General features: G+C 65.0%; 49 protein-coding genes and 2 riboswitches (2 of these 51 running past the window's edge). Of the genes, 32 read left to right on the top strand and 17 right to left on the bottom strand.

Annotation, left to right across the window (positions count from 1 at the left end; translation table 11 throughout):
• Together C4K39_RS27860 and C4K39_RS27855 are read left to right on the top strand one after the other, a co-directional pair.
• Positions 1-285: the 3' end of an ABC transporter permease gene (locus C4K39_RS27860; protein WP_124347972.1), read on the top strand. Its footprint begins 738 nt before the window's first position; 285 of the gene's 1,023 nt are visible here — the last part of the coding sequence; the start codon falls outside the window, past its left edge; it ends in the stop codon at positions 283-285.
• Between the two features lie 17 nt (positions 286-302).
• Positions 303-1,901, top strand: coding sequence for an ABC transporter ATP-binding protein (locus C4K39_RS27855; protein WP_124347971.1), 1,599 nt, complete (start codon positions 303-305; stop codon positions 1,899-1,901).
• Between the two features lie 54 nt (positions 1,902-1,955).
• Here C4K39_RS27855 and C4K39_RS27850 read toward each other — a convergent pair whose 3' ends face one another.
• Both C4K39_RS27850 and C4K39_RS27845 read right to left on the bottom strand, forming a co-directional pair.
• Positions 1,956-2,270, bottom strand: coding sequence for an SCP2 sterol-binding domain-containing protein (locus C4K39_RS27850; RefSeq protein ID WP_068581441.1), 315 nt, complete (start codon positions 2,268-2,270; stop codon positions 1,956-1,958).
• A gap of 50 nt (positions 2,271-2,320) precedes the next feature.
• A complete protein-coding gene (locus tag C4K39_RS27845; RefSeq protein WP_068581439.1) occupies positions 2,321-3,031 on the bottom strand; it encodes a histidine phosphatase family protein in 711 nt (236 codons plus the stop codon).
• A gap of 202 nt (positions 3,032-3,233) precedes the next feature.
• Between C4K39_RS27845 and sohB the strand changes: the two genes are divergently transcribed.
• Positions 3,234-4,259 (top strand): protease SohB, encoded by a 1,026-nt coding sequence (sohB, locus tag C4K39_RS27840; protein WP_124347970.1) that lies wholly within the window; start codon positions 3,234-3,236, stop codon positions 4,257-4,259.
• 183 nt (positions 4,260-4,442) lie between these two features.
• Here the strand turns inward: sohB and C4K39_RS27835 are convergent, their stop codons facing one another.
• Together C4K39_RS27835 and C4K39_RS27830 are read right to left on the bottom strand one after the other, a co-directional pair.
• The gene (locus tag C4K39_RS27835; RefSeq protein WP_068581431.1) at positions 4,443-4,937 is read right to left on the bottom strand and encodes a DUF934 domain-containing protein; all 495 of its coding nucleotides are present in this window, start codon (positions 4,935-4,937) and stop codon (positions 4,443-4,445) included.
• The gene (locus tag C4K39_RS27830; protein ID WP_068581428.1) at positions 4,921-6,579 is read right to left on the bottom strand and encodes a nitrite/sulfite reductase; all 1,659 of its coding nucleotides are present in this window, start codon (positions 6,577-6,579) and stop codon (positions 4,921-4,923) included. Before C4K39_RS27830 ends, C4K39_RS27835 begins: the two co-directional genes overlap by 17 nt.
• A 596-nt stretch (positions 6,580-7,175) precedes the next feature.
• Here C4K39_RS27830 and C4K39_RS27825 point away from each other — a divergent pair.
• On the top strand, positions 7,176-8,261 hold the full coding sequence (locus C4K39_RS27825) for an ABC transporter substrate-binding protein (protein ID WP_124347969.1): 1,086 nt from the start codon (positions 7,176-7,178) through the stop codon (positions 8,259-8,261).
• A 4-nt stretch (positions 8,262-8,265) separates the two neighbouring features.
• Here the strand turns inward: C4K39_RS27825 and C4K39_RS27820 are convergent, their stop codons facing one another.
• Positions 8,266-8,484: a DUF2970 domain-containing protein gene (locus C4K39_RS27820; RefSeq protein WP_068581422.1), complete on the bottom strand. Its 219-nt coding sequence runs from the start codon at positions 8,482-8,484 to the stop codon at positions 8,266-8,268.
• A 68-nt stretch (positions 8,485-8,552) separates the two neighbouring features.
• Positions 8,553-12,263, bottom strand: a complete 3,711-nt coding sequence (metH, locus tag C4K39_RS27815; protein WP_124347968.1) for a methionine synthase — start codon at positions 12,261-12,263, stop codon at positions 8,553-8,555.
• Positions 12,264-12,416: 153 nt separating this feature from the next.
• Between metH and C4K39_RS27810 the strand changes: the two genes are divergently transcribed.
• Together C4K39_RS27810 and nfuA are read left to right on the top strand one after the other, a co-directional pair.
• The gene (locus C4K39_RS27810) at positions 12,417-14,708 is read left to right on the top strand and encodes a fatty acid cis/trans isomerase (protein WP_124347967.1); all 2,292 of its coding nucleotides are present in this window, start codon (positions 12,417-12,419) and stop codon (positions 14,706-14,708) included.
• A 140-nt stretch (positions 14,709-14,848) separates the two neighbouring features.
• A complete protein-coding gene (gene nfuA / locus C4K39_RS27805) occupies positions 14,849-15,433 on the top strand; it encodes a Fe-S biogenesis protein NfuA (RefSeq protein WP_047305029.1) in 585 nt (194 codons plus the stop codon).
• A 68-nt stretch (positions 15,434-15,501) separates the two neighbouring features.
• Here nfuA and cobM read toward each other — a convergent pair whose 3' ends face one another.
• From cobM to C4K39_RS27785, 4 genes are all read right to left on the bottom strand, one after another.
• On the bottom strand, positions 15,502-16,248 hold the full coding sequence (gene cobM, locus C4K39_RS27800; protein ID WP_124347966.1) for a precorrin-4 C(11)-methyltransferase: 747 nt from the start codon (positions 16,246-16,248) through the stop codon (positions 15,502-15,504).
• An 81-nt stretch (positions 16,249-16,329) separates the two neighbouring features.
• A complete protein-coding gene (locus C4K39_RS27795) occupies positions 16,330-16,743 on the bottom strand; it encodes a cobalamin biosynthesis protein (RefSeq protein WP_068581411.1) in 414 nt (137 codons plus the stop codon).
• The gene (locus tag C4K39_RS27790; RefSeq protein WP_068581408.1) at positions 16,740-17,444 is read right to left on the bottom strand and encodes a CbtA family protein; all 705 of its coding nucleotides are present in this window, start codon (positions 17,442-17,444) and stop codon (positions 16,740-16,742) included. The genes C4K39_RS27795 and C4K39_RS27790 overlap by 4 nt, the downstream gene beginning before the upstream one ends.
• A gap of 10 nt (positions 17,445-17,454) precedes the next feature.
• Positions 17,455-17,643, bottom strand: a complete 189-nt coding sequence (locus C4K39_RS27785) for a CbtB domain-containing protein (protein ID WP_068581406.1) — start codon at positions 17,641-17,643, stop codon at positions 17,455-17,457.
• Positions 17,644-17,739: 96 nt separating this feature from the next.
• A riboswitch (cobalamin riboswitch) is annotated at positions 17,740-17,963 on the bottom strand.
• A 90-nt stretch (positions 17,964-18,053) separates the two neighbouring features.
• A riboswitch (cobalamin riboswitch) is annotated at positions 18,054-18,263 on the top strand.
• 96 nt (positions 18,264-18,359) lie between these two features.
• On the opposite strand from C4K39_RS27785, the gene cobW reads away from it, so the two are divergent.
• The 12 genes from cobW to C4K39_RS27725 all read left to right on the top strand — a co-directional run bounded on the left by cobW (position 18,360) and on the right by C4K39_RS27725 (position 33,683).
• Positions 18,360-19,427, top strand: a complete 1,068-nt coding sequence (gene cobW / locus C4K39_RS27780; RefSeq protein ID WP_068581490.1) for a cobalamin biosynthesis protein CobW — start codon at positions 18,360-18,362, stop codon at positions 19,425-19,427.
• Between the two features lie 3 nt (positions 19,428-19,430).
• On the top strand, positions 19,431-23,201 hold the full coding sequence (cobN, locus tag C4K39_RS27775) for a cobaltochelatase subunit CobN (RefSeq protein WP_124347965.1): 3,771 nt from the start codon (positions 19,431-19,433) through the stop codon (positions 23,199-23,201).
• A 241-nt stretch (positions 23,202-23,442) separates the two neighbouring features.
• Positions 23,443-24,453: a magnesium chelatase ATPase subunit I gene (locus C4K39_RS27770; RefSeq protein WP_124347964.1), complete on the top strand. Its 1,011-nt coding sequence runs from the start codon at positions 23,443-23,445 to the stop codon at positions 24,451-24,453.
• A gap of 53 nt (positions 24,454-24,506) precedes the next feature.
• Positions 24,507-25,106, top strand: a complete 600-nt coding sequence (locus tag C4K39_RS27765) for a vWA domain-containing protein (protein WP_124347963.1) — start codon at positions 24,507-24,509, stop codon at positions 25,104-25,106.
• 167 nt (positions 25,107-25,273) lie between these two features.
• The gene (locus C4K39_RS27760) at positions 25,274-26,920 is read left to right on the top strand and encodes a phospholipase D-like domain-containing protein (RefSeq protein ID WP_124347962.1); all 1,647 of its coding nucleotides are present in this window, start codon (positions 25,274-25,276) and stop codon (positions 26,918-26,920) included.
• A 92-nt stretch (positions 26,921-27,012) separates the two neighbouring features.
• Positions 27,013-27,927, top strand: a complete 915-nt coding sequence (locus tag C4K39_RS27755; protein ID WP_124347961.1) for a LysR family transcriptional regulator — start codon at positions 27,013-27,015, stop codon at positions 27,925-27,927.
• Between the two features lie 148 nt (positions 27,928-28,075).
• Positions 28,076-29,182, top strand: coding sequence for a tartrate dehydrogenase (locus tag C4K39_RS27750; protein WP_124347960.1), 1,107 nt, complete (start codon positions 28,076-28,078; stop codon positions 29,180-29,182).
• A gap of 2 nt (positions 29,183-29,184) precedes the next feature.
• Positions 29,185-30,633, top strand: coding sequence for an aldehyde dehydrogenase family protein (locus C4K39_RS27745; RefSeq protein ID WP_068581387.1), 1,449 nt, complete (start codon positions 29,185-29,187; stop codon positions 30,631-30,633).
• Between the two features lie 45 nt (positions 30,634-30,678).
• A complete protein-coding gene (locus C4K39_RS27740; protein ID WP_068581384.1) occupies positions 30,679-31,437 on the top strand; it encodes an SDR family oxidoreductase in 759 nt (252 codons plus the stop codon).
• A 44-nt stretch (positions 31,438-31,481) separates the two neighbouring features.
• Entirely contained in the window at positions 31,482-32,453 is a 972-nt protein-coding gene (locus C4K39_RS27735; protein WP_068581382.1) for a cyclase family protein, read from the top strand.
• Between the two features lie 105 nt (positions 32,454-32,558).
• The gene (locus C4K39_RS27730; protein ID WP_225926513.1) at positions 32,559-33,086 is read left to right on the top strand and encodes a hypothetical protein; all 528 of its coding nucleotides are present in this window, start codon (positions 32,559-32,561) and stop codon (positions 33,084-33,086) included.
• Positions 33,087-33,164: 78 nt separating this feature from the next.
• Positions 33,165-33,683 (top strand): hypothetical protein, encoded by a 519-nt coding sequence (locus tag C4K39_RS27725; protein ID WP_124347959.1) that lies wholly within the window; start codon positions 33,165-33,167, stop codon positions 33,681-33,683.
• 4 nt (positions 33,684-33,687) lie between these two features.
• Here the strand turns inward: C4K39_RS27725 and C4K39_RS27720 are convergent, their stop codons facing one another.
• The gene (locus tag C4K39_RS27720; RefSeq protein ID WP_124347958.1) at positions 33,688-34,260 is read right to left on the bottom strand and encodes a LuxR C-terminal-related transcriptional regulator; all 573 of its coding nucleotides are present in this window, start codon (positions 34,258-34,260) and stop codon (positions 33,688-33,690) included.
• A 144-nt stretch (positions 34,261-34,404) separates the two neighbouring features.
• Here C4K39_RS27720 and C4K39_RS27715 point away from each other — a divergent pair, with 144 nt between their 5' ends.
• From C4K39_RS27715 to C4K39_RS27680, 8 genes are all read left to right on the top strand, one after another.
• The gene (locus tag C4K39_RS27715; protein WP_124348420.1) at positions 34,405-35,583 is read left to right on the top strand and encodes an acetyl-CoA acetyltransferase; all 1,179 of its coding nucleotides are present in this window, start codon (positions 34,405-34,407) and stop codon (positions 35,581-35,583) included.
• A gap of 2 nt (positions 35,584-35,585) precedes the next feature.
• Positions 35,586-37,124: a class I adenylate-forming enzyme family protein gene (locus tag C4K39_RS27710; RefSeq protein WP_068581367.1), complete on the top strand. Its 1,539-nt coding sequence runs from the start codon at positions 35,586-35,588 to the stop codon at positions 37,122-37,124.
• 40 nt (positions 37,125-37,164) lie between these two features.
• Entirely contained in the window at positions 37,165-38,499 is a 1,335-nt protein-coding gene (locus C4K39_RS27705; protein WP_068581364.1) for an MFS transporter, read from the top strand.
• Between the two features lie 307 nt (positions 38,500-38,806).
• Positions 38,807-39,865: a helix-turn-helix domain-containing protein gene (locus C4K39_RS27700; RefSeq protein ID WP_124347957.1), complete on the top strand. Its 1,059-nt coding sequence runs from the start codon at positions 38,807-38,809 to the stop codon at positions 39,863-39,865.
• A 164-nt stretch (positions 39,866-40,029) separates the two neighbouring features.
• Positions 40,030-40,518, top strand: coding sequence for a hypothetical protein (locus C4K39_RS27695; protein ID WP_124347956.1), 489 nt, complete (start codon positions 40,030-40,032; stop codon positions 40,516-40,518).
• Between the two features lie 74 nt (positions 40,519-40,592).
• Complete coding sequence (locus C4K39_RS27690) at positions 40,593-41,150, top strand: dihydrofolate reductase family protein (protein ID WP_068581358.1); 558 nt, start codon at positions 40,593-40,595, stop codon at positions 41,148-41,150.
• A complete protein-coding gene (locus C4K39_RS27685) occupies positions 41,143-41,688 on the top strand; it encodes a TetR/AcrR family transcriptional regulator (protein WP_124347955.1) in 546 nt (181 codons plus the stop codon). Before C4K39_RS27690 ends, C4K39_RS27685 begins: the two co-directional genes overlap by 8 nt.
• Before the next feature lie 176 nt (positions 41,689-41,864).
• Complete coding sequence (locus C4K39_RS27680) at positions 41,865-43,481, top strand: serine hydrolase domain-containing protein (RefSeq protein ID WP_124347954.1); 1,617 nt, start codon at positions 41,865-41,867, stop codon at positions 43,479-43,481.
• 28 nt (positions 43,482-43,509) lie between these two features.
• On the opposite strand, the gene C4K39_RS27675 is transcribed toward C4K39_RS27680, so the two are convergent.
• From C4K39_RS27675 to fepB, 3 genes are read right to left on the bottom strand one after another with little or no spacing between them, the layout of a single operon-like run.
• Positions 43,510-44,538 (bottom strand): FecCD family ABC transporter permease, encoded by a 1,029-nt coding sequence (locus C4K39_RS27675; RefSeq protein ID WP_437179342.1) that lies wholly within the window; start codon positions 44,536-44,538, stop codon positions 43,510-43,512.
• Entirely contained in the window at positions 44,538-45,587 is a 1,050-nt protein-coding gene (locus C4K39_RS27670) for a FecCD family ABC transporter permease (RefSeq protein WP_124347952.1), read from the bottom strand. The genes C4K39_RS27675 and C4K39_RS27670 overlap by 1 nt, the downstream gene beginning before the upstream one ends.
• Before the next feature lie 3 nt (positions 45,588-45,590).
• Positions 45,591-46,496, bottom strand: coding sequence for a Fe2+-enterobactin ABC transporter substrate-binding protein (fepB, locus tag C4K39_RS27665; protein WP_068581344.1), 906 nt, complete (start codon positions 46,494-46,496; stop codon positions 45,591-45,593).
• A gap of 169 nt (positions 46,497-46,665) precedes the next feature.
• Between fepB and C4K39_RS27660 the strand changes: the two genes are divergently transcribed.
• Positions 46,666-47,472, top strand: coding sequence for an ABC transporter ATP-binding protein (locus C4K39_RS27660; RefSeq protein WP_124347951.1), 807 nt, complete (start codon positions 46,666-46,668; stop codon positions 47,470-47,472).
• 7 nt (positions 47,473-47,479) lie between these two features.
• Here the strand turns inward: C4K39_RS27660 and C4K39_RS27655 are convergent, their stop codons facing one another.
• Positions 47,480-48,298: an IclR family transcriptional regulator gene (locus tag C4K39_RS27655; protein ID WP_031320051.1), complete on the bottom strand. Its 819-nt coding sequence runs from the start codon at positions 48,296-48,298 to the stop codon at positions 47,480-47,482.
• A 221-nt stretch (positions 48,299-48,519) separates the two neighbouring features.
• Here C4K39_RS27655 and C4K39_RS27650 point away from each other — a divergent pair, with 221 nt between their 5' ends.
• The 3 genes from C4K39_RS27650 to C4K39_RS27640 all read left to right on the top strand — a co-directional run bounded on the left by C4K39_RS27650 (position 48,520) and on the right by C4K39_RS27640 (position 52,544).
• On the top strand, positions 48,520-50,607 hold the full coding sequence (locus C4K39_RS27650; RefSeq protein WP_124347950.1) for a TonB-dependent receptor: 2,088 nt from the start codon (positions 48,520-48,522) through the stop codon (positions 50,605-50,607).
• 64 nt (positions 50,608-50,671) lie between these two features.
• The gene (locus tag C4K39_RS27645; RefSeq protein WP_124347949.1) at positions 50,672-51,982 is read left to right on the top strand and encodes an NtaA/DmoA family FMN-dependent monooxygenase; all 1,311 of its coding nucleotides are present in this window, start codon (positions 50,672-50,674) and stop codon (positions 51,980-51,982) included.
• Positions 51,983-52,115: 133 nt separating this feature from the next.
• Positions 52,116-52,544, top strand: a complete 429-nt coding sequence (locus C4K39_RS27640) for a TOBE domain-containing protein (RefSeq protein WP_124347948.1) — start codon at positions 52,116-52,118, stop codon at positions 52,542-52,544.
• A gap of 42 nt (positions 52,545-52,586) precedes the next feature.
• On the opposite strand, the gene C4K39_RS27635 is transcribed toward C4K39_RS27640, so the two are convergent.
• Both C4K39_RS27635 and poxB read right to left on the bottom strand, forming a co-directional pair.
• Positions 52,587-53,036 carry a PTS sugar transporter subunit IIA gene (locus C4K39_RS27635; RefSeq protein ID WP_022639380.1) on the bottom strand — a complete coding sequence of 150 codons (450 nt, stop codon included), beginning with the start codon at positions 53,034-53,036 and terminating at the stop codon, positions 52,587-52,589.
• Positions 53,037-53,149: 113 nt separating this feature from the next.
• A complete protein-coding gene (gene poxB, locus C4K39_RS27630) occupies positions 53,150-54,919 on the bottom strand; it encodes a ubiquinone-dependent pyruvate dehydrogenase (protein WP_124347947.1) in 1,770 nt (589 codons plus the stop codon).
• Positions 54,920-55,058: 139 nt separating this feature from the next.
• On the opposite strand from poxB, the gene C4K39_RS27625 reads away from it, so the two are divergent.
• Together C4K39_RS27625 and fauA are read left to right on the top strand one after the other, a co-directional pair.
• The gene (locus C4K39_RS27625) at positions 55,059-56,009 is read left to right on the top strand and encodes a helix-turn-helix transcriptional regulator (RefSeq protein WP_124347946.1); all 951 of its coding nucleotides are present in this window, start codon (positions 55,059-55,061) and stop codon (positions 56,007-56,009) included.
• A gap of 141 nt (positions 56,010-56,150) precedes the next feature.
• On the top strand, positions 56,151-56,806 hold the 5' portion of the coding sequence (gene fauA, locus C4K39_RS27620) for a TonB-dependent alcaligin siderophore receptor FauA (protein ID WP_068581319.1). Its footprint extends 1,552 nt past the window's final position; only the first 656 of its 2,208 coding nucleotides appear in the window; the start codon lies at positions 56,151-56,153; the stop codon falls past the right edge of the window.

The raw sequence follows: 56,806 nt of genomic DNA, 5'->3' as shown, positions 1-56,806 counted from the left end.
GTGCAGGTGATGGGCCGGCATATCCTGCCCAACGCCATGAACGCCACCCTGAGCTACCTGCCGTTCATTCTCACCGGGGCCATCGCCACCTTGTCGGCCCTGGATTTTCTCGGCTTCGGCATGCCCGCTGGCAGCGCGTCGCTGGGCGAGCTGGTGGCCCAGGGCAAGAGCAACCTGCAAGCGCCCTGGCTGGGGCTGACGGCGTTCTTCGTCCTGGCATTGATCCTGTCGTTGCTGGTGTTCATCGGCGAAGGCTGCCGCGATGCCTTCGATCCCAAGAGTTGAAACTGCGAGTGCCCAAGATGACCCAAGCCCTGATTGAACTACGTGGCCTGAAAGTGGCCTTCGGCGCCACCGAGGTGGTGCATGGCCTGGACCTTCAGATCCGCCCTGGTGAGTGCCTGGCGCTGGTGGGCGAGTCCGGCTCCGGCAAGTCGGTGACCGCCCACAGCATCCTGCAATTGCTCGACCCGCGTGCGGCGCGGATCGAGGGCAGCATCCGCTATCGCGGGGAGGAGTTGCTGGGGGTGGCGCCGGGGCGTTTGCGCCAACTGCGCGGCAACCGTATCGCGATGATCTTCCAGGAGCCCATGAGCTCGCTCAATCCGCTGCACAGCGTCGAGCGGCAGTTGGGCGAGACCCTGCGCCTGCACAAGGGGTTGGCGGGAGCCCAGGCCCGGGAGCGGATCCTCGAACTGCTGGAGCTGGTGGGGATCCAGCAACCCCGGGAGCGGCTCAAGGCCTACCCGCACCAGTTGTCCGGGGGCCAACGCCAACGGGTGATGATCGCCATGGCCCTGGCTTGCGAACCGGAGCTGCTGATCGCCGACGAGCCCACCACGGCCCTGGATGTGACCGTGCAGCGCAAGATCGTGCTGTTGCTCCAGGCGTTGCAACAGCGCCTGGGCATGGCGTTGCTGATCATCAGTCATGACCTGAACCTGGTACGCCACATTGCCCAGCGCGTGGCGGTAATGCGCGGCGGCTGCATTGTCGAGCAGGCTGATTGCCAGCAGTTGTTCCAGGCGCCTCGACATCCCTACAGCCTGGAGTTGCTCAATGCCGAGCCCGGTGGCCAGGCCCTGCCCAGGGGGAGCAGTGAAACCCTGCTGGCGGTGGAGCGACTCAAGGTCTGGTTCCGCCAGGGCGGCGGCTGGTGGCGGCCACGGCGCTACCTGAAGGCGGTGGATGGCATCGACCTGCAACTGCAACGGGGCAAGACCCTGGGCATCGTTGGTGAGTCCGGCTCGGGCAAGTCGACCCTGGGCCAGGCGATCCTGCGGTTGATCGCCAGCGAAGGGCACATCCGCTTCAATGGACAGGCCCTGGAGGGATTGGAGGGGGCGCAGCTGCGGCCGCTGCGCCGACAACTGCAGGTGGTGTTCCAGGACCCGTTCGGCAGCCTCAGTCCGCGCCTGAGCGTGCAGCAGATCATTGCCGAGGGCTTGCGGGTGCACACCGACCTGGACCCTGGGCAACAGGAGCGGGCGGTGATCGAGGTGCTGGAGCAGGTGGGCCTGGACCCGGCCGCGCGGCATCGTTATCCCCACGAGTTTTCCGGTGGTCAACGCCAACGCATCGCCATCGCCCGGGCCCTGGTGCTCAAGCCTGAACTGATCCTGCTGGACGAGCCCACCTCGGCCCTGGACCGCACAGTGCAGAAGCAGGTGGTGGCACTGCTGCGGCGCTTGCAGCAAGAGCATGGCCTGACCTACCTGTTCATCAGCCACGACCTGGCAGTGGTCCAGGCCCTGGCCCATGACTTGATCGTGATGAAGGACGGCCAGGTGGTGGAGCGTGGCCAGACGCAGCAGTTGTTCGCCGCGGCGCAACACCCCTATACCCGGGAGCTGCTGGCGGCATCCGCCGTGGCACCGATGAGGCAACTTGCCCAGGGCTGAAACGACGAATCCCGCCATGGGGCGGGATTCGTCAGGAGCTGGAAACTGTGCCGCTTAGGCTGGGAACAGTTCGCTCAGTTTCATGGCCAGCATCATGTCGCCTTCGGTGCGCAGCTTGCCGCCCATGAACGCCTGCATGCCGTCGGTTTCGCCGCTGACGATGCCGTCCAGGGTCTCGCCGTCCATCACCAGGGTGACCTGGGCGTCTGGGTTCTCGCCTTCCTTGAGTTCGCAGGTGCTGTCTTTCACTACCAGCGAGAAGTGCTTGGTGTCATCGATGCGGAAACCGAAAACCAGGTCCAGGCCGGCAGCGGCAGCTGGGTTGAACTTGGCTTGCATGGCTTTTACGGCGTCAGCTACGGAGGTCATGGTTCGATCCTTTTATGGGTGGTTACAGCAAGGTTCACAGTGAATCGGGCTCAACGGAAGGTGATGAGCTCCGGTGCCTTCAACAGTTGCAGATGCGTATGACCGTTGAAGGAAGCCAGGGACACCTCGCGTCCGCGAAACTTCAGCTGGTTGAGCGAGGTGTTGACGATTTGCCAATTGAGTTCGAAGGCCTGCTGGGCGGGCATCCGGGTGATCAGGTGGAGCAGGGCGGTGATGGTGCCGCCGGAGGTGAACACAGCGATCTTCTGCCGGTTGTCCGCGGCCTCCAGGATTCGTTGCAGGCCACCCTGGACCCGCTCGACGAAGCCCAGCCAGCTTTCCAGCCCGGGTGGGTCGTAGGTGCCGGCCAGCCAGCGCTGGATGATCAGGGCGAAGATGCGTTGGAATTCAGCACGATTTTGCGCGGCGTTGCGCAGGGTGTTCAGCGCCTCGGGTTCCTGGGACAACAGGTCGGGCAGCAATGCGCGGATGATGGCGTCGGCGTCGAACTCGTTGAATGCCGGGTCGATCTCCAGCGTCGGCCGGGCCAGGCCGGCAGCGCCGAGCTGCTCCAGGGTGGCCTGGGCGGTATGCTGTTGGCGTTGCAGGTCACCGGACAGGCAGCGATCGAAGTTCACTCCGAGGGCGGCCAGGTGGTCGCCCAGGACGCTGGCCTGGCGAACACCGATGGGCGACAGCACGTCATAGTCGTCTGCACCGAAGGAGGCCTGGCCATGTCGAATCAAGTAGATGCTGCCCACGTCCGCGTCATCCCGGCACGTTGAAAGTTTTGCGAGGTTATGAGGATGCCGGTGAGCTGTCAATGAAAAAACATACGCTTGTTTGAAATGATTGTTGGAGCGTGATTACACAAGGTTTCGCGACTGGTGGCCGACCGGTCGCGCCGGTATGCTTGGACCCATTGCGCCGCGGGTTGGCGGCGATCATGCGTAAGGAGTTTCCGTGGAGTTTTTTGTCGAGTACGCCAGTTTCCTGGCCAAGACCGTGACCCTGGTGGTCGCCATCCTGGTGGTGCTGATCACCGCCGCCGCCCTGCGCAGCAAGGGGCGGCGCAAGGGCGTCGGGCAGTTGCAGGTCAGCAAGCTGAACGATTTCTACAAGGAGCTGCGCGAGCGCCTGGAGCAGAGCCTGTTGGACAAGGATCAGCTCAAGGCCTTGCGCAAGGCCAAGGGCAAGGCCGAGAAGAAGCAGAAGAAGCAGCCCGCCGAGGATAAGCCGCGGGTGTTCGTGCTGGATTTCAACGGCGATATCAAGGCCTCGGCCACCGAGGGCCTGCGTCACGAGATCACTGCGTTGCTGAGCCTGGCCACGCCCAAGGATGAAGTGGTGCTGCGCCTGGAAAGCGGTGGCGGCATGGTCCATAGCTATGGCCTGGCCTCCTCGCAGCTGGCGCGTATTCGCCAGGCCGGGGTGCCGCTGACCGTGTGCATCGACAAGGTCGCGGCCAGCGGCGGCTACATGATGGCTTGCATCGGCGAGAAGATCATCAGCGCACCGTTCGCCATCCTCGGCTCCATCGGCGTGGTGGCGCAGTTGCCCAACGTCAATCGCCTGCTGAAGAAGCACGACATCGACTTCGAGGTGCTCACCGCCGGTGAATACAAGCGCACCCTGACCGTGTTCGGCGAGAACACCGAGAAGGGCCGGGAGAAGTTCCAGGAGGACCTGGACGTCACCCACCAGCTGTTCAAGAACTTCGTGGCCCGCTATCGCCCGCAACTGGCCATCGACGAAGTGGCCACCGGCGAAGTCTGGCTGGGTGTGGCGGCCCAGGAAAAACAGCTGGTGGACGAGTTGCAGACCAGCGACGAGTACCTGGCCGAAAAAGCCAAGGCGGCCGAGGTGTTCCACCTGCACTACGCCGAGCGCAAGAGCCTGCAGGAGCGGGTAGGGCTGGCGGCCAGCGGTTCGGTGGACCGCGTGTTGCTGACCTGGTGGAGCCGCCTGACCCAGCAGCGTTTCTGGTAAGGCCGCGCGAGCTTGCCGTTGGTGCTCTCCTTGAGAGCGATCGCGGGCAAGCCTCGCTCCTACAACGAAGCTCGAACCCATGGCTTTTGTAGGAGCGTGCCGGCGATGACGGTCTAGAAGACGCCAGATACAAAAAAGCCCTGGAGCGGGAAACCGGTCCAGGGCTTTTTGTTGGCGCGACGCTTAGCGGCGGCGGAACAGCGGCAGTGGCTGGTCGGTGGAGGCCTGGTAGGTCACCGAGAAGTCCTTGAGGCTTTCCAGGGCTTCGTAGGGGTCCTTGTCGGCCCGCAGCGCGTAGGCGTCGAAGCCACAGCGTTGCAGGTAGAACAGCTGGTCGCGCAGCACGTCGCCGATGGCCCGCAGCTCGCCCTTGTAGCCATAGCGATCACGCAGCAGGCGGGCGTTGGAGTAGTTGCGGCCGTCGGTGAAGGCCGGGAAGTTCAAGGCAATCACCTGGAAGTTGTGGACATCGTCGCCGATTTCTTCGGCTTCTTCGTCTGCGTCCAGCCAAATGCCCAGGCCGCCGTCACGGGCCTTGAGCGCGTGGCCGTGATCGCGCCACAGGGCCAGCGGCACGATTAGGTCGTCGCAGTTGGAGATGCCGTCGAGGGTCGCGTCCTTGGGCAGCAGGTGCCAGGTTTCGTCGACGACCTCGTTGTTCTTAATGATTCGCTGCATAGACGCGCTCCTTGAAGAGGTCGATGCCAATACGTTGGTAAGTGTCGATGAAACGCTCGTCTTCGGTGCGTTGCTCCACGTACACGTCGATCAGCTTGGAGATCACATCGGGCATGTCGTCCTGGGCGAAGGACGGGCCGAGGATCTTGCCCAGGCTGGCGTCGCGGCTGGCGCTGCCGCCCAGGGAGACCTGGTAGAACTCCTCGCCTTTCTTGTCGACGCCGAGGATGCCGATGTGGCCCACGTGGTGGTGGCCGCAAGCGTTCATGCAACCGGAGATGTTCAGGTCCAGCTCGCCGATGTCGAACAGGTAGTCCAGGTCGTCGAAACGGCGCTGGATGGATTCGGCGATCGGGATCGACTTGGCGTTGGCCAGGGAGCAGAAATCACCGCCAGGGCAGCAGATGATGTCGGTCAGCAGGCCGATGTTCGGGGTGGCGAAACCGTTTTCCCGCAGCTCGCCCCACAGGGTGAACAGCTGGCTCTGCTCGACGTCGGCGAGGATCACGTTCTGCTCGTGGGAAGTGCGCAGCAAGCCGAAGCTGTAGCGGTCGGCCAGGTCGGCGATGGCATCGAACTGCTTGTCGGTGACATCGCCCGGGGCCACGCCGGTGGGCTTGAGCGACAGGCTCACGGCCACGTAGCCCGGCTTCTTGTGGGCCAGGGTGTTGCGGGTGCGCCAGCGGGCGAAACCCGGGTGCTCCTGGTCCAGGGCGGCGAGGGCGGCATCCTGGTTGTCCAGGGCCTTGTAGTCCGGATCGACGAAGTGCCGGGCCACGCGATGCACTTCGGCCTCGGTCAGGGTGGTCTGGCCGCCACGCAGGTGGACCATCTCGGCATCGACCTTCTCGGCGAACACTTCGGGGGTCAGGGCCTTGACCAGGATCTTGATCCGCGCCTTGTACTTGTTGTCGCGCCGGCCGTAGCGGTTGTAGACCCGCAGGATGGCGTCGAGGTAGCTCAGGAGATCCTGCCAGGGCAGGAACTCATTGATGAAGGCGCCGACCACTGGGGTCCGGCCCAGGCCACCGCCCACCAGCACCCGGAAGCCCAGCTCGCCGGCGGCGTTGTAGTGCGGCTCCAGGCCGATGTCGTGTACCTCGATGGCTGCGCGGTCAGCGGTCGAGCCATTGATGGCGATCTTGAACTTGCGCGGCAGGTAGGCGAATTCGGGGTGGAAGGTGGTCCACTGGCGGACGATCTCGCACCAGGGGCGCGGGTCCACCAGCTCGTCGGCAGCGACGCCGGCGAACTGGTCGGTGGTGACGTTGCGCAGGCAGTTGCCGCTGGTCTGGATGGCGTGCATCTGCACGGTGGCCAGCTCGGCCAGGATCTCCGGCACGTCTTCCAGGGCCGGCCAGTTGAACTGCACGTTCTGCCGGGTGCTGATGTGCGCGTAGCCCTTGTCGTAGTCGCGGGCGATCTTGGCCATCATCCGTGCCTGGCGCGAGTTCAACTGGCCATAGGGCACGGCGACCCGCAGCATCGGGGCAAAGCGTTGGATGTAAAGCCCGTTCTGCAGGCGCAGGGGGCGGAATTCTTCTTCGCTCAGCTCACCTGCCAGATAGCGTCGGGTCTGATCACGGAACTGCTTGACGCGGTCCTCGATGATCCGCTGATCGTACTCGTCGTATACGTACATATAGGTCCAGTTCTCAGGCTACAGGCGGCTTGAAGGCACACTCGGCAAATACTGCGGTGAACAGGTTCATCAGGCCGTTGCGACTGACGTCGATAGCGGCGGGTCACCGGGTTCATCTCGTTCTGCCTTCGTTGATGCTCAACGCTACCCACGTAAGCAAATCTGCGCGCACGGCCGCGCACTCCGATCGGAGCCGCCGAACGATACCAGTTTGCAGTTATGCGCAAAAGTGATGTTTGAGTATATGTAAAGAACCAAAATGACTAACGAAGAGCCTTTATCAGTATCCACATTTGAGGTGTGGGAAATCATGGGCTTAACTGTGGACGTGTCTTTGAGCAGTCACCGATAAAATCTACTAGAGGCGATGCTATGAGCCATCCAACCAAAGCCAGGAAAAACGACAGTACCGTTGATGCTTGGGCCATTCTCTTTCTGATCATACTGGTCGTGGGTACGGCCGTGTTTTGGGTCAGCCACCAATAGCAAGGCGATAACAAAGAGCCTGGGTTGTCGGACAATCGGGACAATTTGCCGCCGTTGGCCAGTATTTTGCCAGTTATACTGCCTGGGATAATTCTGGGGCTCTTTTCGTGATGTTCAAGTTGTTGTGCAAGTGTGTGTTGTGGTTGAGCCTGCCGTTCTGGACCCTGGCTCAGGCCACATCAGTGGTGTTTCTCAATCCCGGCAATTCCACGGAGACCTTCTGGGTCAGCTATTCGCATTTCATGCAGATCGCCGCCAAGAACCTGGGCATGGACCTGCGCATTCTCTATGCCGAGCGCGACGCTGGCAGGACCCTGGAGCAAGCCCGGGAAGTGATCCGCGGGGCGCATAAGCCCGACTACCTGATGCTGGTGAACGAGCAGTACATCGCACCGCAGATCCTGCGGCTTTCCCAGGGTACCGGGATCAAGCTGTTCATCGTCAACAGCGCGCTGACCCAGGACCAGCGCGACCTGATCAGCCAGAGCCGGCACAAGTACTCCGACTGGATCGGCAGCATGCTGGGCAACGATGAAGAAGCTGGCTACCTGATGCTCAAGGAACTCTTGCGCCAGCACGGGCCAGTGGCGGACGGGCAGAGCATCGAACTCCTGGCTTTCTCCGGGTTGAAGGTCACGCCCTCGGCGCAACTGCGCGAGCAGGGGCTGCGTCGGGCCCTGGCCGAATTCCCGCAGGTGCATTTGCGCCAGCTGGTTTATGGCGAGTGGGCACGGGAGCGCGCCTATCGCCAGGCGCAGCAACTGTTGCGTCGCTATCCGCAGACCCGGCTGGTCTGGTCGGCCAACGATGAAATGGCCTTGGGGGCCATGGATGCCGCCCGTGAACTGGGGCTCAAGCCGGGCAAGGACCTGTTGTTCAGCGGCCTCAACAGCTCGCCCGAGGCTTTGCAGGCATTGATCGATGGACAGTTGTCGGTGCTGGTCGCCGGGCACTTCACCCTGGGTGGCTGGGCCCTGGTGGCACTGCACGATGACGCGTTGGGGATCGATCCCCGGCTCCTGGGCGGGCCGGACTGGCGCCTGCCGCTGTTACAACCCCTGACCCGGACCCAGGCCCAGCAATTGCTGCGCCTGGGCAACCAGGCCGGGACGGGCGTGGACTTTCGTGCCTTGTCCGCGCAGGGCAAGCCGGCAGGCTATCGCTACCCCTTCGGCTTGCAATTGCTGCGGCGCTAGATGATCAGACACCCGCCAGGTGCATCGCCAGCTTGGCGATGCCCAGTAGTACCAGGACGAACAGCGTGGTGAACAGGATGCCCAGCGCGATGAAGTGGCTGGGCTTGCCGTGGCTGAAGTCGCGGGCGCGGTTTTTCCCGCTCTGTACGCCGAAGGCTGCTGCCAGAACGCTTTGCAGCATTTGCAGGAAGGTGGGTGGCCGGCTGTTGCTTGGATCGTCCATAAATCCCTCGACACGGTTGGGTGTCAACAGAGCATAGACAATGTCCAGGCAAGGGAGCCGGCTCGCTCCTAGTTGTCGTAGCCCAGGTTGGGGGCCAGCCAGCGCTCGCTCACCGCCAGTTCCTGGCCCTTGCGCTGGGTGTAGCTCTGCACCTGGTCCTTGTCGACCTTGCCCACGGCAAAGTACTGCGCCTGCGGGTGGGCGAAGTACCAGCCGCTGACAGCGGCCGCCGGGAACATCGCGAAGTGCTCGGTGAGGAACACGCCGCTACGGCCGGCCTTGCCTTCGCTGGCCTCGGGATCGAGCAGGGCGAACAGGGTGCTCTTCTCGGTGTGGTCCGGGCACGCCGGATAGCCCGGGGCAGGGCGGATGCCGCTGTACTGCTCCTTGATCAGCGCCTCGTTGTCCAGGTGTTCATCCTTGGCGTAGCCCCAGTGTTCTTTACGCACCTGTTCGTGCAGCCACTCGGCACAGGCTTCGGCCAGGCGGTCGGCCAGGGCCTTGACCATGATCGAGCTGTAGTCGTCGCCCTTGTCCTGGTAGGCCTTGGCCACTTCCTCGGCCCCGATGCCGGCGGTGGTGATGAAACCGCCGATGTAGTCGGTCACGCCGCTGTCCTTGGGCGCGACGAAGTCGGCCAGGGACAGATTGGGCTTGCCGTCGGGCTTGATGGTCTGCTGGCGCAGGTGGTGCAGGGTGGCCAGGGTCTGGCCGTTTTCGCCATAGACCTCGATATCGTCATGCGCAACCTGGTTGGCTGGCCAGAAACCGAAGATCGCCCGGGCACTGATCAGCTTCTCGTCGATCAGCTTGTCGAGCATTTCGCGGGCGTCCTGGTACAGCGCGGTGGCGGCTTCGCCCACCACTTCGTCCTCGAGGATGCGCGGGAATTTGCCGGCCAGGTCCCAGGAGATGAAGAACGGCGTCCAGTCGATGTACTCGGCCAGCTCGCGCAGGTCGATGTTGTCGAGCATCTTCACGCCAGTGAAGGAGGGGACCGTGGCCTGGTAGGCCGCCCAGTCATATTGCGGCTTGGCGGCCACGGCCTGGGCGTAGCTCAGGCGCTCGGTGCGGGCGCTGCGGTTGGCGGTGCGCTCGCGCACTTCCACGTATTCCTGGCGGGTCTTGTCGACGAAGCCGGGCTTGAGCTCCTTGGACAGCAGCTGGGTGGCCACGCCCACGGCGCGGGAGGCGTCGGTGACGTAGATCACCGCGTCGTTGCTGTACTTGGGTTCGATCTTCACCGCGGTGTGGGCCTTGGAGGTGGTGGCGCCACCGATCATCAACGGCAGGTGGAAATCCTGGCGCTGCATCTCGCGGGCGACGTGGACCATCTCGTCCAGCGACGGGGTGATCAGGCCGGACAGGCCGATGATGTCGCACTTCTCATCGCGAGCGGTCTGCAGGATCTTCTCCGCCGGCACCATCACGCCCAGGTCGACGATGTCGTAGCCGTTGCAGCCCAGGACCACGCCGACGATGTTCTTGCCGATGTCGTGCACGTCGCCCTTGACCGTGGCCATGAGGATCTTGCCCTTGGCCTCGGGCTTGTCGCCTTTCTCGGCTTCGATGAACGGAATCAGGTGGGCCACGGCCTGTTTCATCACCCGGGCCGACTTGACCACCTGGGGCAGGAACATCTTGCCGGCGCCGAACAGGTCGCCAACCACGTTCATGCCGCTCATCAGCGGGCCTTCGATGACCTCGATCGGCCGTGCGCACTGCTGGCGGCACTCCTCGGTGTCCTCGACGATATGGGCGGTGATGCCCTTGACCAGCGCGTGCTCCAGGCGCTTGCCCACCGGCAGCGAACGCCAGGCCTCGTCCTCGACTTCCTTGCTGGCGCCGCCGCCCTTGTAGTCGTCGGCGATGGCCAGCAAGGCGTCGGTGCCTTCCGGGGTGCGGTTGAGCACCACGTCCTCGACCTTGTCGCGCAGGGCCGGTGGGATCTCGTCGTAGATCTCCAGCTGGCCGGCGTTGACGATGCCCATGGTCAGGCCGTTCTGGATCGCGTGGTAGAGGAATACCGAGTGGATCGCCTCGCGCACCGGGTTGTTGCCACGGAACGAGAACGACACGTTGGACACCCCGCCGCTCGACAGGGCATAGGGCAGGTGGTCGCGGATGTAGGCGCAGGCTTCGATGAAGTCCACGGCGTAGTTGTTGTGCTCTTCGATACCAGTGGCCACGGCGAAGATGTTCGGGTCGAAGATGATGTCTTCCGGTGGGAAGCCCACTTCATTGACCAGGATGTCGTAGCTGCGCTGGCAGATCTCGCGCTTGCGCGCGGCGGTGTCGGCCTGGCCGACCTCGTCGAAGGCCATCACCACCACGGCGGCTCCGTAGCGCTTGCACAGGCGCGCGTGATGCTTGAACTGCTCGACGCCTTCCTTCATCGAGATCGAGTTGACGATGCCCTTGCCCTGGATGCACTTGAGGCCCGCTTCGATCACTTCCCACTTGGAGGAGTCGATCATGATCGGCACCCGGGAGATGTCCGGCTCACCGGCGATCAGGTTGAGGAAGCGGACCATGGCGGCCCGGGAGTCGAGCATCCCTTCGTCCATGTTGATGTCGATCACCTGGGCGCCGGCCTCGACCTGCTGCAGGGCGACTTCCAGGGCCTCGGTGTAGTTCTCTTCGCGGATCAGCCGGGCGAACTTGGCGGAGCCGGTGATGTTGGTGCGCTCGCCGACGTTGACGAACAACGACTGGCGATCGATGGTGAACGGCTCCAGGCCCGACAGGCGGCAAGCCTTGGGAATGTCCGGGATTGCCCGCGGCTTGTGTTTGGCCACGGCCTCGGCGATGGCCTGGATATGCGGTGGGGTGGTGCCGCAGCAGCCGCCGATGATGTTGAGAAAGCCGCTGGCGGCGAACTCCTCGACCACCGCGGCCATTTCCGCCGGGGTCTCGTCGTATTCGCCGAAGGCGTTGGGCAGGCCGGCGTTGGGGTGGGCCGAGACATGGGTGTCGGCCTTGGTCGACAGCTCTTCCAGGTAGGGGCGCAGGTCCTTGGCGCCCAGGGCGCAGTTCAGGCCCACCGAGATCGGGTTGGCGTGGCGCACCGAGTTCCAGAACGCCTCGGTGGTCTGGCCCGACAGGGTACGGCCGGAGGCGTCGGTGATGGTGCCGGAGATCATGATCGGCAGTTCGACGTCGTCCTCCTCGAACACCTGCTGCACGGCAAAGATCGCCGCCTTGGCGTTGAGGGTGTCGAAGATGGTCTCGATCAGGATCAGGTCGGCGCCGCCCTCGATCAGGCCGCGAGTAGCCTCGGTGTAGTTGCTCACCAGCTCGTCGAAAGTGACGTTGCGATAGCCCGGATCGTTGACGTCGGGGGAGATCGAGCAGGTGCGGCTGGTAGGGCCCAGGACGCCGGCGACGAAGCGCGGCTTATCCGGGGTCTCCAGGGTTTTCGCGTCGGCGACCTTGCGGGCCACGCGGGCACCTTCTACGTTCAGTTCGTAGACCAGCGCCTCCATGCCGTAGTCGGCCTGGGACACCTGGGTGGCGTTGAAGGTGTTGGTCTCGAGGATGTCGGCCCCGGCGTCCAGGTAGGCTTTCTCGATGGCGCCGATCACGTCCGGACGGGTCAGTACCAGCAGGTCGTTGTTGCCCTTGACGTCGCTGGGCCAGTCGGCGAAGCGCTCACCGCGGTAGTCCTGCTCCTCGAGCTTGTAGCTCTGGATCATGGTGCCCATGCCACCATCGAGGATCAGGATGCGCTCCTTGAGGGCTTGCTGGAGAGCGTGGAGGCGAGCACTGCGGTCAGACATGGGGACTACCTGGAAAGGCCATTACGAAGGGCGTGGAGCATAGCAAACCTGCATGGTTTTGCGGCATGCGCAGGTTTTGCATGAATATCGTTCATGTTGGTTCGCCGAGCGGACCGGTAGAATCGCGACGTTTTTACTTTCGGGACCAGGGACATGCCGTATCGTTTTGCCGTCAGCAGCGTGCTGCTGCTATTGAGTTCACTGTGTATGGCACAAGGTCCGGCGCCGGCGATCTCCTATACCCGCGACATCCAGCCGATCTTTACCGAGAAGTGCGTGGCTTGCCATGCCTGCTACGACTCGGCCTGCCAACTCAACCTGGGCAGCGGTGAAGGGGCTGCCCGTGGCGCCTCGAAGGCGCCGGTATACGACGGTGAGCGGAGCAAGGCCCAGGACCCGACCCGGCTGTTCTACGATGCCAGCGGCAAGGCGGCCTGGCAGAGCCGCGGGTTCTATTCGGTGCTCGATGCCCAGGGCAGCCAGGCGGCGCTGATGGCGCGGATGCTGGAGTTGGGGCACCGTACGCCGCTGCAACCCAATGCCAAGCTGCCCAGTGAGATCGTCCTGGGCCTGAACCGGGAGAACATGTGCCCGCAGCCGGCCGAGTTCGACGGTTATGCCGGGGCCCATCCCAAGGAAGGCATGCCCCTGGCGGTCACTGGCTTGACCAACCAGCAGTACCAGACGCTACAGCGCTGGTTGGCTTCCGGGGCACCGATCGACGAGCAGGCCCTGGCCCCCAGCGCCCGGGAAAGCCTGCAGGTGGTCCAGTGGGAAAACCTGCTCAACGCCCCCGGTGCTCGGGAGAGCCTGGTGGCGCGTTGGCTCTACGAGCATTGGTTCCTGGCGCACATCTATTTCGAAGGCGGTGAGCCTGGGCATTTCTTCCAGTGGGTGCGCTCGCGTACCCCCACTGGCCAGCCCATCGACCTGATCAATACCCGGCGCCCCAACGACGACCCGGGCACCCAGGTGTACTACCGCCTGTGGCCGGTGCAGGGGGTGATCGTGCACAAGACCCACATCACCTACCCGCTGGGCGCGGCGAAGCTGGCCCGGGTCAAGACCCTGTTCTACAGCGGCGATTGGCAGGTCAGCGCGTTGCCGGGTTATGGGCCCGGACGCCGGGCCAATCCGTTCGAGACCTTCGAGGCGATCCCGGCCAAGGCCCGCTACCAGTTCATGCTGGATAATGCCGAGTACTTCGTGCGGACCTTCATCCGTGGCCCGGTATGCCGCGGGCAGATCGCCACCGACGTGATCCGCGACAACTTCTGGGCCCTGTTCCAGGCCCCGGAGCATGACCTGTACATCACCGACCCGGCCTATCGTGGCCAGGCCACGCCCTTGCTGGCGATGCCCGGGCAGAACGACGATGTCGGCAGCGTGCTCAGCCTGTGGTTGGCCTACCGCGACAAGCGCAACGAGTATGAGGCCCTGCGCCGTGACTCCTACGCCGAGGCCCCGGCGCCCAGCTGGTCGACCCTGTGGGCCGGCAACGACAACGCGCTGTTGAGCATCTTTCGCCACTTCGACAGCGCCTCGGTGACCAAGGGCCTGATCGGCGAGATTCCGCAGACGATGTGGCTGTTCGACTATCCGTTGCTGGAGCGCACTTATTACCAGCTGGCGGTGAACTTCGACGTATTCGGCAACGTTTCGCACCAGGCCCAGACCCGGCTGTACTTCGACTTGATCCGCAACGGCGCCGAGCAGAACTTCCTGCGCCTGATGCCCGCCGGTACCCGTGAGGATTTCCTCGACGATTGGTACCAGAACAGCGGCAAGTTCAAGATGTGGCTGGATTATGAGTCCATCGACGACAGCAAGCGCAGTGCCCTGAAATTGGACCTGAAGGAGCCGAAAAAGGACTTTGCCAACCAGTTGCTGGTTCGCTATGGCGAGCTCAATGCCAAGCCTGACCCGATCAACCGTTGTGACAGCGCCTATTGCTCGCGGCCCAACATCGACCCGGCCCTGCAAGATGCCGAACAGGCCCTGAGCCGCCTGGCGTCGCGGCCGGCGGCAGGGCTCAAGGTCATCGAGCAGTTGCCCGAGGCTACCTTGCTGAGGGTGCAGACGCCTGGTGGCAAGCGCGAGTTCTACAGCATGCTGCGCAACCGCGCCCACAGTAACGTGGCCTTCATGCTCGGCGAGTCGCTGCGTTACCAGCCGGGCCTGGACACCCTGACGATCTTCCCGGGTATCCTCAGCAGCTACCCGAATTTCATCTTCGATATCCCATCCACCCAGGTGCCTGAGTTCGTTGCGGCCATGCAAGAGGCCAGGGACGCCGAGGGCTTCGAGAAGATCGTCGAACGCTGGGGGATTCGTCGCAGCCACCCGCAGTTCTGGCAGTACTTCCACGACCAGACCCGCTATTTGAAGGAAACCGACCCGGTGGAGGCGGGGGTCATGGACATGAACCGCTACGAAAACCTTTGAGCTAGAGCATTCGTGCGCCCCGGGCCGACCCTTGGCGTCCCGGGGATGCCTTATACCAAGGTCTATCCTGACAAAAACACTAGGACTTTTTCAGCAGCATCGATTGGCGTAAACTGCGCCCACGTCTGCGAGGAACCACCATGAGCGCCATAACCATTACCGACGCCGCCCACGATTATCTGGCTGATCTGCTGTCCAAGCAGAACACTCCCGGGATCGGCATCCGCATCTTCATCACCCAACCAGGGACCCAGTACGCCGAGACTTGCATCGCCTATTGCAAGCCGGGCGAGGAAAAGCCCGAGGACAAGGCCCTGGGTCTCAAGAGCTTCACCGCCTACATCGACGCCTTCAGTGAAGGTTTCCTCGATGATGCGGTCGTCGACTACGCCACCGATCGCATGGGTGGGCAACTGACTATCAAGGCTCCAAACGCCAAGGTACCGATGGTCAATGCCGACAGCCCGATCAACGAGCGCATCAACTATTACCTGCAAACCGAGATCAATCCGGGGCTGGCCAGCCACGGCGGCCAGGTCAGCCTGATCGACGTGGTCGATGACGGCATCGCCGTGCTGCAATTCGGCGGCGGCTGCCAGGGCTGCGGCCAGGCGGACGTGACCTTGAAGGAAGGTATCGAGCGCACCCTGCTCGAGCGTATCCCTGAACTCAAGGGCGTGCGCGACGTCACCGACCACACGCAGAAAGAAAACGCCTACTACTAAGGCGTTCGCTGCGACACAAAAAAACGGCGCACCGTGAGCGCCGTTTTTTTATGCCTGGAACCAGGCCGTCAGGGCCGATAGAGGTGGGCGTGGCCGGCGCGGTACAGCGACGACTCACTGAAGGCATCGCTGGCCAGCACCCGGCCCACCAGGATCAGCGCGGTGCGCCGGAAGCCCTTGGCGGCCACCTTGGCGGCGATGTCCGCCAGGGTTCCCAGTACCCAGTCCTGGTCCGGCCAGGTGGCCCGGTGCACCACTGCGATGGGGCAGTCGGCGCCGTAGTGGGGGAGCAGCTCGGCGACGATCCGCTCCATGTGGTTGACCCCCAGGTGGATGGCCATGGTGGCGCCGTGGGCCGCGAGGCTGGCGAATTCTTCTCCGGCGGGCATGCTGGTCTTGTCCGCATAGCGGGTGAGGATCACGCTCTGGGAGACGTCGGGCAAGGTCAGCTCCGCTCCCAGCAGCGCGGCGCAGGCAGCGGTGGCGGTAACCCCGGGGACGATCTCGAACGGAATCTCCAGCTCCCGCAGGCAGCGGATCTGCTCGCCGATGGCGCCGTACAGGCTTGGGTCGCCGGAGTGCACCCGGGCCACATCCTGGCCCTGGGCATGGGCTTCGCGGATGGCCTGGATGATCTGTTCCAGGTGCAATTCGGCGCTGTTGATCACCCGTACCGCGCTATGCCCTTCGAGCACCGCCTGGGGGACCAGCGAACCGGCATAGATGATCACCGGGCAGCGATGGATCAGGCGCTGGCCCTTGACGGTGATCAGATCCGGGTCGCCGGGGCCGGCACCGATGAAGTAGACGGTCATGGCTGTGTCCTGTGAAAAAGAGGTCGGAGCAGGGCTTCAGATGAAGATTGCTCATGATCGAGGGCGGGGATTATCGGGGTTCTACGGGCAAACAGCCAAGGCCAGGGTTGCCTGGGCGCTTTTTTGTCGTGGTACCAGCAACTGTGCCGGCCCTGTTTGCAGGTATTCAGCCATGGCCAGGGCGGCGCTTTCCGCCACGCCATAGCAGCCGGTGTGCTCGAACGCGATCTGTGAACGGTGGCTCAGGCGCGAAGCATAAGGCGCCAGTTGCCTGCTGCTGAAGCAGGTCAATGGCAGGGCCAGTTGTTCCGCCAGTTGCAGCAGCCCGGGTTCGCTGCGTTTCAGGTCGATGCTGGCCAGGGCCCGAAGTTGCCCCTTATCCAGCTGATGGGCTTGCAGCACCTGGTCCAACAGGGCGCGCAGGACGCTTGCCGGGCAGCCTTTCTGGCAGCCCAGGCCGACCACCAGGGTCGGCCCTGCGCGCCAGGCCGTCATGCCGAATAGCCGTCCCCGCCCTTGCGTCGGAACAACCAGGCACTGATCAGGCCCAGGGCCAGCCAGAAGGCCGCGTTGGTCAGCTGCGAGGCGATCTTGAACTGCGCCTCCAGCGCCTCGGGAGCCAGCATCGAGTGCACTTCCGGCTGCGGCGCTCCGATCACATGGGGCACGGCGATGATGGCCGCGCCCAGCAACTTCAGCAGCCAGTTGCCGGCGAACACGATCAGGGCCAGGCCCACTGCGGTCGAGGCAGCGGCGCCGACCCACCAGATCTGCCGCTGTACCAGGTCGGCCGCTGCCGTGCCGGGCAGTTCCGGTGGCAGGCCCAGGGTAGGGGCCAGGCAAAAGGTGGCATAACCGGCCAGGCCCCAGAGCAGGCCCTGGGAGGTGCGGCTGGGCGCGCGCAAGGTGTAGAGGCCTGCCAGCATCAGGGCGAAGCCGACGGCGACCACCAGGTTGCCGCCCGTGGTGGACAGCACTCGCTGCCAGCCGTCTTCCGGTTCCCAGGCTTCTTCGTCGTGGACGTGGCCAGCCATGGCGCCGGGGGCGTGTTCATGGACTGCCTCGGTGGCTGGGGCCTTCTCGTAGGTTTCCGCCTGCAGGATCAACGGGGCGACCCAGAAGCTTTGCAGCAGGGTCAGCAGCAGGGCGGCCAGCAGCCCGGTGAAGCCCGCGGTTTGCGCGATACGCTTGATCATGGGGCGGGTCTCAGTGGCAAGGGAAGGCGGCGCTGTGGCGGGTGTCGTGGGCGGCGTTGTGTACCGCCTCGATGTGCGAGAAACCGGCGAAGTACACCAGGCAGGCGCCGAGGATCGAGGCGCCGATGGCGGCTACCAGGCGCTGGCTCAGGGTGGTGGTGCTGCTGGCGGAATGGCTGGTGCTGCTGATGGTCGACATGGCGCGTTCCCTTGGTTTGTCAGCGGGAAGCGGCGCAGGAAAACCCCGCGTGGCGTTCACGCAGGGTTTGCAACAGCGCCCGCCCACCGCGGGTTTGTTATTCGTGTATTGCGGGCCGGTCTCCGGGCTCGCGAGGGGCTGGGGCGGTTTTGTGCCCTGCCGACAAGTGTCGCCTTCCCATGCCCGGGGGCACAGTGGATCTGACACTTCGCTCGCTTACCGTTGCGGGGGCAGCACCGGACTGGTCACGGCTGGCAAGCGCGTGATTCACCGGTTTCCCGTTTCACCCTGTGAAGGGCACCCGTAACAAGTTGTGTAGCAAATCATGGGCAAGGGGCGCCGTCAATCGCCAACTGCGACCCGAAGCCACCCCGAAGCCACATGCACATTGACCGCTTTCCGCGCTCTGCGTAGCCTTGCGCGTTCGAGGTTCTTCGGCCAGCGGTCGAAGCTAAGACGGGAACGCGGTAGAAGCCGCGGCTGCCCCCGCAACTGTGAAGGGTTCGATTTTCTGCAAAGCCACTGCATGGGCGTCCAGGACGCTGGCGGGAAGGCGCAGGAACTGTCAGTCCAACTGGCAGGCCCCCAGCCAGGAGACCTGCCTCGAAGATGATTCTCACTACAACCGGGCGGGGTGATCCGGTGGCGAAATCAGCGCGGGCCTTGTGCCGTGCCTCTCGTCCCGTATGCCCGCCACCTTCGCCAAAGGGCATCCGATGAAAACACTGGCCAAACTTCCCGTCACCATCGTCACCGGCTTCCTGGGCTCGGGCAAGACCACCTTGCTGCGGCACATGCTGGACAACGCCCAGGGCCGTCGTATCGCGGTGATCGTCAATGAATTCGGCGAGCTGGGCATCGACGGCGAGATCCTCAAGCAGTGTTCCATCGGCTGCACCGAAGAAGAAGCCAGTGGCCGGGTCTATGAGCTGGCCAACGGCTGCCTGTGCTGCACCGTGCAGGAAGAGTTCTTCCCGGTGATGCGCGAACTGGTGGCCCGTCGTGGCGACCTGGACCATATCCTCATCGAAACCAGCGGCCTGGCCCTGCCCAAGCCCCTGGTGCAAGCCTTCCAGTGGCCGGAAATCCGCAGCGCCTGCACCGTCGATGCGGTGATCACCGTGGTCGACAGCCCGGCCGTGGCCGCCGGCACCTTCGCCGCCTTCCCGGACCAGGTGGACGCCCAGCGCAAGCTCGACCCCAACCTGGACCATGAGTCGCCGCTGCACGAGCTGTTCGCCGACCAGCTGTCCAGCGCCGACCTGGTGATCCTCAACAAGACCGACCTGATTGATCCGGCCGACCTGGCCAAGGTCCGCCTGGAAGTGGCCGAGGAGCTACCGCCGGCGGTCAAGGTGATCGAGGCCAGCAGCGGGCGCCTGCCCCTGGACGTGCTGCTGGGCGTGGGTGCCGGCTCCGAGGAGCACATCGACAGCCGCCACAGTCATCACGACCATCACCATGACAGCGACGATCATGACGACCATGACCACGACGCCTTCGACTCGATCTCCATCGAGCTGCCCGAGGCCGACGAAAGCCTGCTGCTCGATGCCCTGACCCAACTGGTGGTCAAGCACGGCATCCTGCGGGTCAAGGGTTTTGCGGCAATCCCCGGCAAGCCGATGCGCCTGCTGCTCCAGGGCGTGGGTACCCGTTTCGACAAGCACTTCGACCGCAAGTGGGGCGCCGATGAAAAGCGTATCACCCGCCTGGTGCTGATCGGCCAGGAATTGGACGCAACCCAGCTGGAAGCGCAACTGCGCGCCGCCCTGGGCGCCTGACCCATGCACCTGCTCAGGACCCAGCCCGGCGGATTCGTGTCGGATGACAACATCGCCGACCTTGGACAAACCCCCGCCGAGCTGGTGATCCTGTGCAGCGGCGACTCCAGCCTGGCGCTGCTGGCCGAGGCCGCCGAGCAGTTGCCAGCGGACTACCCCAGTTTTCGCCTGGCCAACCCGATGCAGGTGCAGAACCACGCCTCGGTGGACCTGTACGTCGACCAGGTGCTGCGCCATGCCAAGGTCATCCTGATTTCCCTGCACGGCGGCATCGCCTACTGGCGTTATGGCGTCGAGCAATTGGTGGAGCTGTCCCGGCGCGGGGTGCAACTGATCCTGGTGCCAGGGGACGATCGGCCCGACCCGGAGCTCAGCGACCTGAGCACGGTGTCGGCCGTGGAGCGCGACCGCCTGTGGCAGTTCCTGCGCCAGGGCGGGCGAGAAAATGCGTTGAATTTCTACCGCTGCCTGAGCGGCTTGCTGGGGCGCGACTACCCCTGGAGCGAACCGCAGGTGCTGCCGCGCACCGCGCTCTATCACCCGGCCAGGAGCCAGGCCAGCCTGGCGGATTGGCAGGCCCACTGGCAGCCCGGCCAGGCGGTGGCGGCGCTGCTGTTCTATCGCTCGCACTTGCAGGCGGCCAACACCGCATTCATCGACCTGTTCTGCCAGCGCCTTGCGACTGCCGGTCTCAACCCCTTGCCGATCGCCGTGGCCAGTCTCAAGGAGCCCGGCTGCCTGGCACAGGTGGAAGACTGGCTGGATGAGACCGGCGCCGGAGTGATCCTCAACACCACCGGTTTTGCCCAGTCCAGCCCCGAGGCGCCACACCTGCGGCCGTTTCGCCGCGACATCCCGGTGATCCAGGCCATCTGCGCCCAGGACAACGAGCCGGGCTGGCAGGCCAGCGAACAAGGCCTGGGCCCACGGGACCTGGCCATGCACATCGCCTTGCCCGAACTGGATGGACGAATCATCAGCCGGCCCATCAGCTTCAAGGACCTGGCCTGGCGCAGCGAGCGCAGCCAGTCGGACGTGGTCTGCTACCGCGGCCAGCCCGAGCGCATGGACTTCGTCGCCCGGCTGGCAAGCAACTGGGTCGAGCTGGGCCGCCTGGACAACCACCAAAAACGCATCGCCCTGGTCCTGGCCAACTACCCGACCCGCGACGGGCGCATCGGCAACGGCGTGGGCCTGGATACCCCGGCGGCGGCGCTGAACATTCTCAAGGCCTTGCAGGCCGAGGGTTATCCGCTGCCTGACGAGCTGCCGGCCAGCGGCACCGAGCTGATCCAGCAATTGCTCGGTGGCGTCAGCAACGATCTGGACAGCCTCGACCTGCGCCCTTGCCAGCAGAGCCTGGCCCTGGACGACTACCAGCACCTGTTCCAGGCACTGCCCGAGGCCAATCGTCAAGCGGTGCTGGAGCGCTGGGGCGCCCCGGAGCAGGACCCGATGTTCCGCAACGGGCGGCTGATGGTCGCTGGCCTGCGCCTGGGCCTGACCTTCATCGGCATCCAGCCGGCCCGGGGTTACCAGGTCGACCCCAGCGCGGCGTACCACGACCCGGACCTGGTGCCGCCCCATGCCTACCTGGCGTTCTATTTCTGGCTGCGCCAGGTCTACGGCGCCCACGCAGTGATCCACGTCGGCAAGCACGGCAACCTTGAGTGGCTGCCGGGCAAGGGCGTCGGCCTGTCGGCCCACTGCTGGCCGGATGCGCTGCTGGGGCCGCTGCCGAACATCTACCCGTTCATCGTCAACGATCCAGGGGAGGGCGCCCAGGCCAAGCGCCGGACCCAGGCGGTGATCATCGATCACTTGATGCCGCCCCTGACTCGTGCCGAGACCTACGGCCCGCTGCGTAACCTGGAGCTGCTGGCCGACGAATACTACGAGGCCCAGTTGCTCGACCCGCGCCGCGCCCGGGAGCTGCAGCGGGACATCCTGCGCCTGGTGCGCGAGACCCAGATCGACCGCGAGCTGCAACTGGACGGGCCGCTGGAGGGCGAGGCCGATGCGGCGCTCTGGCTGCCACGGCTGGACACCTACCTGTGCGATCTCAAGGAATCGCAGATCCGCGACGGCCTGCATGTGTTCGGCGAATCGCCAGAAGGGCGCTTGCGCATCGATACGTTGCTGGCCCTGCTGCGCATCCCCCGGGGCGATGGCAAGGGCGCCCACGCCAGCCTGTTGCGGGCCCTGGCCAAGGCCTTCGAGTTGGGGTTCGATCCGCTGGATTGCGCCCTGGCCGAACCCTGGACCGGGCGGCGCCCACAGCCCCTGCAACAGCTCAGCGATGCTTTGTGGCGCACCGCTGGCGATGTGCGTGAACGTCTGGAAATCTACGCCGGGTGCTTGATCGAGGCAGCCTTGCAAGGCCCGGTGGCGCAACTGGACGAAGCCGGCTGGGAGCCGGTGCGCAGCATCATCGAGGGCTTGCGCGAGGTAGTGGCGCCGCGCTTGGATGCCTGCGGCCCGGCGGAGATGCGCGGCCTGCTCGATGCCCTGCAAGGCCGCTTCGTGCCGGCGGGCCCCAGCGGCGCGCCCAGTCGCGGACGCCTGGACGTGCTGCCCACCGGGCGCAATTTCTATTCGGTGGATGTGCGCAACCTGCCCACCACCACTGCCTGGCGCATCGGTTTCCAGTCGGCCAACCTGATCCTCGAGCGCCACCTGCAGGATCACGGCGATCACCTGCTGCAACTGGGCTTGTCGGTCTGGGGCACGGCCACCATGCGCACCGGTGGCGACGATATCGCCCAGGCCATGGCGCTGATGGGCGTGCGGCCCGTCTGGGCCACTGGCAGTCAGCGGGTCGACGACTTCGAGATCCTGCCCCTGAGCCTGCTGGATCGGCCCCGGGTCGATGTGACCTTGCGGATTTCCGGGTTCTTCCGCGACGCCTTCGCCAACCTCATCCGCCTGTTCGACGCGGCGGTGCAGGCGGTGGCGGCCCTGGACGAGCCAGCCGACATGAACCCCCTGGCAGCCAGGGTCCGTGCCGAACGCGAAGCCTTGCAGGCTAGCGGCCTGGACCCGGAAGCGGCGGCGCGCCAGGCCGGCTGGCGGGTCTTTGGGGCCAAGCCCGGGGCCTATGGTGCCGGGGTCCAGGGCGCCATCGATGGCCGGTTGTGGCAGAGCCGCGAGGACCTGGCCGAGGTCTACCTCAACTGGGGCGGCTACGCCTACGGCGGCAGCGATGAAGGCACCGCCGCCCGCGAGCAGTTCGCCGCTCGCCTGGGCCGGGTCCAGGCGGTGGTGCAGAACCAGGACAACCGCGAGCACGACCTGCTGGATTCCAACGACTACTACCAGTTCCAGGGCGGCATGCTGGCGGCGGTGGAAAGCCTGGGCGGGGCCAAGGTCGCCAGCTACCACGGTGATCACAGCCAGCCCGACCTGCCGAAGATCCGCAGCCTCAAGGAAGAGCTCAACCGGGTGATCCGTTCCCGGGCGGTCAACCCGAAATGGATCGAGGGGGTCAAGCGCCACGGTTACAAGGGGGCTTTCGAAATGGCTGCGACCCTGGACAACCTGTTCGCCTTCGATGCCACCACCGAACTGATCGACGACCACCAGTACGCCTTGCTGGCCGATGCCTACCTGCTGGACGACTCGACCCGCGAGTTCGTTCGCCAGCATAATCCCCACGCCTTGCGCGATATGACCGAGCGTTTGCTGGAGGCCCAGCAGCGCGGCCTGTGGCAGGAGCCCGGAGCCTATCGCGAGGCCCTGGAGCATCTGCTGCTGGATATAGAAGAAGACTCCTGAGGGCACCTTTAAAAACTACCTGCGTTGTCATCGCTGCGTTAAAAACAGGCTGGTGCGCCAGCCCGGTCAAAATACACATTGACCCCTTGTAAACGGCGCTTTTTCGCCTGTTTTTGCCTTGCGCTGACTGCCTCGCCTACGTTTTTAGAGGTGCCCTGAGGCGGCGAATGCTGCGCACTCGATCGCGAGACGGCTCGCGAAATCGTCCTTCGGGACACCCAGACCCAAGCGAGAACCCCAGATGAGCGACACCCCGCATTTCCCCTTGTCGGCCGTGGTCGGCGCCGATGCCTTGAAGCTGGCCCTGTGCCTGACCGCCATCGACCCGAAGATCGGTGGCGTGTTGATCGAGGGGCCACGGGGCATGGCCAAGTCGACCCTCGCCCGGGGACTGGCGGATTTGCTGGCCAGCGGGCAGTTCGTCACCTTGCCCCTGGGGGCCAGCGAAGAGCGGCTGGTGGGTACCCTGGACCTGGATGCAGCCCTGGGCGAGGGGCGGGCGCAGTTCTCCCCGGGCGTTCTGGCCAAGGCCGACGGCGGGGTGTTGTATGTCGATGAGGTCAACCTGCTGCCCGACCATCTGGTGGACTTGCTGCTGGACGTGGCGGCCAGTGGCACCAACCTCATCGAGCGCGATGGCATTTCCCATCGGCATTCGGCGAAGTTCGTGCTGATCGGCACCATGAACCCGGAGGAGGGCGAGTTGCGCCCGCAACTGCTGGACCGCTTCGGTCTCAACGTGGCCTTGAGCGGCCAGGTCCTGCCCCAGGAACGCGGGCAGATCATCCGCCGGCGCCTGGATTTCGATAGCGACCCGCAGGGGTTCTGCAACCAATGGGCCCAGGCCCAGGCCGAACTGCGCCAGCGCTGCCAGCAGGCGCGGACGCTGCTGGAAGGTATCGCCCTGGATGACCAGGCCCTGGCGCAGATCACCGAGCGTTGCTTCGCTGCCGGGGTCGATGGCCTGCGTGCCGACCTGGTCTGGTTGCGGGCCGCCCGGGCCCATGCCGCCTGGCGTGGCGCTTCGGCCATCACCGAGGACGATATCGACGCGGTGGCGGAATTCGCCTTGCGCCATCGCCGTGGACAGGCGCCTGCCGCACCGGCGCAGCAGCCCCAGTCGCCGGTACCGCAGCAGTCCGGGGCGCAGCGCGAGGCCAGCGAAGGCGCGGGCCAATGGGGTGACATGCCGGCCCAGGCACTGCCCACCGGCGTCCGGCGCGAAGTGCCCAGCTGGCCAAAAAAGCCCTAGGCATCCGTTCCCGCTCTGGCCTGGGGGCGGATGCCAAGCCCCGGCCGGGGCGCCTGGACCAGGGACGACAAGGCCGCAGCCGGGCGGCGAGTTGCGGTCGCATCAACTGGCCCGGCACCTTGCTCAAGGGCCGCCCACGCGTGGTCGAGGACCTGTTGTGGCAACTGCGCAGTCGCACGCCCCATGAGTTGTGGCTGGTAATCGTCGACGCCTCGGCCTCGACACGCCGGCACCATGCCCTGAGCGATGCCAAGGGCCTGCTGGCGCAACTGTTCGACGATGCCTACCGGCAACGGGCGCGCCTGGCCTTGCTCACCGCCAGCGGTCGTGCGCCCCGCTGGCAGGTCCAGGGGCTCAAGGCTTCCAAGGACCTGCGCCACTGGCTCGATGGCCTGGGCGCCGGCGGTGGTACGCCATTGCCCCAGGCCCTGGCCGAGGCCCGGCAGTGGTTGGAGCAGCGGCAACGGCGCTGGCCGGCGGAGCAGCAGCGGGTGTTGCTGATCACCGACGGGCGCCTGAAAACCTTGCCGTCGGTCGCCCCTCTGCATTGTCCAACCCTGTTGCTGGATATCGAACGCAGCCCGATCCGCCTCGGTCGCGCCCGGGAACTGGCGCAACGCCTGGGCGCCGACTACCACCATATCGACCGGTAGCGTCCCAAACCCTGTGGCTCGTGCCGAGCTGGCGAGGCTGCGTACGGGCGCGCAGCGGCCGCAAGGCTTGGTAGCGCGATATACCTGTTGCTCCAAGGGCTCGTATCGAGCCATGCGCAGCCGGTGCAGCGGCTACACTGCCTGCGCCAATCAAGGGGAGCGACGCCATGCGGGTACTGGTGCACAACGACAAGGACGATTTTCGGGTCAAGGCCTACGCCGGCACCAATGGCGTGCTCCTGGCCATGGACCTGGATGCCAGCCGGCGCCAGGGCTTGCTGGGTTTCGCCATCGAAAAACAGACCGGCAGCAAACCCTGGCTGTTCCTGTTCAATAGCCTGACTTTCCCCGGCAAGACGCACACCTTCCCCCAGTACAACGCCACGCCCAGCAACCAGGCGCCATTGCAGAAGTTCCGCTGGGCCGACTATGCAGTCAACCCGGGCGCCAACCTCAACTATCGGGTGTACCTGGTCTATGGCAGCGCCGCCGCGCCGCAGCTGGGAGAAATGCTGCAGCTATGCATCACCGCCGACAACGGCCAGCCTCCCGGGCAGCGGGTGATCTTCAATCGTGCAGTGGCCGCTAGCCAGGCGTTCTCGCGCAAGTTTCCCGAACTGGACACTTTGCTCAGCGCCAACAAGAACCTGCCCATCGAGGCCTGGCCAGAGGCGCCCCGGCAATGGCTGGAGAACGGCCTGCTGGAGCAGTTGCTGGGTTTCATCCAACGTGCCAGCGACGCCAGCTGGAGCCTGGATATCGCCATCTACGAGTACCAGTTGCCAGCTATTGTCGATGCGGTCAACGCGGCCTTCGATCGCGGGGCCAAGGTCCGGGTGCTGTACCACGCCGCCCCCGGCGATGCCGACACCACGATGAACCAGGCCAGCCTGCAGCACCTGCCCGAAGACAGCAAACGTGGACGGGTGACCCATGCCATCTTCCACGACAAGTTCATCGTCCTCAGCCGCCTGGAGCAGGGCGGTGGGCGCCAGAGCGTCGCGGTGCTCTGTGGCAGCACCAACTTCACGGGCAACGGTGTCTACCGCCAGGCCAACGTATTGCATTGCCTGGACAACCCGGGCATCGCCAACCGCTACCTACAGGTGTTCGAGCAGATCTGGGCCGCCCCGGCGGATGTCGGTGCCACTCGCAAATGGTTGACCCAGACCAACCCCATGCAGCCTGAGGCGGCGCTGTTCGCCGGTTTTTCCCCGCGCAGTGGCCAGGGGGATCTCGACGAGTTCGTGGGGATCATCAACGGCGCCCGTCGCGATTTGCTGTTCGTCACCGCCTTCGCCTTGCCCGACCGGATCCTCGATGCCTTGCTCGGCCAGCCCCACGACGACGTGTTGCGCTATGGCCTGCAGAACACCGCCAGCCGCATCACCGGTTTCCATGCCGACCGCACGGCGGAGTTCGCCGCCACCGCGTTGCTCAACAACGGCCTGGAAGGCTGGCTCAAGGAAGGCCTCAAGGGGCAGAAGGGCAACTTGCTGGTGCATACCAAGGCGGTGGTCACCGACTTCACCAGCGACGCCCCGGTGATCATCAGCGGCAGCCACAACCTCAGCGTCGGCGCCAGCCAGAGCAACGATGAGAACTTCCTGATCATCCGTGGCGACACCGACCTGGCGGATCGCTACGGCCTGGAACTGCTGCGTTTCTACGAGCATTACCGGTTCCGCTACTTTGCCAGGCAACTGGCGCTCAAGCAGGTCCAGCCCTTGGCGGCGGACGATAGCTGGAGCAACGATTACTACCTCGCAGGCGATTTGCGCATGCTCTCGCGCCTGCGCTTCTCCGGGCGTTGAAGCAAGGTGCCCAGCTTGGCGAGAAGCTTGCGCAGGTTGCACATCGGCGGGTGACTGCGTAGGTTTCAGCGACTGCGCACAAGGACCCCGCCATGTCTCCGGACCTGACCTCCATCGAGTTGTTCCTCAAGGCCCTGACCCTGGGCAACCTGTCCCGGGCTGCCGAGCAGTCGCATCTGTCGCTGTCGGCCGCCAGCCGCCGGTTGTCCTTGCTGGAGCAGCATTTCAAGGTGGCGCTCCTGGTGCGCACGTCCACCGGGGTGCAGCCCACGCCAGCGGGCCAGGCCCTGGCCGATCACGCGCGGAGCATCCTGCGGGCCGTGGATGTGATGCATGCCGACCTTGCCGACTTCGCCAAGGGGGCCACGGGCCGGGTCAGCCTCTACGCCAACAGCTCGGCCATGAGCCAGGAACTGCCCAGGCAGCTGACCCAATGGAGCGAGCTGCATCCTGGCATTCGCATCGACATTCGCGAGGAGCGCAGTCGCGAGATTCTCCTGGCCGTGCGTGACGGGGTGGCCGATGTCGGTATCGTCACCACGTTGCCTGAGGCGCGGGACCTGTATTTCAAGGCGTATTGTCGCGACCGCCTGTGCCTGATCGTGCCCCAGGGGCATCCGTTCAAGATGAGCCATGCACGTTTCGAGGACCTGTTGGGCTACGACTTCGTCGGCCTGGAGGACAACGCCGCCATTACCCCGCTGATTACCGAGGCCGCTGCCGCCGTGAGCATGCCCTTGCGCCTGCGGGTGCAGGTTCGCAGCTTCGAGGCCGTGTGCCGGCTGATTGCCGCAGGGCAGGGGGTCGGTGTGTTGCCCCAGGGTGCGGTACAGATCTTCCGCAAGGAAATGGACTTGCGTTTTATCGAAATCGATGACCCCTGGGCCGATCGCCAGATGTACTTGTGTCGCCGCCGTGAGCCGCCGTCCCTGGCCAGTCACGCCCTGTTTGACTACCTGGCAGGCTTCCAGCAGGACGGGGCAGTGGCTCGTGAGGGCGATCGGTAGCAGTAATCGCTCATCCGGCCTTCGAATTTTTCGAAGGCGGTTTCCGTAATGAGCAATTCCCACTGGCCCGGCTCTGTGGCCAGAATGGGCGCGCCTGTCCGCTTGACCTGCCTCGATAACAACAACACGTCAGACCAGGAGATATGGCTTGTCCAGGATCAATCCCCCTGTAAAACCCGTCCACCGCATCGCGGTGATCGCCGGTGATGGTATCGGCCGCGAAGTGGTGCCCGAAGGCCTGCGGGTGCTCGATGCGGTCGGTCGGCGCTTCGGCATCGACTGGCATTTCGATCATTTCAACTGGTGCAGCGAGCACTACCAGGCCCACGGCAGCATGATGCCCGAGGACTGGTCCGAGCAGATCGGCAATCACGAAGCGATCTTCTTCGGCGCCGTGGGAGCCCCGGATATCGTTCCCGACCATGTGGCGGTCTGGGACTCGCTGCTCAAGATCCGTCGCCAGTTCGACCAGTACGTCAACATCCGCCCCGTGCGCCTGATGCCCGGCGTGCCCTGTCCGCTGGCCGGGCGGGTGCCGGGCGACATCGACTTCATCGTGGTGCGGGAGAACACCGAGGGCGAGTACTCCAGTGTCGGCGGGCGCATGTGGCCGGGCACGCCTCGGGAGATCGCCTTGCAGGAGTCGGTGTTTTCCCGCCATGGCGTCGACCGGGTGCTCAAGTACGCCTTCGAACTGGCCAGCCGCCGGCCTCGGCGCAACCTGGTGGCGGCCACCAAATCCAATGGTATCGCCATCACCATGCCGTTTTGGGACGAGCGCCTGGACGCCATCGCCAAGGCCTATCCCGAGGTCGCCAGCCGCAAGTTCCATATCGATATCCTCTGCGCGCACTTCGTCCAGCATCCGGACTGGTTCGATGTGGTGGTGGCCTCCAATCTGTTCGGCGACATCCTTTCCGATCTTGGCCCGGCCTGTACCGGCACCATCGGTATCGCCCCCTCGGCCAACCTCAACCCTGAGCGGCTGTATCCCTCGCTGTTCGAACCCGTGCACGGCTCGGCGCCGGACATCGCCGGGCTGGGCGTAGCCAACCCTATCGGCCAGATCTGGTCGGCAGCTTTGATGATCGAGCACCTGGGGCAGGGCGACGAGCTTTACCAACGGGCGGCCGCCGCCGTCGTACAGAGTATCGAGACCGTACTCGCAGACGGTCCGCGTACCCGGGAAATGGGCGGTACCGCCAGCACCGTGGAAGTCGGGCGTGCCATCGCCGAATGCCTGGAGGGGAGCTGAACATGCAGCACAGACACTACATCGACAACCAATGGCAGGCCTCGTCCTGGAGCGAGGACATCCCGGTACTGGACCCCAGTAGCGGCGCCACCTATGCCCGCATCGCCCGGGGCACCGCCGAAGATATCGACCTGGCGGTGACCGCAGCACAGCGGGCCCTGGGGGAGAACTTCGACGGCCCCTGGGGCGCTCTTTCGGCCCTGGAGCGCGGGCGCTTGCTGGCCCGTCTCGGTGCCGCGGTGCTGGAGCACCATGAGCAGTTGGCGCAGATCGAGGCCCGGGATACCGGCAAGGCGCTCAAGGTGGCCCGGGCCGATGCCACGGCCCTGGCGCGCTACTTCGAGTACTACGCCGGCGCTGCGGACAAGCTTCACGGCCAGACCTTGCCCTACCAGGCCGGTTACACCGTGCTGAGCGTGCGCGAGCCCCATGGCGTGACCGGGCACATCATTCCCTGGAACTACCCGATGCAGATCTTCGGGCGCAGCGTCGGCGCGGCCCTGGCCGCAGGCAATGCCTGCGTGATCAAGCCGGCCGAGGACGCCAGCCTGTCCCTGCTGCGGCTGGCGGAACTGGCCGCCGAGGTCGGGTTTCCCAAGGGCACGGTGAACGTGGTCAGCGGTTATGGCCATGAGGCCGGCGCAGCCCTGTGCGCTCATCCCGGGGTGGCGCATATTTCCTTCACCGGCTCCACCGGTACCGGCGCCCTGGTAGCCAAGGCCGCTGCCGAGCGCCATTGCCCGGTGACCCTGGAGCTGGGCGGCAAGTCGCCACAGATCGTCTTCGCCGACGCCGATGTGGATCGCGCATTACCGGTATTGATCAACGCCATCGTGCAGAACTGCGGGCAAACCTGCTCCGCCGGCAGTCGCCTGCTGGTGGAGCGCAGCCTCTACGAGCCGCTGCTGGAGCGCCTGGCCCAGGGTTTCAGCCAGTTGCGCGCCGGCCCCTCGGAGCTGGACCTGGACATGGGGCCGCTGATCAACCAGAAGCAGCTGCGACAGGTACGTGAGTTCGTGCGCGAAGCCGAGGCCGCGGGGATTCCGGTGGCGGCCCGTGGCGTGGTAGTGCCCGAGGCGGGCAATGCTGGTTTCTTCCAGCAGGCCGTGCTGTTTCGCGATGTACCGGCCGACAGCCGCCTGGCCCGGGAGGAGGTCTTCGGCCCGGTGCTGGCGGTCATGCCTTTCGAGGACGAGGCCCATGCCATCCGATTGGCCAACGACAGCGCCTTCGGCCTGGTGGCGGGGGTCTGGACCCGTGATGGCGCGCGCCAGATGCGCATGGCCCACAAGCTGCGCTGTGGCCAGGTGTTCATCAACAACTATGGCGCCGGCGGTGGCGTCGAGTTGCCCTTCGGAGGGGTCAAGGCCAGCGGTTATGGCCGGGAAAAGGGCTTCGAGGCACTGCTGGGCTTCACCACCTTGAAGACCATCGCTATCCGTCACGACTGAAAGCCGCCACCGCGGCAGACAACAACAAGATCAGGAGTCACTCCCATGCGTCTAGCCAACAAGACAGCCATCGTCACCGGCGCCGGTTCCGGTTTCGGCGAAGGCATCGCCAAGACCTTCGCCCAGCAAGGGGCGCAAGTGATCGTCGCCGACTTGAATGCCACGGGCGGCCAACGAGTGGCGGACGAGATCCGTGCCGCCGGGGGCCAGGCCCATTTTGTCCAGGTCAATGTGGCCGAGGATGCCAGCGTCGCTGCGCTGTTGCGCGACACCCTGGAGCAGTACGGGGGCCTGGATATCGTGGTCAACAACGCCGGCACCACCCACCGCAACCGGCCGATGCTGGAGGTGGACGAGGCCGAGTTCGACCGGGTGTTCGCGGTCAACGTCAAAAGCATCTTCCTGAGTGCCAGGCACTTCGTCCCGCATTTTCGTGGGCAGGGTGGCGGGGTGTTCGTCAACATTGCCTCCACCGCGGCGGTCCGGCCACGGCCCGGGCTGGTCTGGTACAACGGCAGCAAGGGCGCGGTGGTGGTGATCAGCAAGACCATGGCCGCCGAGTTGGGGCCGGACAATATCCGGGTCAATTGCGTCAACCCGGTGGTCGGTGCCACGGCGTTGCTCAGTGAGTTCATGGGCGTGCCGGACACCCCGCAGAACCGCGAGAAATTCATGGCCGGCATCCCCCTGGGACGCTTCTCCACGCCCCAGGACGTGGCCAATGCCTGCCTGTACCTGGCCAGCGATGAGGCAGCCTTCATTACCGGCACCTGCCTTGAAGTCGATGGCGGACGTTGTGTATAGAGAGCATCCGGCGGTACCAACCCAAGCTACGGAGTGCAATCGACATGTGCGGGATCGACCACAACAACCAGCCCAACACCGCGAAACTCCTCGAAGGCCTGCCCAGGAACTGGGGCAAGTGGGGGCCTGACGACGAAGTCGGCGCCCTCAATTACCTGCAGCAGGCCGAGGTGTTGCGTGGCGTTGCCGCGGTGCGCCAGGGCAAGACCTTCACCCTGCAAGTGCAGATCGGCCATCCAGGTGGCGACCCGATGTGGCCGGCGCGCAGTCCGTCCATGCGCTTCAACACCCTGGACCGCAGCCACTACCAGGCCGGCAAGCAGCCCTCGATGACTGGTGGCGCCGAGTACTGCGACGATGTGATCTTCATGCAGTTGCAAGGCTCGACCCAGTACGACGCCCTGGGGCATGCCTGGTACGACAACCAGTTGTGGAACGGCTACGACGCCAATACCACGGTGGGTGGGATGGCCAAGGCCAGCGTACTGCCGATCGCCGAACGCGGGGTGGTGGGGCGAGCGGTGCTGATCGACATGGCCCGTCATCGGGGCAAGAAGTACCTGGGCCGTGGGGAGACCTTCGACCATCGGGACCTGATGGCCGCGGCCAAGGCCCAGGGAGTGGCCATCGAGAAGCGCGACATCCTGATCATTCGCACCGGCTCCATGGGTGCCTTCTACGAGTACGGCAAGACTGAGTTCTTCAAGGACCTGGTGGAGCCGGGGCTGACCTACAGTCGCGAGCTGGTGGAGTGGTTCGACCAGATGGAGATCCCCAACCTGGTGACCGATACCATCGCCAACGAGGTGATCACCGATCCGTCGTCGGGGGTGCAGATCCCGCTGCACTGTGCATTGATGCGCAACCTGGGTATCGCCTTCACCGAGATCGTGCTGCTCGAGGACCTGGCCGAGGACTGCGCGGCCGATGGCCAGTGGACCTTCCTCTACACCGCCGCGCCGTTGAAGATCGTCGGTGGCAGCGGGGCCCCGGTGAACCCGGTGGTGATCAAGTAGAGGGGCACGCAGGAGCGCGAGGCCGATAGCCTGCTGGAATCCGGGCGGCCAAAGGGGTTACCCTGCCGCCCGTTTTCCACGCTCGATATGGACCTTCGACCTCCCGTGACCGATATCTCCTCGCCAGGCTGTCCTTACTGTTCTTCCTCCGATCATGAAAGCGCCTACCGGGCCGTCCTCGACACCCTGCAGATCATGGGTGCCCACCCCGAGGCCGATGAGGACAGGATCGTCGAGTTGCTACAGGAGCGTGGCTACTCGCCGAGCGTTGCCGAAAAGCTCAATGTCTTCGTGCCCACGGCCCTGGGCTGGCCACTGCTCAAGCGCCTGGGCGTGGAGCCTTTCGGTGGCTACTTCATCGCTTATGACGAGGCTGATGAAGAGGTACAGATCCCGGTGTCCAGCCAGCACTACTTCATCGCCGCATTGAAGCTGGCTTACTGCACGCTGGAGCACGGCTACAGCGAAGACTTGCCGCTCCAGGTCTATGAGCACGTCATCGGGCGCAGTGCCGAAATCAACGCCGTGAACAAGGCCCTGGCCCAGGACGTGAGTGTAGAGGGGGGCACGCTCGGGCCGTTGAAGGTACTGCGCATTCGCGCCAGCGACCTGCTGGACACGGTAGTCGGCTGACACGGGACTGGCGCCTGGGCAGGCTCAGGGTTACCCTGCCGCCCGTTTTCCACGACCGATATGGACCTTCGACCTCCCATGACCGATACCTGCCCACCAGATTGCGCCCATTGTTCTCCCGACGTCGATCATGAAACCGCCCACCAGGCGGTGCTCGATGCCCTGAGCGTCATTGCGGCCCACCCCGAGGCCGATGAGGACAGGATCGTCGAGTTGCTGCAGGAGCGTGGCTATTCGCCAATCGTTGCCGAGAAGCTCAATGCCTTCGTGCCTGCGGCCCTGAGCTGGCCAATGCTCAAGCGCTTGGGCGTGGAGTCTTTCGTCGGACACTTCATCGCCTATGACGATAACGATGAAGAAGTGCGGATCCCGGTCTCCAGCCAGCATTACTTCACCGCCGCGCTGACGCTGGCCTACTGGACCGTCGAGCAGGGATTCACCGATGAGTTGCCACGTAGCACTTACCAGATGATTGCCGGCCGTAGCGCCGAGATGGATGCGGTGGACCGGATCTTGACGCAGGGCGGCACGGTGGAAGGGGCGACGGTGGGCCCGTTGCAGTTGCTGCGCATCAGCGCCAGCGACATGCTGGCCTAGGCATTCAACTGATGAAGATGATCTTGGATACCAGCTCCGCGCTGTTCTTGGCCTGAAGCTTCTTCATCAGCCGGGCGCGGTGCACCTCCACGGTACGGTGGGAGATACCCAGCTTGCGTGCGATTTCCTTGCAGGTCAGGCCGTTGACGATATGCAGCGAGATCTCTCGCTCGCGGGGGGTCAACTGGATCGTCGGCGCCGGCTGGCGATCCAGGCGCTCGAAATGCCAGACCATCAGCTTGAACGGGTCTTGTGGGGTCAGGGAAAAGCCGTGGGCCCGGGCCCAGAACACCTCGCCATTGCGGTGCTGCATGAAGCGTTCGTCGGAGTACGAGGCACTGGGGCCGTTGCGCAGCCAGTGTTCGCTGCGCTCGCCAATGCTCTGGTAATCGGCCTGGGAGGGGTACAGCAATAGGGTCAGGTGATTCTGCAGGTACTTGCGCTCATAACCGAACAGGCGCTCGAAGGCCTGGTTGCAATCGAGCATGTGCCGGTGCCCGGTGATCAGTTGCGGTGCCGGCGAGACCTGGAAGGCCAGGCACTCAAGATCCTGGAGTTGTTGGGCATGTACGGTCATTGGGCATCCTGCCTCGTGGTCATTGAGACGCTCTGGTACGTGTAGGTACTACTTACTGATGTACGTAGTTGCCCCAACTAGCGTGTGATTCGGGCGCTGGATCATTGTATGGAATACCTGCTTCAAGGACAGAAGAAAATCACCATGACCCATGATTCCGTATCCATTGTCGCTGCCGCCCACAGCCCATTTGGGCGCCTGGATGGCATCAATCTCGAGGACCTGATCGTCAAGGTCACCCGTGACGCCCTGGCGGACGCCGCCATCGATGCCGCCGAGATCGACGCCCTGTTTCTCGGTCACTTCAATTCCGGCCTGGCGGCCGACGGTTTTGCCGCATCGCTGATGCTCCAGGCCGATCCGCAATTGCGCTTCAAGCCTGCGACCCGCTGCGAGAACGCCTGTGCCTCGGGGTCGGCGGCGATCCAGGCCGGGATCAATGCAATCCGCAGTGGCGCGGCAGAACTGGTGCTGGTGGTCGGCGCAGAGAAAATGACCAGCAACAGCACCGCCGACGTGACCCGGGCCCTGGCGGGTGCCGGCTACCAGCACGATGAGCGGGAGGCCGGCCTGAGCTTTGCGCAGCTCTTTGGCCAAGTGGCCCAGCAGTATGCCGAGCGCTATCACAGCCCACTGGCCTCGATGGCGGCGATCGCGGTGAAGAACCATGCCAATGCGATGTCCAATCCCTTGGCGCAGATGCACCGGGTCATGGACTTCGAGCATTGCAACAACATCTCCCAGAGCAACCCGGTGATCGCCCAGCCCCTGCGGCTTACCGACTGCTCGCTGATCAGCGACGGTGCGGCGGCGGTCATCCTGGCCTCGCCACGGCGCGCGCGTTCCATGCAACGCCAGGTAGCGATCCGGGCCATGACCCAGGTGAACGATTTCCTGCCCCTGTCGAGCCGCGACGTCCTGGCCTTCGAAGGGCCGCAACGGGCTATCCACGGCGCTATGCGCGAAGCGGGAGTGACCCTGGGCGACCTGAGCTTTGCCGAGGTGCATGACTGCTTCACCATTGCCGAGCTGCTGATCTACGAAGCCATGGGCCTGGCGCCCAAGGGCGAAGGGCATCGAGCCCTGGATGACGGCACCGTACGCCACGGCGGTCGCCTGCCGGTGAACCTGTCCGGCGGCCTCAAGGCCAAGGGGCATCCAGTGGGAGCCACCGGCGTATCGATGCATGCCCTGGGCTTTCGCCAACTGATCGGCCAGCCCATTGGCCTGGGTGTCCCCCGGGCCGAGTTCGGCTTGCTGTTCAACATGGGAGGCATGGCGGTGGCCAACTATGCCTCGGTCCTGCAAGCCGTCCGGGCCTGAGGATGAACATCGCCCATTGGTTGCTCGACGCAGCCCAACGCTGGCCGCAGCGCGCGGCACTGTTCGACGGCAACCGCCAGGTGGCCGACTACCAGGCATTTGCCACACGGGTTCGCCAGCGGGCATTGCAGCTGCGCCACGAGCAGGGCATCGCCCCGGGAGACCGGGTGGCGTTGCTGATGAAAAACAGCTGCGACTACCTGGAACTGCTCTATGCCATCTGGTGGAGCGGGGCGGTAGCGGTGCCGATCAACAGCAAGCTGCACGGCCTGGAAGCGGCCTGGATCGCGGGCAATGCCGGCGCCCGGTTGATCTATACCGATGACGGCCAGGTCTTCGGCTCGGGAAACCTGCCCGGCGACTGTCGCGAGATCTGCGGCTACGAGCTGTCGGCTGCTCCTGAGTCCGCAGTGGCGGAACTGGCGCAGCCATGGCCACGCCAGGACACGGACCTGGCCTGGTTGTTCTATACCTCCGGCACCACCGGTCGCTCCAAGGGCGTGATGCTGTCCCACGGCAACCTGATGGCCATGTCGCTGTGCTACCCGCTGGATGTCGATCCTGTGGATGGCGGCGATGCGGTGGTGTATGCCGCGCCGATGTCCCATGGCGCCGGGCTCTACAACTTCATTCATGTGCGCTGTGGTGCCCGGCACGTATTGCCGGCGTCGCGGGGGTTCCAGGCAGCGGAGCTGTTCGAGCTGGCGCAGGAGCTGGGACCGGTCAGCCTGTTCGCCGCGCCGACCATGGTCAAGCGCATGGTGGAGCAGGCCCGGCAGCAGGGGTATGCCGGCGAGGGGATCAAGACCATCGTCTACGGCGGCGCTCCCATGTACCTGGCAGACCTGGACCAGGCCCTGGAAACCTTCGGCCCGCGCCTGGTGCAGATCTACGGCCAGGGCGAGTGTCCGATGAGCATCAGTGCCCTGGCCCGGGAGGCCATCGCCGACCGTGACAATCCCGACTGGCCGGCCATTGCGGCTTCCGTGGGCCGCGCGCAGTCTTGCGTTGAGGTGCAGGTGATCAACGCCCAGGGGCGTGTGTTGGCACCAGGCGAAGCGGGGGAAATCGCCGTGCGAGGCGCCCCGGTGATGCTCGGCTACTGGGACAATCCCCAAGCCACCCAGGCGGCCCTGGTGGGTGGCTGGCTGCTCACCGGCGATATCGGCTTCCTGGATACCCGGGGCTACCTGACCCTGACCGATCGCTCCAAGGACGTGATCATCTCCGGGGGCAGCAATATCTATCCACGGGAAGTGGAAGAGGTGCTGGTCCAGCACCCCGAGGTGTTCGAAGCCTGCGTGGTGGGCGAAGCGGATGCCCACTGGGGGGAGTCGGTGGTGGCCTTCGTGGTCCTGCGTTCCCCTGGAAGCCTCGACTCCCAGGCACTTAACGAGTGGTTCCTGGCGCATATGGCGTCGTTCAAGAAACCGAAGAAATACCTGTTTTGCACCGAGTTGCCGAAGAACAGCTACGGCAAGATTCTCAAGACCCATTTGCGCCAGAGCTTGCAAGACCCAGTGGAGGTCGGCAACCTCTGAACCGTTTTTCCATGGAAGCAGTACAACAGGAGTTCCCAGCATGGGCTTGTCACACACCAACCCCCAGCGCCAGCGGCGCCGGGCCTTTATCGGCGCGACTTCCGGCCACTTGATCGAGTGGTACGACTATGGCGTCTACGGCTTCCTGGCCGTGTATATCGGCAAGGCGTTCTTCGTCTCCGATGATCCCTCCAGCAGCCTGCTGGCCAGTTTTGCCGCCTTTGCCCTGAGCTTTTTCATCCGTCCCCTGGGCGGCCTGTTCTTTGGTCCCCTGGCAGACAAGATCGGCCGGCGCCGGACCCTGATCACCGTGCTGGTGATGATGGCCGGCTCCACCTGCCTGCTGGGCCTGTTACCGACCTATGCCAGCATCGGCATCGCCGCACCGATCATCCTGATTCTGGTTCGCTGTGTGCAGGGGTTCTCCGCCGGCGGCGAGATCGGCACCATCACCAGTTTCATTGCCGAATACGCCGGCCCCGGACGCCGGGGCTTCGCCACCTGCTGGCTGATGGTCACTGCGGTGCTCGGCCTGCTCCTGGGCGGCGCGGTGGCCAATGGCATGACCTGGGTCCTGGGCGCCGAACTGATGCAGGACTGGGGATGGCGAATCCCGTTCCTGGTCGCCGGGCCGCTGGGTTTCATCTCCATGTACATCCGCCTGAAGCTGGAAGACAGCCCGGAGTTCCTGGCCCTGGTACATGCCGGAGAGACCTCCAAGGCACCCTTGCGCGAAGTCTGGCAGTGGAAGCGCTCGATCGCCCTGGTGTTCTTCATCATTACCTTGCATAGCTCGATCTTCTACCTGGTGCTGACCTTCGCCTCGACCTACATGTCCAACACCCTCAAGTTCGACAGTGGCACCACCTTGCTCTATGTGTTCGTCGCCAGCCTTTCGGCGGCGGTGGTGATGCCCTTTGGCGGCGCGTTCACCGATCGCTATGGGCGCAAGCCGTTCTTGATGGTGATCGGTGTCCTGGCGACCCTGGCCATGTACTGGTTCTTCAAGGTCGCGCCCACTGCCACGCCGGCCACGCTGTTCTGGCCACTGATGGCGGTGGCGATCCTGTTCGGACTCTATGCGTCCTCGACCTATGCCCTGATGAGCGAACTGCTGCCGACCCGCATTCGCTCCACCGGTATTGCCGTGGCCTACAACATCCCTGTCGCCGCGTTCGGTGGCAGTGCTCCACTGATTTCCACCTGGCTGATCAAGCTCACCGGTGATATCTCCTCGCCCTGGTACTTCTATGTAGCCACTGGGGTCGCGTCGCTGCTGGCCCTGGTGGTGCTGCGCAAGGAGGACTTCGTGGCTTGCAGCCGCGACGCTCGGCACCAGGAACTCCCAGCGTCACCGCTGCTGGCCAATCCATAACCACGCGCCCGCCCTGGCGCTCGCACCTGGGCCTTCCACCCACCTGGTCCCGTCATGCCTGCAAGGCCCTTTTTCGGGCCTTGCAGCGGATACCCGGCCGGTGCTTCGCTGGGGGGCTGGACACATCCTTCGATCTGCCCAGGCCTGTCTTTGCGTCGGCCCGCCATGGGCACTGGCAGCATCAGGCCCGCACGTCGCGGCCTGTCGGCAAGCTCACGGTATTGGTTTAAGGTAAGCGGCGGCACTGGATGCGTCCCGGGGTGCATCCCAGGCGCGACAGCCCGAGTAGTCCAGCCAGGGACCGGCCTTGAATCCCCATCTCTTTCAGTTCTCCAGCCAGGCCTATGCGCCCGCACACCGCTTCGACATGTGGCGCGAGGAGGTCAATGCGATCTTCCAGATCAGCATCGAGCAGGCGCTGGCCTCGCGCTTCAACTACCAGTTGAGCACCGGCTACGTGGGCTCGATTCTTGTGGGTTGTGGTACCTGGGCCGGTGCTGGCGAGCCAGTGGCCTATGGCGTCCGCCGCCCGCAGCAGATGATTCGCCGCGATGGCCTGGACCACCTGTACCTCTGCCTGGGATTGAATCATTCGTTGCACGGCATGGCTGGCCGGACCCCATTGCAGGCCGGGCCTTCGAGCATCTATGTGCTGGACCTGGCCCGGGAGCTGGACTCGCAGATCATTGCAGGCGACACGGTGATCCTGACCCTGGCCCGGGACCTGCTCAGCCCACGCCTGCGTGCGGCCAACCTGCACGGCAGCCTGGTCCAGGGCCCCTTGGGCAGCCTACTGGGTGACTACCTGCGTAGCTTGCGTCGGCAGTTGCCGCTGCTGCGTGGCGAGGAGCTGGTGGAGGTCGAGCAGGCGACCCTGGCCATGGTCACGGCGGCGCTGGCGCCCAGTGCCGCGACCCTGGCAGAGGCCCAAGCCCCGATCAACCATACGCTGGTGCAGCGGGTACGACGTTTCATCGAGGCACACTTGCGTTCCCCCGAGCTCACCCCATCGCTGGTCTGTCGCGAAGTCGGTATCTCCAGGGCCCAGCTGTACCGCTTGTTCGCCCAGGAGGCCGGAGTGGTGGCCTACATCCAGCAATGCCGCCTGGACCGGGTGCGGCGCATCCTGGAAAGCCCCCTTGGCGCCCACCAGCGCATTTCGACCCTGGCCTTCGACCATGGCTTCAAGAGTGAGTCGCACTTCAGCCGGGTGTTTCGCCAGGCCTTCGGCTATTCACCCCGGGATGCCCGCGACCGGCGCCCGGCCACGCTACCTGCCAAGGCTGGAGCCGTGAGCGTCGAAGGTCCGGGGTCGCTGCTCGAGGTCCTTGACCGACTCGACACCCAGGTGCGTTTGAGACGCTGAGCACAGTGTTGGAGACCCACAGGTCAATCGGCCCCGGTGGCCGCTGATAGCATCTTTTTCGCCCATTTCCAGGCCGAGCCGCGCGAGCGGTCGACCGCGAAAGGAATCCCCTGGACGAGCCACTCATGGGACATGAGGGCTCCTGGATACGTGAAGAGGATGTTATGAAACTTCGACTGATGTGCATCGCGACCCTGGCCCTGGTCTCTGCGTGCAACGGCAATGGCGGGCTGAATCTCCCCGGCCTGGCCCAGGGCCAAGGTCCCCAGGCGCAGATCTATGACGCTTCGTTCGCCAAGCGCAACTTCGTGGTGGGCAAGACTTCGCCGGACGATGTGCAGCGCCTGTGCGGCGATACCCCGGAAAAACGCTACGCCTCCGATGGCACCGAGTACTGGACCTACCGCAGCGATGCGAACGGCGGCTACGCACCGGGACGCTCGACCATGCAGCAGATGCTCGCCAAGGCCTGGAGCCATGTGCCGTCCAACGAAGTGACCGGCGCTGCAGCCAACGAATACAACCTGGCCACGGGCGGCAATGGCGTGGTCAATGGCATGACCAACCAACTGATGGGCAAGCCCAGCGGCCCGGCGCACATGCTGCAGCTGTACTTCAAGCAGGGCGTGTTGCAGTCCTACAGCTTGAATTGAAATCGCTGCTTGCCAGGATGCTCCACGGGTGAATTATCATACGCTGTATGTTTATTCCCGGGAGGCACTGCGACATGGCATTCGGCAAGGTATTCATCGCCACTTCGGTAGACGGGTTCATCGCCCGCGACGATGGCCGCATCGACTGGCTGCCACCCGGCGAGCCCGGGGAAGACTATGGCTATGCGGCTTTCATGGCCTCGGTGGATGGCATCGTCATGGGGCGTGGCACCTACGACACGGTGCTGGGGTTCGAGCCCTGGCCGTTCACCAAACCGGTGGTGGTGATGAGCCGCACCCTGGACCCCGCCGATGTGCCGGAGCACCTGGCTGATCGGCTGCGCATCAGTGGCGCCGAGCCGGCGCACCTGGTGGCGCAGTTGCAGGCCGAGGGTTGGCGCCAGGCCTATATCGATGGCGGTACGCTGATCCGGGCTTTTCTCCGGGCGGGACTGATCGACGAGATGGTCCTGACCCGGGTGCCGGTGCTGATCGGCAGTGGCCGGCCATTGTTCGGCCTTCTGGAGCAGGACTTGCGCCTGCAGTGCCTCGACACTCGGCAATACCCCAACGGCTTGGTCAGCAGCCGCTATCGCCTGGAGCCTGCGCAGCCGGGCCACTGCCATGACTGAAACACGCAAGCGCAGCGGTCGTCCGGCTGCCGGTCATGCCCTGAGCCTGGATCAAGTGCTGGACGCCGGCCTGGAGCTGCTGGAGGAGCTTGGCGCCCAGGGATTCGGCATCAGGGCCCTGGCGCGGAAACTGGCGATTACACCGATGTCGGTGATCTACCACGTGGGCGACCAGCAACAACTGATGCAGTTGTTGGTGGAGCGGGTGCACGGCGAGCCGCTGGAGGAGCCCGCCGAATCGATGCCGGCGGTGCTGCGGGTCCAGGTATTGCTGGGGCACTACATGGCCCGGGTACGACGTTATCCGGCATTGACCCTGTGCGTATTCGGTGACCCGCGGTTGTTCGGCGGTTCGCTGTCGGCCTTCAGCGAGCGCCTGCGCCATGAAGTGCGGCAGTTCGATGCCGAGCCCGAGCTGCTGTTCGATCTGCTGGTGGACTACACCCACGGCCACGCCCTGGCGCTGGCCTTGGCCGGGGAGGGCGCGCCACCGCTTGCCGGGGCCTTCGAGGCCGGACTGCGGCGCCTGTTGCGCTGAGACCCAGGCGTGACCGGGGGCGGCCGTTCCAGGCGCCGGCGCCTGGCCTGCGCATCGATGCACTCTTCTTCACAGAAAATCACTGACTTGCGACAGATTGCAACGGATGCCCTCGGGATACTGGCCAGGCTCCGAAGGAGCATGAAGGACCGCCACGTGAGAAGAGGAAGACATCCATGCGTTCAATACTTGCAACCTTGCTGATCTCCCTGGGGAGCACGACGCTGGCCAATGCCGCGGCGACCCCGGCGTTTGACCAGGTGTTCCGTGATTTGAAACCGGACCAGCCCGGTTGCGCCGCGGGGGTCATGCGTGATGGCAAGGTCGTCTGGAGTGCCGGCTACGGCATCGCCAACCTGCAGACCGGTGCCCCGATCAGGACCGATACGCTATTCAACCTGGCGTCGGTGTCCAAGCAGTTCACCGGTTTTGCCATTCTCCAGCTCGAAGCCCAGGGGCGCCTGAGCCTGGACGATTCGATCCGGCGTTTTATCCCCGAACTACCGGCCTACGCCCAGGACATCAAGATCCGCCACCTGCTGCACCACACCTCGGGGCTACAGGACTACATGTTGCTGGCCGAGCTGTCGGGCATCGGCTATTCCGAGCCTTTCACCCAGCAGCAGGCCTTGCAGATGCTGTTCAAGCAGAACGCCACGATGTTCCCCGTCGGCGCTGAGTTCAGCTATAGCAACAGTGGCTATCTGTTGCTTTCCACCATCGCCGAGCGAGTGTCGGGGATGCCCCTGAAGGCCTACTCGCAAACCCAGATATTCAAGCCCCTGGGCATGACCCGTACGCGTATCGTCGACCAGTATCCGCTGCGACTGCCGAACCTGGCCGAGAGTTACGAGCTTGATAGCGAGACCAAGGCCTATGAGTTCGTGGATGTGCGCTGGGAGCAGACCGGTGATGGCCAGGTGCACAGCACCGTGATGGACGTGATGCGCTGGATGCGCAACCTGTCCACCGGGCAGGTAGGAGGCCGGGCGCTGGTGGGCAAAATGCGCCAGACCGAGCCGTTGGCCGACGGCGATCCCGGCTACTACGGCATGGGTGTTGGCCTCTCGCGTTATCGCGGGTTCGATGAGGTGTCCCACAGCGGTGGTTGGGCCGGCTATAACACCCATGTCGCCTGGTACCCGAAGATGGACCTGGCCACCGTGGTGCTGTGCAATTCGCCGGTCCCGGATGCTTCGGCGCGTGGCTATGCATTGATGGACACGGTACTGGGCTCGCCCAATCCGTCCCCGGGCCACGATATCCCGCCACCGGTACCCAGTATCAAGGCCGTTCCACCGGTTCCGTTGAACACCCTGGTGGCCGGTACCTACCTCGACGACTCGGGGCATCAGTTCCAGCTGCAACGCAGCGACAACCGTTTTACCCTCAATACCTTCCCCGACACGCTGGCGCTGTCCCGGCTGAGCGAGCACCTGATGGCGGCCGATAACGAAGGCTCGCCGATCTACCTGGCTGCGACTTCGGGAGCGCGCATCGTGTCCACCAACCCGGCCTCGACCTACACCCTGGCCGCTCCCTGGAAGCCCCAGGATATCCAGCGGTATGTGGGGATCTACAAGTTGCAGACCTCATCCGGGCAGCTCAAGGTCTACCCCAAGCAAGGCAAGCTCTACATTCGCATCGGCAAACACACCTATCCCATGCAGCCGCTGGCGGCAGAGCGATTCAGTGCCCAGGACCTGGGAGTGATTCGCTTCGAGCAGGATGGCCGGGTGCTGACCAGCAGCCTGGCACGCAACCTGCGGTTCGTGCGCGCCGAGGCCAAGTGATCCTGGGTATTGCCTGCTGGCGCATCCCTCAGATGCGCCGGCTGCGCACCAGCAGCCAGAGCAGGTAGAAGCCGCCCAGCAGGCCGGTCATCAGGCCGATGGGCAGGTTGACGCGCTCGGCCAGGCGCTGGCTCAGCAGATCGGCCATCAGGAGCAATACCGCACCCATCAAGGCACCGGACAGCAATGGCACCCCGCAGCCACGGGTCAGGCGCCTGGCCAGCTGCGGGCCGGCCAGGGCGATGAAGGCGATGGGGCCAGCGGCGGCGGTGGCGATGGCGGTCAAGCCGACGGCCACCAGTACCATCGTCAGCCGCGTGCGTTCCACCGCGACTCCCAGTTGGGTCGCGCTGGCATCGCCCATCTCCAGCAGGTCGACTTGTCGGGCGTGGTACAGCGCGATCGGCGCGATCGCCAGCAGGCCGATGGCGGCGGGCACCACATGGGACCAGGTACGGGTGTTGAGCGAGCCGGCCAGCCACAGCTGGGCGAACATCGCCTGGTCCAGGTTGCCGGTCACCAGCAGCAGGCTGTTCAGCCCTGAGAGGCTCGCGCCGACGCCGATCCCCACCAGTACCAGGCGGTAACCCCCGGTGGTTCCCGCCTTGCGCGCCAGCAGCACCACTGCCAATGCGGTACACAGCCCGGCAACTAGAGCGGCGAGGGCAGTCGCCAGCGGGCCGGAGTCGAACAGCATGATCTGCACGATGGCGCCGCTGGCGGCACCGGTGGTGAAGCCGATCACATCCGGCGAGCCCAGGGCATTGCGGGAAATGGACTGGAAGATTGCCCCAGCCATGCCCAGGGCCATGCCCACCAGGGTGGCCGTCAGGGTCCGGGGCAGGCGCACCCGCTGGATGACGCGTTGGGCGGTGGCGTCCTGGCCTTGACCCAGGAGGCTGGCCAGCACTTCGCCGGGGGACAGGGCCAGGCTGCCGCTGCCCAGCAACAGTGTCCAGAGCAGCAGGGCCAGTAGCACCAGGGCGCAACAGACCAGCAGCGTACGCGGTTGCCAAGCCACCGACAGCGAGCCCAGGCGCAGGGCGTGGCGGCGCATCACAGGCGGCTCAGGCGAAAGCGCCTGACCAGGACGATGAAGCACGGGCCACCCAGCAACAGGGTGATGATCCCGGCGGCCAGTTCCTGTGGCGCCACCAGCACGCGGCCGAGCATGTCGGCGGCCAGCAGCAGGCTCGCCGCCATCAGCGCCGAATAGGGCAGGATCCAGCGATAGTCCGGACCCACCAGCATCCGCGCCAGGTGCGGCGCCACCAAACCGATGAAGCCTATGGGGCCGGCCATGGCGGTGGCCGCGCCGGCCAGCAGCATCACCGCCAGGCAGGCCAGCAGCCAGGTCAGGCGCAGGTTCACGCCCAGGGCCCGGCCAAGCTCGTGGCCCAGGGCCAGGGCATTGAGCCGCGGGCCGATGGCCAGGGCCAGCCCCAGCCCGCAGGCAACGGCCATGGCCGGCAGCGGCAACAGGGCCAGGCTGGTGCTGGCCAGGGAGCCCGAGGCCCAATGACGAAAATGATCGAACACCTGCGGTGGGCAGTTGAGCACGATGATTCCCGTCAGCGAGGCCAGCATCACCGACAACCCCGCTCCGGCCAGCACCAGGCGCACGGGGTTGGTCCCGGTCTCGTGGGCCCGGCCCAGCAGGAACACCAGGGCCCCGGCCAGCCCGGCCCCGCAGAAGGCCAGCCACAGCGATTGGAGCATGCTGGTCAACTGCCCCAGCGCCACGCCGCTGATTACCGCCAGGGCCGCGCCGGCATTGATGCCCAGCAGCCCAGGTTCGGCCAGGGGATTGCGGGTTACGGCTTGCATCAGCGCTCCGGCGGTACCCAGGGCCATTCCGGCCAGTAGCGCGACCAGGGTTCGCGGCAGGCGCAGCTCATGCAGGATCAGGTGCTGGTCGTTGCTTGGATCGAAGGCGAACACAGCCTGCCAGACGACCTCCGGGGCGATGCTGCGCGAGCCGCTGGCCAAGCTCAGCAGGGCCAGGCCGGCGAGGACCGCCAGCCCGGCCAGCAGGCCCCAGCGACGAGTCTTGTGGCGCCGCGAAAGCGCCAGCGCTGGAGCAGCGCCCTGGGCGAGCAGCTCCATGGTTCAGCGAAACTGCGCGGCGACGGTATCGATCATCTGGCGCCCGGAGTAGTAGTCGATACGAAACGAACTCGGGCCCAGGGCATATACCCGCTTGTGGATCACCGCCGGCAGGTTGGCCAGCACCGGGTCGGCAAGAAACGCCTGCACATCCTGTTCATCGGCGCTGAGCAGGAACACGCTGTCGCCAGTGATGGCGGCAGGCAGGTTCTCCCGGGAGATGAACTGGAAGTCCGAGGCGCGGGTGACGCTTGCCGCCAAGGCCTCGGGCAGCGGCGCGACCTTGAACCCCAGGGCGCCGAGCAGGCGCGCCTGGGGGCTGTTCAGGCGGCCGATGGAGTAGCTGCCCGCGATGTTGTAGCCCACCACGCTGACCGGCCCCGCTGGCAGCTTGATGGCGGCGGCGGTTTGCGCGGCGTACTGGTCGAAGCGCTGGATCGCGGCCTGGGCCTGTCGCTCAAGCCCGGTGTGCCGACCCAGCTCGGTGGCGATGTCCTGCCAACTCTGGTTCGAGTAGTCCACCACCAGGGTACGGATGCCCTGGGCCTGGAGTTCGCCACGCTGGGCGATCACGCTGTCGGCTCCGGTGGCGGACAGCACCAGCAGGTCGGGATCGCTGGCGATCACTGCCTCGATGTCGAACTGCAGGTTCCGATACAGCACCTGGACCCCCCGTTGCTCGGCCACTTGCGCCCACTGGGAAAAGAACCCGCGCGAGTCGGTGAGGCGGCTGGGGGTGGCGGCGGCGCTGGCCACCAGGGGCGCCTCCATGGCCAGTAGGATCCCGGTGACGCTGGGGCTGGTGGAGACGATGCGCGCAGGCATGGCGGCAGCGGCGCAGGCCAGTTGGCTGCAAAGGGCCAGGATTGCGGCGCTGAGCAGCCGAGTGGCGAGACGTGGATTCATCATGGGTCCGTCGGGTGATGGGGTGGCAGTGGCAGGGCCTTCGGTGGAGCTTGCTGGGTCCGGATCGTATGATGCATATGATAATGCTTCTCATGCAATGCATTCCATATTGTAGAATCAATTCCGCAATTGCAACCTTTCACACCCCAGGTATCCAGGAATCTTCTTGCCCATGACTCACCGCTTGCATGCCGATGCCGTGACCTTGCGCCATGACGCGCGAATCATTTCCCAGGACCTTTCCCTGGCCATCCCCGATGGGTCGTTCACCGTCATCGTCGGTCCCAACGCCTGCGGCAAGTCCACCCTGCTGGCGGCGTTGTCGCGCTTGCTGGTCCCGGCCAAGGGCCAGGTGGTGCTCGACGGCAAGGACATTCGCCAACTGCCGGCCCGGGAGGTCGCCCGGCGCCTGGGCCTGTTGCCGCAGAGCGCCATGGCGCCGGACGGCATCACCGTGGCCGAGCTGGTGGCCCGGGGGCGTTATCCGCACCAGTCGTTCTTGCGCCAGTGGTCGCCGGACGATGAACGGGCGGTAGTGGCGGCCATGGCCGCGACCCGGGTCGACACCCTGGCCGAACGTTTGCTCGACGAGTTGTCCGGCGGCCAGCGCCAGCGAGTATGGATCGCCATGGTCCTGGCCCAGGAAACCCCGATCCTGCTGCTGGACGAGCCCACCACGTACCTGGACATCGTCCACCAGATCGAGCTGCTGGAACTGTTGGCCGAACTCAATCGCCAGGGCCGCACCATCGTCGCGGTGCTGCACGACCTGAACCAGGCCTGCCGCTATGCCAGCCACCTGATCGCCCTGCGTGACGGCGCCATCGTCGCCCAGGGCGCACCGGCACGAATCTTCACCGAGGCGCTGGTACAGGAGGTGTTCGGATTGCCTGCGCTGATCATCGCCGACCCGGTCAGCGGCACACCGCTGATGGTGCCCCTGGGCCGGGCAGGGGCACCGGACTCGTCCGGAGCCTGAGGCGGCTTCAGCGCCGAGGGGCGGGCGGCACCTGGGGCACCATGCGGCCACCGGTGGCCTGGTTCACCAGCGCGGCTTCGTGGAACAGCGCCTGGCGGTCTTCGGGGGCCTGCAGTTGCCCCAGGTCAGTGACGGTGGTCATCACGCAGACGATTTCCTGCTGGGCATCGAATACCGGCGCAGCCTGCCCGGTGACGTTGGACAGCAGGTGGCTGGTCATCTCGGCCCAGTGCGCCTGGCGCACTTGTTCCAGCACCGCGGCAGTGGGCGGCGTGCCACGAAAGTGCGCCGGCTGTTGCTTGCGTGCGGCATCGATCACGGCCTTGGGCAGGAAGGCCTGGAACACCAGGCCGCAGGCAGTGTTGTCGATGGGCAGGATGTCCCCCAGGGCCAGGGGGTTGATGGAGAAGTAGGCGCTGCGATGCCAGCGCACCAGGGTTGGTCCGCGATCGGTCCAGATCGCCACGCCACCGCTGGCCGCATGTTGCTGGGCCAGGGCCTTCATGTGCCGGGCGGCGATATCCACCGCGTCGATGCGCTTGAGTGCGCCGATGCCGATGCTCAAGGCCGCCGGCCCCAGGTCGTACAGGCCACTGGCCGGGTCCTGCTTGGCCAGGCCTTCCTTGACCAGGCTCTGCAGGTAGCGGTGCGCGGTGGAACCGCCGGTACCGGTGCGGCGCGCGACTTCCCCCAGGGCCAGCTCGCCTTCGGCGTTGGCCAGGGTATTGAGAAAGCGCGCGGCAATGGAAACCGACTGGATCACCCCGGAGCGTTTCTCCGAGGGCGGGTCCTGGGTGTCATCCAGCGGGTTCTGCGAAGTGTTCAACGGCTTGGTCTCCTCACCACTGTCCGGCTGCGGGTGTTGCGCGGATCGGGGCCGCGCGGCGGTGCCCATGATAGCGGTTCCCTGGCGTCGCCGGGGCGGGTTGTGCCTGGACATCGAACACAGTTCATTCTGTTTTGCAGAATTAATTCTGTATTGAGGAATTTGATATCAGCGTGATAGCCTAATCGTGAAAGAGGATCATTCTCATTTGGAGGGAGGCCTTGATGGCCCTTACGCATCGCACATTGAGTCACGGTATTGGCGTTCTCACCCTGTCGAGCCTGCTGGCGGCGCCCTCGGCGCTGGCCGAGACAGAGGCCAAGGGCGAACAGAAGGGCAGCCTGGCCCTGGAGTCGCTGGTGGTCACGGGGGAAAAACTCGAGCGGGACTTGAAGAACACCGCGTCGTCGGTCTCGGTGATCACCGACCGAGATATCGAGCGCAGCAAGACCGGCGATGCGTCGGTGGCAGAGGTGATCAACGGCACGCCCAACGTGATCTACACCGACTCGGTGGGTGCGCCGGTCATTCGTGGCCAGGACACCCAGGGCCCGAACAACGGGCAGAACGTGTTCTGGGGCGGTACCGTGCCGCGGGCCACCATCAACCTCGATGGCCACTACCTGAACTACAACGAGATGTTCTTCGGTGCGACGTCGGTCTGGGACGTGGACAGCATCGAAGTTTTCCGTGGGCCGCAGACCACTTCCCAGGGCGCCAACGCCATCGCCGGGGCGATCATCGTCAACACCAAGGACCCGACCTTCGTCCCCGAGGCGGCCTACCAGGCCGAGATCGGCAGCTACCATTCGCGTCGCAGCTCGGTGGCGGTGTCCGGGCCATTGGCCGAGGATTTCGCCGGGCGCCTGGCGGTGGACTACTCGGCTCGCGATACCTTCATCGACTACGACAACCCGCGTTTCCAGGGCAGCAAGACCGACCAGGATTTTCGTAACCTCAATGCCCGGGCCAAGCTGTTGTGGTTGCCCACGGATATCCCCGGCCTGGAAAGCAAGTTCACCTTCTCCCACACCGACAGCAACCGACCGACCCAGGAAGCGGCCACCGCGCCGTTCCACAAGCTCAACCACCGCTCCACCACCATGCCGTCCTGGGAACAGGACACCAACACCAGCATCCTCGATGTGTCCTATGAGCTGGGCGGCGGCCTCAAGCTGCACAACCAGGCGCAGTATTCGCTGTCGTCGGTGCACCGGGTGACCGGGGCGGCAGGCGAGGGCGATGCGGATATCCGCCAGAGGAACGGCTCCAACGAAACCCGCCTGAGCTTCGGCGAGCAACAGGACGTGTTCAGCGGCATGGGAGGTGTCTACTACGCTCGCACCCGCACCGATGAAAGCCTGAACCTGCGTGGCCGCTCGATCTTCGATGACACCAAGACCAACCTCGGGATCTTCGGCGAGCTGCATTACCGCCTGAGCGATTTGTGGACCCTGAGCACCGGCCTGCGCTACCAGCAGGACCATGTCGAGCGCGACGGCAATTCGGTGCTGGCGCCACGGGCGCTGAACTATGACAAGACCTTCTCGGCGCTGCTGCCCAAGGTGTCCCTGGCCTACGCCGCCACCGCGCAGTGGACCGTGGGCGCCATGGTCAGCCGTGGCTACAACCCCGGCGGCGTGTCGCTGAACCTGAGTACCCGGCAATGGGCGTACTTCAAGGAAGAGTCGATCTGGAACTATGAGCTGTTCAGCCGAGCCAGCCTGCTGGACGACCGGCTGCTGATCAACACCAACCTGTTCTACATGGATTTCAAGGATGCCCAGTACAACATCCCGGTGGTGATCTCCCCGGGCGTGGCGCAGTCCTACACCATCAACGCCGAGAAGGCCCATGCCTACGGCCTGGAACTGGACTTCGACTACCGCCTGCTGGACAACCTGCGGCTCAAGGCCAGTGCCGGTACCTTGCGCACCCGCATCGACAAGATCTCCAGCAACGCCGGTTACGCCCACAACGAGTTCGCCCGCTCGCCGGGCTACACCCTGAGCTTCGGTCCCAGCTGGGACATCACCGAGCGCCTGAACCTCAATGCCCAGGTGCGCTACCTGGACGGCTACTACTCCGACGTGGCCAACACCTCCAGCTACTCGGTCAAGCCCTACACCCTCACCGACGCCCGCATGAGCTATCGCTTCAACGATCAGGTCCAGCTCTACGGCTACGTCAAGAATGTGTTCGACGACCGTTCCCCGACCTACATGCAAGAGAACCGCGGCATCGGCGGCACCGAAGCCAGCATGACCCAACCACGCACCCTCGGTATCGGTATCAAGGGCGCTTTCTGACCCGGCCCCCGGCGGCGCCTGCCAGGGCCGCCGGCCTCATTCCCCTACAGGAGATTGACAACAGATGAGTAACCGCAAACGCCTGCACATCGGCATGTCCCTGGCGCCCACCTGGCTCAGCGGCGATGCCTGGCGCCAGCCGGACAGCAACATCGAGGGCATCTACAGCAGCGATTTCGCCGTGGACATCGCCAAGCGCTCGGAGGCCGCCCACCTGGATTTCGTGTTTCGCCCGGACGTCAGCTACCTGAACATGGACGGCCTGGAAAGCGGCTCGGGTTTCGCCAGCCTCGACCCCACGGTGCTGCTGGCGGCAGTGGCCCGGGAGACCCGGCATATCGGCCTGGTCTCCACGGTGTCCACTACCTTTTTCCCGCCCTACGTGGTGGCGCGCCAGTTGCAATCGCTGCACTGGGTGAGCAATGGCCGCGCGGGCTGGAACATCGTCACCGCGCTGCAAGGCCACGAGAACTTCGGCCTGGAGGCCATGCCCGGTGCTGACGAGCGTTACGCCCGGGCCGCGGAGTTCACCAGCCTGGTGCATGAGCTCTGGGCCAGCTACCCGTCCGCTGCGCTGTTGATCGACCGCGAGAACGGTCGCTACGCCGATCGCTCCCAGGTACATCCGGTGGAGCATGAGGGGGCGCATTTCAAAGTGCGTGGCCCGCTGAACCTGCCGGCCTATCCCGGGCCGCGAATCCCCCTGGTACAGGCTGGCGCCTCGGACACCGGCCGTGATTTCGCCGCTTCGGTGGCCGACCTGGTGTTCGCCCCGACCCCGGACAAGGAGGCCGCCCTGGAACTGCGCCACGACCTGTCCCGACGGGCGTTGAGCCATGGCCGGGACCCGCGCGATATCCGCTTGCTGCCGGGCCTGAGCCTGTACCTGGCGCCGACCCGAGAAGAGGCGCGCCAGCTGTTCATGCAGACCCACGGCAACCCGGACAACAGCCGCAAGTTCGCCTCCATCAAGCAGACCATCGGCCTGGACCTCAGCGACTGGCCACTGGATCGCCTGGTGAGCGCGGCGGACCTGCCGCCGCCGTCGTCCAACCCCGGCAGTCGTACCCATACCAACCTGCTGCGGCGCTTGATCGAGCGCGAGACCTTGCGCCTGGACGAGCTGTTGCTGCGTCCGGAGGTGATTTCCGCAGCCCACTGGCAAGTGATCGGCACCGCCGAGGATGCCTTCGAACAGATCGCCGACTGGGCCGAGGCCGGCGCCATGGACGGTTTCATCGCCGCCCCGGGCGGCTCGATCCGCTCGATGCACATCTTCCTTGAGCAAGTCGTACCGCTGCTGGTCCAGGCCGGGCTGTTCCGCGAGCGCTATAGCGCCAGCACCTTCATGGAACACTTGCAGGAGCAAGGCTGAAGCCAGGCAGGTAAGCCAGGCAGGTAAGCGGGGTACGGTCCGGATGACAGCGCGCTATGGTTGTTTCTACACAACGGGCCGCGGATCATTCCTGGCCAATACCCACCCTGGAAATCAAGCAAGGAAAGTCTCGATGAAAGTCAGTGCGCGCAACGTGTTCAAAGGCCGGGTCAGCCAGGTCGAAGAGGGGTCGGTGAATGCCGAGGTGGTGCTGTCGCTCGAAGGCGGCGAGCAACTGGTGGCGGTGGTGACCCTGCAAAGCCTGCGCAGCCTTGGGATCGCCCCGGGCACCGAGGCCCTGGCCCTGGTCAAGGCGCCGTGGGTGATGCTGATGACCGACGCCGAAGGCATTCGCCTGTCGGCCCGTAACTGCCTGCAAGGCCGGGTGATCAGCGTCACCGACGGTGCGGTGAATGCCGAGGTAGTGCTCGAGCTCAGTGGTGGCAGCCGCGTCTACTCCATCGTCACCCGCGATGCCGTGGACGAACTGGGCCTGGCCCCGGGCGCCAGCGCCACTGCGGTGATCAAGGCCTCGCACATCATTCTCGGCGTACCGGCCTGAAACACCCATCGGTAGGCTCGCCGGGCCTTAGCGCCCGGCAGGCTACCAGCGGTCGAACAACTGCTTGACCTGGCGCGCCTCACGGCAGTCGTGCAGGGCCTGCCGGAAGCGCTGGTCGGCGAACAGCCGGGCGGTTTCGGCCAAGAGGTCCAGGTGCGACTGCTCGGCAGGGGCCGGTACCAGCAGCACCAGGATGTCGCGCACCGGCTGCTGGTCGGGGGCGGCAAAGGCCATGGGCGCCTGGGGGCGCAGATACAGGACGTGGATCGCGTCCAGTTCCTCCAGCCGCGCATGGGGCAGGGCCACGCCCGCGCCGATGGCGGTACTGCCGGCCTCCTCGCGACGGGCCAGGCTTGCGGCCACCCAGTCGCCCGGCAACTGCCAGGTATGTTGCATATGCTGGCCGATCTGCTGGAACAACCGATGCTTGTTCGACGGATTGACGGCGAGGAGGATGTCCTCCTCCTGCAGGTGCATGGCCAAGTTACCCATGGGCTTCTCCAGGAAAGACCAGGCGCCAGCGGCCCGGCTCAGCTTCCATTCAAGCGTATTCACGGCCGGCTGGCAGCCAGGGTGCGGCATTTTTTACGAAGTCTTTAGGTCCGCTATTGGCTGGACCCGTCCAGGCCCAGCTTGCGGCTGAGCCAGCCGCCCTTGGGCCAGTTGGTCCGGGCCAGTTCCACCACCTCGTCGCCGCGGCCGCTCATCACCGCCTTGAGCATGTACAGGCTCATACCCTTGGCCTGCTCCAGCTTGATCGTCGGCGGAATGGCCAGTTCCTGGGTGGCGGTGATCACGTCCACCAGCACCGGGCCGTCGTGGGCCAGGGCGGTGCGCAGGGCGCCTTCCAGGCCTTCGGAGTCCTCGACCCGCAGGCCGAGGATGCCCATGGCGTTGGCCATGGCGGCGAAGTCCGGGTTGTGCAGGTCGGTGCCGGTGTCCAGGTAGCCGGCGGATTTCATTTCCATGGCGACGAAACCCAGCGAGGCATTGTCGTAGACGATGATCTTCACCGGCAGCTTCAGCTGGGCCAGGGAGATGAAGTCCCCCATCAGCATGCTGAAACCACCGTCGCCGGCCAGGGCGATCACCTGGCGCGCGGGGCAGGCGGCCTGGGCGCCGATGGCCTGGGGCATGGCGTTGGCCATGGAACCGTGATTGAACGATCCCAAAAGGCGTCGCTGGCCGTTCATCTTCAGGTAGCGCGCGGCCCATACCGTGGGCGTGCCGACATCGGCGGTGAAGATGGCGTCGGCGTCCGCCAGTTCGCTGACCAAGTGGGTGAGGTACTGCGGGTGCACCGGCCGTCCCGGCGCGTCGGGGCGGGCCAGGTCGTCCAGGCCCTGGCGAGCCTTGGCGTAGTGCTCCAGGGAGGTTTCCAGGAAACGCCGATTGCCCTGGTAGGGCAGGCGTGGCAGCAAGGCCGCGAGAGTCTCGCGGACGTCACCGACCACGCCCAGGTCCAGGGGCACCCGCCGGCCCAGTGCCTGTGGATCGCGGTCGATCTGGATCACGCAAGCGTCCGTCGGATAGAACTGGCGATAGGGGAAATCGGTGCCCAGCAGTACCAGGGTGTCGCAGTTGAGCATGGCGTGATAACCGGAACTGAAGCCGATCAAGCCGGTCATGCCGACATCGAAGGGATTGTCCCATTCCACATGTTCCTTGCCGCGCAGGGCGTGCACCACCGGCGCGCCCAAGGCATCGGCCAGGGCCACGACCTGGTCATGGGCCCCGGCACAACCGCTGCCGCACAGGAGCGTCACGGCCTGGCTGTGGCTGAGCAGTTCCACCAGGCGGTCCAGGTCGTGGGGCGCCGGCAGGGTGCGTGGGGCGTGTAACGGTGGCCATGGCTTGCCGGCCGCCGGCACCTGCTGCAAGGCCACGTCCCCGGGGATCACCACCACCGCCACGCCGCGCTGGAGGATCGCACTGCGCATGGCCCGGTGCAGCACCTCGGGCATCTGCGCCGGATGGCTCACCAGTTCGACGAAGTGGCTGCATTCCTTGAACAGTTCCTGGGGGTGGGTTTCCTGGAAGTAATCCAGGCCGATCTCCGAGGACGGAATCTGTGCGGCGATGGCCAGCACCGGCACCCGGCTGCGGTGGCAGTCGAACAGGCCGTTGATCAAGTGCAGGTTGCCCGGGCCGCAACTGCCGGCGCACACCGCCAGCTGTCCGGTGATGGCCGCTTCGGCGCCAGCGGCGAAGGCCGCCACTTCCTCATGGCGCACGTGCATCCATTGGATGCTCTGCATGCTGTGCAGGGCATCGGTGAGGCCGTTGAGGCTGTCGCCGGTCAGCCCCCAGATGCGCTTGACCCCGGCTTGTTCGAGGGTCTGTGCCAGTTGTCGGGCAATGCTGATGTTCGCCATGGCGTGCTCCTGCCGTCGGATGGGAAAACAGTGTGATCAGCAGGGGACAGTGGGTGAGGGCGGATGATTCCATGAAACTTATGTAAATGAGAATTAATGCTAATATCGGTGTCCGAATTTTCCTCTGCGAGCGCCGGCCTTGCACCCACCATCCCACCTGGACCAGCGCTACTTCCTGCGCGACTTCCGCCAGCTCGGCGAACGCCATGCCGTGCACTACAGCCTGCCTGGGCTAAGCGTCGAGCACGACGATATCTGCCTGATGCAAGGGCTTATCACTGAACACCGCCTGCCTGGCGGGCTGGTGCTGGTGAATTCCGACGTGCTGCCGTTCCACAGCTACCGGGTCGACTCGCTGCGCATGCCATGCCTGAGCCTGGCACTGGTGCTCGAAGGGCGTGCCGCGCTGAGCTTCACTCGGGAGCAGGCGCTGTTACCCGGCCACTGCATCGCGACCCTGTGTGCCGACGACCGGCCACTGTCGGCGCTGCATTTTGCCGGTCCCCGGTTGCGCGGGCTGAACCTTGCACTCAACAGCCCCGAAGACCTGCCTGATGCGCAATTGGCCCAGCGGCTGCATGACGCTTTGCGGCGCGGTGGGTCGCAGATGACCTGTCACTCGCTGCCGTTGCATGTGCGCCAGGCCATCGACGACCTTGGCAACGGTCGTTGGCATGGCAGCCTGCAACAACTGCTATGCCAGGGGGTGGCCCTGCAACTGCTGGCCCATACCCTGGCCGGGTTGTCGGCAGGAGAGACCCAGGGCGGCGCCTTGACCCCCCGCGACCGACAACTGCTGGAGCGGGTTCGCGAGCGCCTGTACCAGGCTCCCGGCGAGGAACACTCGCTCACTGAGTTGGCTCAGCTGGCGTGCATGAGCAGCAGCTCGCTGCGCAGCAAGTTCCGAGCGGCCTATGGGCAAACGGTGTTCGGGTACCTGCGTGGGCGCCGCCTGGATGTGGCCTATGCGCAGCTGCAGCAAGGCTGGTCGGTGCAGCAGGCCGCCCATTTCGTGGGTTATCGCCATGCCAGCAATTTCACCACGGCCTTTCGCCAGCGCTTCGGCATAGCCCCCGGCAGTTGCGGTTGAACGCCAGCGACGGCTTGGCGCCGCGGGTTCGCGTCGGAACCGGCATCGCCCATAACATCCTCGGCATCCGGCAAAACCTGGGTAGGGTACGGATGTGAATAATGCGCATCCGACAATAGTATTCATCGGATAACCATTCCTATGTATTGCCCAGACTCCCGCGCGTTCCCGCGTCGTGCCCATTGCCTGCCCGTCGCCGTGTTCGGTGGCTTGCTGGTGTCCCTTTCGGCTTCGGCTGAAGAACCCGACAGCCGTTCCAGGCCGAACGCCTCATTGGTGCTACCCACCCTGAAAGTGCAGGGCGAGCAGGCGCTGGGCGAGACCACCGAAGACTCTGGCAGCTACACCACCGGTGCCATGTCCACGGCCATCGGCCTGCCGCTGTCGATCCGCGAGACCCCGCAATCGGTCAGCGTCGTCACCCGCCAACGCATCGAAGACCAGGGCCTGGCCACCACCGCCGAGATCCTGGCCAGCGCCCCGGGGATTTCCTATACCCGCAGCGACAGCAATCGCCTGGCGTTCTCCGCACGAGGTTTCGCCATCGACAACTTCCAGTTCGATGGCCTGGCATCGCCCATCAACAACCTGTGGAACTTCGGCGCCACCGACATGGACTCGGCCATCTACGATCGGGTGGAAATCGTGCGTGGTTCCACGGGGTTGCTGACCGGCGCCGGCAATCCCTCGGCGGCGGTGAATTTCGTGCGCAAAAAGCCGCTGGCGGATTTCGCCATCAGCGGCTCAGCGGGGGCCGGACGCTGGGGCGAGCGACGTGGCGACTTCGACCTGTCGCT

Origin of the sequence: Pseudomonas sessilinigenes, assembly GCF_003850565.1 — a bacterium.
Classification (GTDB): domain Bacteria; phylum Pseudomonadota; class Gammaproteobacteria; order Pseudomonadales; family Pseudomonadaceae; genus Aquipseudomonas; species Aquipseudomonas sessilinigenes.
Note: the sequence above shows the minus strand (reverse complement) of the source record. Positions and strands in the feature narration are given on the sequence as shown.

What these genes read in the sequence shown, in the direction of transcription:
- C4K39_RS27855 (WP_124347971.1), top strand. Translation starts at nt 303, where the DNA reads ATGACCCAAGCCCTGATTGAACTACGTGGCCTGAAAGTGGCCTTCGGC.
- C4K39_RS27850 (WP_068581441.1), bottom strand. Translation starts at nt 2,270, where the DNA reads ATGACCTCCGTAGCTGACGCCGTAAAAGCCATGCAAGCCAAGTTCAAC.
- C4K39_RS27835 (WP_068581431.1), bottom strand. Translation starts at nt 4,937, where the DNA reads ATGCAGCGAATCATTAAGAACAACGAGGTCGTCGACGAAACCTGGCAC.
- C4K39_RS27830 (WP_068581428.1), bottom strand. Translation starts at nt 6,579, where the DNA reads ATGTACGTATACGACGAGTACGATCAGCGGATCATCGAGGACCGCGTC.
- C4K39_RS27825 (WP_124347969.1), top strand. Translation starts at nt 7,176, where the DNA reads ATGTTCAAGTTGTTGTGCAAGTGTGTGTTGTGGTTGAGCCTGCCGTTC.
- C4K39_RS27820 (WP_068581422.1), bottom strand. Translation starts at nt 8,484, where the DNA reads ATGGACGATCCAAGCAACAGCCGGCCACCCACCTTCCTGCAAATGCTG.
- metH (WP_124347968.1), bottom strand. Translation starts at nt 12,263, where the DNA reads ATGTCTGACCGCAGTGCTCGCCTCCACGCTCTCCAGCAAGCCCTCAAG.
- C4K39_RS27810 (WP_124347967.1), top strand. Translation starts at nt 12,417, where the DNA reads ATGCCGTATCGTTTTGCCGTCAGCAGCGTGCTGCTGCTATTGAGTTCA.
- nfuA (WP_047305029.1), top strand. Translation starts at nt 14,849, where the DNA reads ATGAGCGCCATAACCATTACCGACGCCGCCCACGATTATCTGGCTGAT.
- cobM (WP_124347966.1), bottom strand. Translation starts at nt 16,248, where the DNA reads ATGACCGTCTACTTCATCGGTGCCGGCCCCGGCGACCCGGATCTGATC.
- C4K39_RS27795 (WP_068581411.1), bottom strand. Translation starts at nt 16,743, where the DNA reads ATGACGGCCTGGCGCGCAGGGCCGACCCTGGTGGTCGGCCTGGGCTGC.
- C4K39_RS27790 (WP_068581408.1), bottom strand. Translation starts at nt 17,444, where the DNA reads ATGATCAAGCGTATCGCGCAAACCGCGGGCTTCACCGGGCTGCTGGCC.
- C4K39_RS27785 (WP_068581406.1), bottom strand. Translation starts at nt 17,643, where the DNA reads ATGTCGACCATCAGCAGCACCAGCCATTCCGCCAGCAGCACCACCACC.
- cobW (WP_068581490.1), top strand. Translation starts at nt 18,360, where the DNA reads ATGAAAACACTGGCCAAACTTCCCGTCACCATCGTCACCGGCTTCCTG.
- cobN (WP_124347965.1), top strand. Translation starts at nt 19,431, where the DNA reads ATGCACCTGCTCAGGACCCAGCCCGGCGGATTCGTGTCGGATGACAAC.
- C4K39_RS27770 (WP_124347964.1), top strand. Translation starts at nt 23,443, where the DNA reads ATGAGCGACACCCCGCATTTCCCCTTGTCGGCCGTGGTCGGCGCCGAT.
- C4K39_RS27760 (WP_124347962.1), top strand. Translation starts at nt 25,274, where the DNA reads ATGCGGGTACTGGTGCACAACGACAAGGACGATTTTCGGGTCAAGGCC.
- C4K39_RS27755 (WP_124347961.1), top strand. Translation starts at nt 27,013, where the DNA reads ATGTCTCCGGACCTGACCTCCATCGAGTTGTTCCTCAAGGCCCTGACC.
- C4K39_RS27745 (WP_068581387.1), top strand. Translation starts at nt 29,185, where the DNA reads ATGCAGCACAGACACTACATCGACAACCAATGGCAGGCCTCGTCCTGG.
- C4K39_RS27740 (WP_068581384.1), top strand. Translation starts at nt 30,679, where the DNA reads ATGCGTCTAGCCAACAAGACAGCCATCGTCACCGGCGCCGGTTCCGGT.
- C4K39_RS27735 (WP_068581382.1), top strand. Translation starts at nt 31,482, where the DNA reads ATGTGCGGGATCGACCACAACAACCAGCCCAACACCGCGAAACTCCTC.
- C4K39_RS27725 (WP_124347959.1), top strand. Translation starts at nt 33,165, where the DNA reads ATGACCGATACCTGCCCACCAGATTGCGCCCATTGTTCTCCCGACGTC.
- C4K39_RS27720 (WP_124347958.1), bottom strand. Translation starts at nt 34,260, where the DNA reads ATGACCGTACATGCCCAACAACTCCAGGATCTTGAGTGCCTGGCCTTC.
- C4K39_RS27715 (WP_124348420.1), top strand. Translation starts at nt 34,405, where the DNA reads ATGACCCATGATTCCGTATCCATTGTCGCTGCCGCCCACAGCCCATTT.
- C4K39_RS27710 (WP_068581367.1), top strand. Translation starts at nt 35,586, where the DNA reads ATGAACATCGCCCATTGGTTGCTCGACGCAGCCCAACGCTGGCCGCAG.
- C4K39_RS27705 (WP_068581364.1), top strand. Translation starts at nt 37,165, where the DNA reads ATGGGCTTGTCACACACCAACCCCCAGCGCCAGCGGCGCCGGGCCTTT.
- C4K39_RS27695 (WP_124347956.1), top strand. Translation starts at nt 40,030, where the DNA reads ATGAAACTTCGACTGATGTGCATCGCGACCCTGGCCCTGGTCTCTGCG.
- C4K39_RS27690 (WP_068581358.1), top strand. Translation starts at nt 40,593, where the DNA reads ATGGCATTCGGCAAGGTATTCATCGCCACTTCGGTAGACGGGTTCATC.
- C4K39_RS27685 (WP_124347955.1), top strand. Translation starts at nt 41,143, where the DNA reads ATGACTGAAACACGCAAGCGCAGCGGTCGTCCGGCTGCCGGTCATGCC.
- C4K39_RS27680 (WP_124347954.1), top strand. Translation starts at nt 41,865, where the DNA reads ATGCGTTCAATACTTGCAACCTTGCTGATCTCCCTGGGGAGCACGACG.
- C4K39_RS27675 (WP_437179342.1), bottom strand. Translation starts at nt 44,538, where the DNA reads ATGCGCCGCCACGCCCTGCGCCTGGGCTCGCTGTCGGTGGCTTGGCAA.
- C4K39_RS27670 (WP_124347952.1), bottom strand. Translation starts at nt 45,587, where the DNA reads ATGGAGCTGCTCGCCCAGGGCGCTGCTCCAGCGCTGGCGCTTTCGCGG.
- fepB (WP_068581344.1), bottom strand. Translation starts at nt 46,496, where the DNA reads ATGATGAATCCACGTCTCGCCACTCGGCTGCTCAGCGCCGCAATCCTG.
- C4K39_RS27660 (WP_124347951.1), top strand. Translation starts at nt 46,666, where the DNA reads ATGACTCACCGCTTGCATGCCGATGCCGTGACCTTGCGCCATGACGCG.
- C4K39_RS27645 (WP_124347949.1), top strand. Translation starts at nt 50,672, where the DNA reads ATGAGTAACCGCAAACGCCTGCACATCGGCATGTCCCTGGCGCCCACC.
- C4K39_RS27640 (WP_124347948.1), top strand. Translation starts at nt 52,116, where the DNA reads ATGAAAGTCAGTGCGCGCAACGTGTTCAAAGGCCGGGTCAGCCAGGTC.
- C4K39_RS27635 (WP_022639380.1), bottom strand. Translation starts at nt 53,036, where the DNA reads ATGGGTAACTTGGCCATGCACCTGCAGGAGGAGGACATCCTCCTCGCC.
- poxB (WP_124347947.1), bottom strand. Translation starts at nt 54,919, where the DNA reads ATGGCGAACATCAGCATTGCCCGACAACTGGCACAGACCCTCGAACAA.